The 52390-nt window shown below is 70.7% G+C and carries 77 protein-coding genes (1 of these 77 running past the window's edge); 64 read left to right on the top strand and 13 right to left on the bottom strand.

Annotation, left to right across the window (positions count from 1 at the left end; all coding sequences use genetic code 11):
• Positions 1-340: 340 nt before the first annotated feature.
• Positions 341-1681 (bottom strand): integrase, encoded by a 1341-nt coding sequence (locus ACJ9NR_RS09990; protein ID WP_412487156.1) that lies wholly within the window; start codon positions 1679-1681, stop codon positions 341-343.
• Positions 1682-2113: 432 nt separating this feature from the next.
• Positions 2114-2593 carry a hypothetical protein gene (locus ACJ9NR_RS09985; protein ID WP_412512690.1) on the bottom strand — a complete coding sequence of 160 codons (480 nt, stop codon included), beginning with the start codon at positions 2591-2593 and terminating at the stop codon, positions 2114-2116.
• Positions 2594-2758: 165 nt separating this feature from the next.
• Between ACJ9NR_RS09985 and ACJ9NR_RS09980 the strand changes: the two genes are divergently transcribed.
• The 32 genes from ACJ9NR_RS09980 (at position 2759) to ACJ9NR_RS09825 (ending at position 18463) form a co-directional block, all read left to right on the top strand.
• The gene (locus ACJ9NR_RS09980; RefSeq protein WP_412487154.1) at positions 2759-3055 is read left to right on the top strand and encodes a helix-turn-helix domain-containing protein; all 297 of its coding nucleotides are present in this window, start codon (positions 2759-2761) and stop codon (positions 3053-3055) included.
• Positions 3012-3326, top strand: coding sequence for a hypothetical protein (locus tag ACJ9NR_RS09975; protein ID WP_412487153.1), 315 nt, complete (start codon positions 3012-3014; stop codon positions 3324-3326). The genes ACJ9NR_RS09980 and ACJ9NR_RS09975 overlap by 44 nt, the downstream gene beginning before the upstream one ends.
• Before the next feature lie 118 nt (positions 3327-3444).
• Positions 3445-3747, top strand: coding sequence for a hypothetical protein (locus ACJ9NR_RS09970; RefSeq protein WP_412512689.1), 303 nt, complete (start codon positions 3445-3447; stop codon positions 3745-3747).
• The gene (locus ACJ9NR_RS09965; protein ID WP_412487151.1) at positions 3744-4055 is read left to right on the top strand and encodes a hypothetical protein; all 312 of its coding nucleotides are present in this window, start codon (positions 3744-3746) and stop codon (positions 4053-4055) included. The genes ACJ9NR_RS09970 and ACJ9NR_RS09965 overlap by 4 nt, the downstream gene beginning before the upstream one ends.
• A complete protein-coding gene (locus ACJ9NR_RS09960) occupies positions 4052-4522 on the top strand; it encodes a hypothetical protein (RefSeq protein ID WP_412487150.1) in 471 nt (156 codons plus the stop codon). The genes ACJ9NR_RS09965 and ACJ9NR_RS09960 overlap by 4 nt, the downstream gene beginning before the upstream one ends.
• A complete protein-coding gene (locus tag ACJ9NR_RS09955; RefSeq protein ID WP_412487149.1) occupies positions 4519-4671 on the top strand; it encodes a hypothetical protein in 153 nt (50 codons plus the stop codon). Before ACJ9NR_RS09960 ends, ACJ9NR_RS09955 begins: the two co-directional genes overlap by 4 nt.
• Positions 4668-4877 carry a hypothetical protein gene (locus ACJ9NR_RS09950; RefSeq protein ID WP_412487148.1) on the top strand — a complete coding sequence of 70 codons (210 nt, stop codon included), beginning with the start codon at positions 4668-4670 and terminating at the stop codon, positions 4875-4877. Before ACJ9NR_RS09955 ends, ACJ9NR_RS09950 begins: the two co-directional genes overlap by 4 nt.
• Positions 4874-5128 (top strand): hypothetical protein, encoded by a 255-nt coding sequence (locus tag ACJ9NR_RS09945; protein WP_412487147.1) that lies wholly within the window; start codon positions 4874-4876, stop codon positions 5126-5128. The genes ACJ9NR_RS09950 and ACJ9NR_RS09945 overlap by 4 nt, the downstream gene beginning before the upstream one ends.
• Positions 5129-5194: 66 nt before the next feature.
• Complete coding sequence (locus ACJ9NR_RS09940; RefSeq protein WP_412487146.1) at positions 5195-6379, top strand: hypothetical protein; 1185 nt, start codon at positions 5195-5197, stop codon at positions 6377-6379.
• Between the two features lie 113 nt (positions 6380-6492).
• The gene (locus ACJ9NR_RS09935) at positions 6493-6795 is read left to right on the top strand and encodes a hypothetical protein (protein WP_412487145.1); all 303 of its coding nucleotides are present in this window, start codon (positions 6493-6495) and stop codon (positions 6793-6795) included.
• The gene (locus tag ACJ9NR_RS09930) at positions 6792-7166 is read left to right on the top strand and encodes a hypothetical protein (protein WP_412487144.1); all 375 of its coding nucleotides are present in this window, start codon (positions 6792-6794) and stop codon (positions 7164-7166) included. The genes ACJ9NR_RS09935 and ACJ9NR_RS09930 overlap by 4 nt, the downstream gene beginning before the upstream one ends.
• Complete coding sequence (locus tag ACJ9NR_RS09925) at positions 7163-7489, top strand: hypothetical protein (RefSeq protein ID WP_412487143.1); 327 nt, start codon at positions 7163-7165, stop codon at positions 7487-7489. The genes ACJ9NR_RS09930 and ACJ9NR_RS09925 overlap by 4 nt, the downstream gene beginning before the upstream one ends.
• On the top strand, positions 7486-8304 hold the full coding sequence (locus ACJ9NR_RS09920) for a hypothetical protein (RefSeq protein WP_412487142.1): 819 nt from the start codon (positions 7486-7488) through the stop codon (positions 8302-8304). The genes ACJ9NR_RS09925 and ACJ9NR_RS09920 overlap by 4 nt, the downstream gene beginning before the upstream one ends.
• Positions 8305-8324: 20 nt before the next feature.
• Entirely contained in the window at positions 8325-9170 is an 846-nt protein-coding gene (locus tag ACJ9NR_RS09915) for a hypothetical protein (RefSeq protein ID WP_412487141.1), read from the top strand.
• A complete protein-coding gene (locus ACJ9NR_RS09910; protein WP_412487140.1) occupies positions 9167-9595 on the top strand; it encodes a hypothetical protein in 429 nt (142 codons plus the stop codon). Before ACJ9NR_RS09915 ends, ACJ9NR_RS09910 begins: the two co-directional genes overlap by 4 nt.
• A gap of 3 nt (positions 9596-9598) precedes the next feature.
• Entirely contained in the window at positions 9599-10162 is a 564-nt protein-coding gene (locus tag ACJ9NR_RS09905; RefSeq protein ID WP_412512688.1) for an Lsr2 family DNA-binding protein, read from the top strand.
• Positions 10163-10244: 82 nt separating this feature from the next.
• A complete protein-coding gene (locus tag ACJ9NR_RS09900; RefSeq protein WP_412487138.1) occupies positions 10245-10505 on the top strand; it encodes a hypothetical protein in 261 nt (86 codons plus the stop codon).
• A 15-nt stretch (positions 10506-10520) separates the two neighbouring features.
• Positions 10521-10832, top strand: coding sequence for a zinc finger domain-containing protein (locus tag ACJ9NR_RS09895; RefSeq protein WP_412487137.1), 312 nt, complete (start codon positions 10521-10523; stop codon positions 10830-10832).
• Positions 10829-11008 carry a hypothetical protein gene (locus ACJ9NR_RS09890; RefSeq protein WP_412487136.1) on the top strand — a complete coding sequence of 60 codons (180 nt, stop codon included), beginning with the start codon at positions 10829-10831 and terminating at the stop codon, positions 11006-11008. The genes ACJ9NR_RS09895 and ACJ9NR_RS09890 overlap by 4 nt, the downstream gene beginning before the upstream one ends.
• On the top strand, positions 11005-11304 hold the full coding sequence (locus tag ACJ9NR_RS09885) for a DUF6011 domain-containing protein (protein ID WP_412487135.1): 300 nt from the start codon (positions 11005-11007) through the stop codon (positions 11302-11304). The genes ACJ9NR_RS09890 and ACJ9NR_RS09885 overlap by 4 nt, the downstream gene beginning before the upstream one ends.
• The gene (locus ACJ9NR_RS09880; protein ID WP_412487134.1) at positions 11301-11669 is read left to right on the top strand and encodes a hypothetical protein; all 369 of its coding nucleotides are present in this window, start codon (positions 11301-11303) and stop codon (positions 11667-11669) included. Before ACJ9NR_RS09885 ends, ACJ9NR_RS09880 begins: the two co-directional genes overlap by 4 nt.
• The gene (locus ACJ9NR_RS09875; RefSeq protein WP_412487133.1) at positions 11666-12262 is read left to right on the top strand and encodes a hypothetical protein; all 597 of its coding nucleotides are present in this window, start codon (positions 11666-11668) and stop codon (positions 12260-12262) included. Before ACJ9NR_RS09880 ends, ACJ9NR_RS09875 begins: the two co-directional genes overlap by 4 nt.
• Complete coding sequence (locus tag ACJ9NR_RS09870) at positions 12259-12876, top strand: hypothetical protein (protein WP_412487132.1); 618 nt, start codon at positions 12259-12261, stop codon at positions 12874-12876. The genes ACJ9NR_RS09875 and ACJ9NR_RS09870 overlap by 4 nt, the downstream gene beginning before the upstream one ends.
• Positions 12877-12926: 50 nt before the next feature.
• Positions 12927-13136 (top strand): hypothetical protein, encoded by a 210-nt coding sequence (locus ACJ9NR_RS09865; protein ID WP_412487131.1) that lies wholly within the window; start codon positions 12927-12929, stop codon positions 13134-13136.
• 108 nt (positions 13137-13244) lie between these two features.
• Complete coding sequence (locus tag ACJ9NR_RS09860) at positions 13245-13604, top strand: hypothetical protein (RefSeq protein WP_412487130.1); 360 nt, start codon at positions 13245-13247, stop codon at positions 13602-13604.
• Positions 13601-14731, top strand: a complete 1131-nt coding sequence (locus ACJ9NR_RS09855) for a conjugal transfer protein (protein ID WP_412487129.1) — start codon at positions 13601-13603, stop codon at positions 14729-14731. Before ACJ9NR_RS09860 ends, ACJ9NR_RS09855 begins: the two co-directional genes overlap by 4 nt.
• Positions 14728-14904, top strand: coding sequence for a hypothetical protein (locus ACJ9NR_RS09850; protein WP_412488873.1), 177 nt, complete (start codon positions 14728-14730; stop codon positions 14902-14904). Before ACJ9NR_RS09855 ends, ACJ9NR_RS09850 begins: the two co-directional genes overlap by 4 nt.
• The gene (locus ACJ9NR_RS09845; protein ID WP_412487128.1) at positions 14901-15221 is read left to right on the top strand and encodes a hypothetical protein; all 321 of its coding nucleotides are present in this window, start codon (positions 14901-14903) and stop codon (positions 15219-15221) included. The genes ACJ9NR_RS09850 and ACJ9NR_RS09845 overlap by 4 nt, the downstream gene beginning before the upstream one ends.
• Before the next feature lie 2 nt (positions 15222-15223).
• Positions 15224-15559 (top strand): hypothetical protein, encoded by a 336-nt coding sequence (locus ACJ9NR_RS09840; RefSeq protein WP_412487127.1) that lies wholly within the window; start codon positions 15224-15226, stop codon positions 15557-15559.
• An 86-nt stretch (positions 15560-15645) separates the two neighbouring features.
• Entirely contained in the window at positions 15646-17742 is a 2097-nt protein-coding gene (locus ACJ9NR_RS09835; RefSeq protein ID WP_412487126.1) for an FtsK/SpoIIIE domain-containing protein, read from the top strand.
• A 187-nt stretch (positions 17743-17929) separates the two neighbouring features.
• Entirely contained in the window at positions 17930-18130 is a 201-nt protein-coding gene (locus ACJ9NR_RS09830) for a hypothetical protein (RefSeq protein WP_412487125.1), read from the top strand.
• Positions 18131-18253: 123 nt separating this feature from the next.
• Positions 18254-18463: a hypothetical protein gene (locus ACJ9NR_RS09825; RefSeq protein ID WP_412487124.1), complete on the top strand. Its 210-nt coding sequence runs from the start codon at positions 18254-18256 to the stop codon at positions 18461-18463.
• A 50-nt stretch (positions 18464-18513) separates the two neighbouring features.
• Here the strand turns inward: ACJ9NR_RS09825 and ACJ9NR_RS09820 are convergent, their stop codons facing one another.
• Positions 18514-18675 carry a hypothetical protein gene (locus ACJ9NR_RS09820; protein WP_412487123.1) on the bottom strand — a complete coding sequence of 54 codons (162 nt, stop codon included), beginning with the start codon at positions 18673-18675 and terminating at the stop codon, positions 18514-18516.
• Positions 18676-18720: 45 nt separating this feature from the next.
• Here ACJ9NR_RS09820 and ACJ9NR_RS09815 point away from each other — a divergent pair, with 45 nt between their 5' ends.
• The 28 genes from ACJ9NR_RS09815 (at position 18721) to ACJ9NR_RS09680 (ending at position 40050) form a co-directional block, all read left to right on the top strand.
• Positions 18721-18882 carry a hypothetical protein gene (locus ACJ9NR_RS09815; RefSeq protein WP_412487122.1) on the top strand — a complete coding sequence of 54 codons (162 nt, stop codon included), beginning with the start codon at positions 18721-18723 and terminating at the stop codon, positions 18880-18882.
• A 14-nt stretch (positions 18883-18896) separates the two neighbouring features.
• The gene (locus ACJ9NR_RS09810; RefSeq protein ID WP_412487121.1) at positions 18897-19253 is read left to right on the top strand and encodes a holin; all 357 of its coding nucleotides are present in this window, start codon (positions 18897-18899) and stop codon (positions 19251-19253) included.
• Between the two features lie 294 nt (positions 19254-19547).
• The gene (locus ACJ9NR_RS09805) at positions 19548-20015 is read left to right on the top strand and encodes a hypothetical protein (protein ID WP_412487120.1); all 468 of its coding nucleotides are present in this window, start codon (positions 19548-19550) and stop codon (positions 20013-20015) included.
• Complete coding sequence (locus ACJ9NR_RS09800; protein ID WP_412512687.1) at positions 20002-21633, top strand: hypothetical protein; 1632 nt, start codon at positions 20002-20004, stop codon at positions 21631-21633. Before ACJ9NR_RS09805 ends, ACJ9NR_RS09800 begins: the two co-directional genes overlap by 14 nt.
• Positions 21634-21645: 12 nt before the next feature.
• Complete coding sequence (locus tag ACJ9NR_RS09795) at positions 21646-23112, top strand: phage portal protein (RefSeq protein ID WP_412487118.1); 1467 nt, start codon at positions 21646-21648, stop codon at positions 23110-23112.
• A complete protein-coding gene (locus ACJ9NR_RS09790; protein ID WP_412487117.1) occupies positions 23109-24155 on the top strand; it encodes a VG15 protein in 1047 nt (348 codons plus the stop codon). Before ACJ9NR_RS09795 ends, ACJ9NR_RS09790 begins: the two co-directional genes overlap by 4 nt.
• Before the next feature lie 49 nt (positions 24156-24204).
• Positions 24205-24993, top strand: coding sequence for a hypothetical protein (locus tag ACJ9NR_RS09785; RefSeq protein ID WP_412487116.1), 789 nt, complete (start codon positions 24205-24207; stop codon positions 24991-24993).
• An 18-nt stretch (positions 24994-25011) separates the two neighbouring features.
• On the top strand, positions 25012-25866 hold the full coding sequence (locus tag ACJ9NR_RS09780; RefSeq protein WP_412487115.1) for a phage major capsid protein: 855 nt from the start codon (positions 25012-25014) through the stop codon (positions 25864-25866).
• Between the two features lie 18 nt (positions 25867-25884).
• A complete protein-coding gene (locus ACJ9NR_RS09775; RefSeq protein WP_412487114.1) occupies positions 25885-26247 on the top strand; it encodes a hypothetical protein in 363 nt (120 codons plus the stop codon).
• A 1-nt stretch (position 26248) separates the two neighbouring features.
• The gene (locus tag ACJ9NR_RS09770) at positions 26249-26584 is read left to right on the top strand and encodes a hypothetical protein (protein ID WP_412487113.1); all 336 of its coding nucleotides are present in this window, start codon (positions 26249-26251) and stop codon (positions 26582-26584) included.
• A gap of 18 nt (positions 26585-26602) precedes the next feature.
• Positions 26603-27169 (top strand): hypothetical protein, encoded by a 567-nt coding sequence (locus tag ACJ9NR_RS09765; RefSeq protein ID WP_412487112.1) that lies wholly within the window; start codon positions 26603-26605, stop codon positions 27167-27169.
• Positions 27166-27585 carry a DUF6093 family protein gene (locus ACJ9NR_RS09760; RefSeq protein ID WP_412487111.1) on the top strand — a complete coding sequence of 140 codons (420 nt, stop codon included), beginning with the start codon at positions 27166-27168 and terminating at the stop codon, positions 27583-27585. Before ACJ9NR_RS09765 ends, ACJ9NR_RS09760 begins: the two co-directional genes overlap by 4 nt.
• Entirely contained in the window at positions 27582-27968 is a 387-nt protein-coding gene (locus tag ACJ9NR_RS09755; protein ID WP_412487110.1) for a hypothetical protein, read from the top strand. The genes ACJ9NR_RS09760 and ACJ9NR_RS09755 overlap by 4 nt, the downstream gene beginning before the upstream one ends.
• Positions 27965-28369, top strand: a complete 405-nt coding sequence (locus ACJ9NR_RS09750; RefSeq protein ID WP_412487109.1) for a hypothetical protein — start codon at positions 27965-27967, stop codon at positions 28367-28369. Before ACJ9NR_RS09755 ends, ACJ9NR_RS09750 begins: the two co-directional genes overlap by 4 nt.
• A 10-nt stretch (positions 28370-28379) precedes the next feature.
• Positions 28380-28712, top strand: coding sequence for a hypothetical protein (locus tag ACJ9NR_RS09745; protein ID WP_412487108.1), 333 nt, complete (start codon positions 28380-28382; stop codon positions 28710-28712).
• A 71-nt stretch (positions 28713-28783) separates the two neighbouring features.
• Positions 28784-29266: a phage tail tube protein gene (locus ACJ9NR_RS09740; protein ID WP_412487107.1), complete on the top strand. Its 483-nt coding sequence runs from the start codon at positions 28784-28786 to the stop codon at positions 29264-29266.
• On the top strand, positions 29266-29781 hold the full coding sequence (locus ACJ9NR_RS09735; RefSeq protein WP_412487106.1) for a hypothetical protein: 516 nt from the start codon (positions 29266-29268) through the stop codon (positions 29779-29781). Before ACJ9NR_RS09740 ends, ACJ9NR_RS09735 begins: the two co-directional genes overlap by 1 nt.
• 68 nt (positions 29782-29849) lie before the next feature.
• Positions 29850-30086 (top strand): hypothetical protein, encoded by a 237-nt coding sequence (locus tag ACJ9NR_RS09730; RefSeq protein WP_412487105.1) that lies wholly within the window; start codon positions 29850-29852, stop codon positions 30084-30086.
• A gap of 3 nt (positions 30087-30089) precedes the next feature.
• Positions 30090-32972 (top strand): phage tail tape measure protein, encoded by a 2883-nt coding sequence (locus ACJ9NR_RS09725; protein WP_412487104.1) that lies wholly within the window; start codon positions 30090-30092, stop codon positions 32970-32972.
• Positions 32973-33944, top strand: coding sequence for a phage tail family protein (locus ACJ9NR_RS09720; protein ID WP_412487103.1), 972 nt, complete (start codon positions 32973-32975; stop codon positions 33942-33944). It abuts the gene before it with no gap.
• Positions 33945-33954: 10 nt separating this feature from the next.
• Positions 33955-35109 carry a siphovirus ReqiPepy6 Gp37-like family protein gene (locus tag ACJ9NR_RS09715; protein WP_412487102.1) on the top strand — a complete coding sequence of 385 codons (1155 nt, stop codon included), beginning with the start codon at positions 33955-33957 and terminating at the stop codon, positions 35107-35109.
• Between the two features lie 3 nt (positions 35110-35112).
• Positions 35113-36060 carry a hypothetical protein gene (locus ACJ9NR_RS09710; RefSeq protein WP_412487101.1) on the top strand — a complete coding sequence of 316 codons (948 nt, stop codon included), beginning with the start codon at positions 35113-35115 and terminating at the stop codon, positions 36058-36060.
• 2 nt (positions 36061-36062) lie between these two features.
• On the top strand, positions 36063-38036 hold the full coding sequence (locus tag ACJ9NR_RS09705; RefSeq protein WP_412487100.1) for a hypothetical protein: 1974 nt from the start codon (positions 36063-36065) through the stop codon (positions 38034-38036).
• A 68-nt stretch (positions 38037-38104) separates the two neighbouring features.
• Positions 38105-38377 (top strand): hypothetical protein, encoded by a 273-nt coding sequence (locus ACJ9NR_RS09700; protein WP_412487099.1) that lies wholly within the window; start codon positions 38105-38107, stop codon positions 38375-38377.
• Entirely contained in the window at positions 38377-39330 is a 954-nt protein-coding gene (locus tag ACJ9NR_RS09695) for a glycoside hydrolase domain-containing protein (protein WP_412487098.1), read from the top strand. The genes ACJ9NR_RS09700 and ACJ9NR_RS09695 overlap by 1 nt, the downstream gene beginning before the upstream one ends.
• A 3-nt stretch (positions 39331-39333) precedes the next feature.
• Complete coding sequence (locus ACJ9NR_RS09690; RefSeq protein ID WP_412487097.1) at positions 39334-39528, top strand: hypothetical protein; 195 nt, start codon at positions 39334-39336, stop codon at positions 39526-39528.
• A 13-nt stretch (positions 39529-39541) separates the two neighbouring features.
• Entirely contained in the window at positions 39542-39817 is a 276-nt protein-coding gene (locus tag ACJ9NR_RS09685; protein ID WP_412487096.1) for a hypothetical protein, read from the top strand.
• The gene (locus ACJ9NR_RS09680; RefSeq protein WP_412487095.1) at positions 39814-40050 is read left to right on the top strand and encodes a hypothetical protein; all 237 of its coding nucleotides are present in this window, start codon (positions 39814-39816) and stop codon (positions 40048-40050) included. Before ACJ9NR_RS09685 ends, ACJ9NR_RS09680 begins: the two co-directional genes overlap by 4 nt.
• A 64-nt stretch (positions 40051-40114) precedes the next feature.
• On the opposite strand, the gene ACJ9NR_RS09675 is transcribed toward ACJ9NR_RS09680, so the two are convergent.
• Positions 40115-40378 carry a GntR family transcriptional regulator gene (locus tag ACJ9NR_RS09675; RefSeq protein WP_412487094.1) on the bottom strand — a complete coding sequence of 88 codons (264 nt, stop codon included), beginning with the start codon at positions 40376-40378 and terminating at the stop codon, positions 40115-40117.
• 165 nt (positions 40379-40543) lie between these two features.
• On the opposite strand from ACJ9NR_RS09675, the gene ACJ9NR_RS09670 reads away from it, so the two are divergent.
• Both ACJ9NR_RS09670 and ACJ9NR_RS09665 read left to right on the top strand, forming a co-directional pair.
• Positions 40544-40753, top strand: a complete 210-nt coding sequence (locus ACJ9NR_RS09670; RefSeq protein WP_412487093.1) for a hypothetical protein — start codon at positions 40544-40546, stop codon at positions 40751-40753.
• A 208-nt stretch (positions 40754-40961) separates the two neighbouring features.
• Positions 40962-41117: a hypothetical protein gene (locus ACJ9NR_RS09665; RefSeq protein WP_412487092.1), complete on the top strand. Its 156-nt coding sequence runs from the start codon at positions 40962-40964 to the stop codon at positions 41115-41117.
• 80 nt (positions 41118-41197) lie between these two features.
• Here ACJ9NR_RS09665 and ACJ9NR_RS09660 read toward each other — a convergent pair whose 3' ends face one another.
• The 8 genes from ACJ9NR_RS09660 to ACJ9NR_RS09625 all read right to left on the bottom strand — a co-directional run bounded on the left by ACJ9NR_RS09660 (position 41198) and on the right by ACJ9NR_RS09625 (position 49546).
• Complete coding sequence (locus tag ACJ9NR_RS09660; protein ID WP_412487091.1) at positions 41198-41431, bottom strand: helix-turn-helix domain-containing protein; 234 nt, start codon at positions 41429-41431, stop codon at positions 41198-41200.
• Positions 41432-42135: 704 nt separating this feature from the next.
• Positions 42136-43317 (bottom strand): TerD family protein, encoded by a 1182-nt coding sequence (locus tag ACJ9NR_RS09655; RefSeq protein WP_412488791.1) that lies wholly within the window; start codon positions 43315-43317, stop codon positions 42136-42138.
• 120 nt (positions 43318-43437) lie between these two features.
• Complete coding sequence (locus ACJ9NR_RS09650) at positions 43438-44427, bottom strand: zinc-dependent alcohol dehydrogenase family protein (RefSeq protein ID WP_412487090.1); 990 nt, start codon at positions 44425-44427, stop codon at positions 43438-43440.
• A complete protein-coding gene (locus tag ACJ9NR_RS09645; RefSeq protein ID WP_412487089.1) occupies positions 44424-45284 on the bottom strand; it encodes a carbohydrate ABC transporter permease in 861 nt (286 codons plus the stop codon). The genes ACJ9NR_RS09650 and ACJ9NR_RS09645 overlap by 4 nt, the downstream gene beginning before the upstream one ends.
• A complete protein-coding gene (locus ACJ9NR_RS09640) occupies positions 45281-46219 on the bottom strand; it encodes a carbohydrate ABC transporter permease (protein WP_412487088.1) in 939 nt (312 codons plus the stop codon). Before ACJ9NR_RS09640 ends, ACJ9NR_RS09645 begins: the two co-directional genes overlap by 4 nt.
• Positions 46216-47586: an ABC transporter substrate-binding protein gene (locus ACJ9NR_RS09635; RefSeq protein WP_412487087.1), complete on the bottom strand. Its 1371-nt coding sequence runs from the start codon at positions 47584-47586 to the stop codon at positions 46216-46218. The genes ACJ9NR_RS09640 and ACJ9NR_RS09635 overlap by 4 nt, the downstream gene beginning before the upstream one ends.
• An 88-nt stretch (positions 47587-47674) precedes the next feature.
• The gene (locus ACJ9NR_RS09630; RefSeq protein ID WP_412487086.1) at positions 47675-48454 is read right to left on the bottom strand and encodes a DeoR/GlpR family DNA-binding transcription regulator; all 780 of its coding nucleotides are present in this window, start codon (positions 48452-48454) and stop codon (positions 47675-47677) included.
• 282 nt (positions 48455-48736) lie between these two features.
• On the bottom strand, positions 48737-49546 hold the full coding sequence (locus ACJ9NR_RS09625; RefSeq protein ID WP_412487085.1) for an NAD-dependent epimerase/dehydratase family protein: 810 nt from the start codon (positions 49544-49546) through the stop codon (positions 48737-48739).
• Positions 49547-49854: 308 nt separating this feature from the next.
• On the opposite strand from ACJ9NR_RS09625, the gene ACJ9NR_RS09620 reads away from it, so the two are divergent.
• Both ACJ9NR_RS09620 and ACJ9NR_RS09615 read left to right on the top strand, forming a co-directional pair.
• Positions 49855-50826: a 5-dehydro-4-deoxyglucarate dehydratase gene (locus ACJ9NR_RS09620; RefSeq protein WP_412487084.1), complete on the top strand. Its 972-nt coding sequence runs from the start codon at positions 49855-49857 to the stop codon at positions 50824-50826.
• Complete coding sequence (locus tag ACJ9NR_RS09615; protein ID WP_412487083.1) at positions 50823-51986, top strand: hypothetical protein; 1164 nt, start codon at positions 50823-50825, stop codon at positions 51984-51986. The genes ACJ9NR_RS09620 and ACJ9NR_RS09615 overlap by 4 nt, the downstream gene beginning before the upstream one ends.
• On the opposite strand, the gene ACJ9NR_RS09610 is transcribed toward ACJ9NR_RS09615, so the two are convergent.
• Positions 51923-52390: the end of an MFS transporter gene (locus ACJ9NR_RS09610; protein ID WP_412487082.1), read on the bottom strand. The gene runs 801 nt beyond the window's last position; the window shows 468 of its 1269 coding nt (coding positions 802-1269); its start codon lies off the right edge, out of view; its stop codon occupies positions 51923-51925. The genes ACJ9NR_RS09615 and ACJ9NR_RS09610 overlap by 64 nt on opposite strands.

Raw genomic sequence — 52390 nt, 5'->3', positions numbered from 1 at the left:
CCGGGATCACGGGCGCCGGGGCCGCGCCGGCGGGGCGGCCCCGGCGCCCCCGCACCGCCCCGAACGCCCTCGCCTCCACGGAGACCGGGAGCGCGGAGGAGACGTCGCAGCACGGTCACGGGCATCGCGCGAGGTCGGCCACGGCCCGCCGCTGCCCGGCCCGGACGGCATTCCTGTCCGCCGCCCGGGTGGGTGCCACCCGGGCGGCACCCACCCGGGGGCGCCTAGAGCGCCTGTGCGGCCGGCTTCACCATGCTGCGCACCGTGCGGCCCTTCACGAACTCGCCGAGCGCCGTCATCTCCCACTCGCCGGAGAACTGGCGGATCAGCTTCGCCCTGTTCAAGCCGCTTCGGAATCTTGGCGATTGATCTGCTGTGATTCCTTAATCCCTTGATCAACTGGGAGAGGATTGGGAAACGGCGGCATCCAGAGACCGCCCGCAGCCTGGAAGAAGCTGGACCACCGCTCCTGCTGCGCCTCCACAATATCGCGCTCCATCTTGATCGTGAGGTTGCTGTACAGGCCCTCGATCCCGGCGAGCTCGTGGCCCATGCGCGTCTCGATCGCGGTCTTCGAGTGCCCCTCTTCCTCGAGACACTCGCGCATCCAGTGCCGCAGCCGGTAGATCGGCAGCTCCTCGAACTCCGCCACGGGCGGGATCGCAGGGCGCAGGAAGTCCTTGCGGGACTGGCGCTCCGGGGCTCCGTCCCGGATGGGCGCCCAGTAGTCACGGTCGAACCGCGCCCCCAGCAGGTCGCCGCCGGCCATCGCCGGAAACATCCACGGGGAGTCGTGCGAGGCGGCGAGCGCGATATGCATCTCCGTCAGGAACGGCGCTGTGACGAGCGTGCGCTGCGACTCGTACTTGGGGGAGGTGAGCGTCTTCTTCCCGTCCACCCACTGCAGCTGGTACTCGACGCGGTTGGCGGGCATCTGCCCGTACCGCTCGACGGACTCCTTGCGCTGCTCCCGGTCCGGGTCGGAGGCCGGCCAGGCGGGCGAGCAGTACAGCTTCTGCTGCCCGTACATCTCCGCGGGGCGCTGCCCCTGGAACGCGGCGTGCCAGATGTACGTCCAGCCCGTGAAACCCCACACCGTGTAGGCGTTGACGGCCAGCTGGTACACCGGGCCCATCGCCAGGGGGCGCTTCTTCTTCACGACCCTCTTCACGTACTTCCCGCGGCGCGGCTCCGGCGGCGGTACGGGGGAGTCGGTGCGGTACTGGTACCGCTTGACCGCGTCGCTCATCAGCAGGTTGAAGACCATGAGGACGTCGGTGACGTAGGTGCGGGACAGCTCCTTCTTGTCGACCTTGTTGTTGAGCGTCCGCTTCCAGGCGAGGTACTCGGGTGTGGTGATGTCCCCGACCCGCCGTCGTCCCCACTGCGCGTTGATCTGAGCCTTGAGCATAGATCGATAGGTCTTGATGGACTCCGGCCGCAGGTCCTGGTCGGGCAGCCAGATGGGCAGCGTGTAGTCCTTCATCAGGATGTCGCCGCGGCTCTTCGGGACGTGCTTGTCGTGGCGCACTTCGTATTCGCGGTCGAGGCCGTAGTCGTAGGCGGCCTGCCAGTCCTCGAATCCGGACTCGCCCTCGTACTTCTTCTTGCCGTTGTCGAGGTACTCTCCGGCCCACCATTTGACGCGGAACTTGTTGCCGCGCTGCTCTACGTAGGGCAAGCGTCGTCCCCCCATAGGAATTCGCCAAGTTGGGCGGATGGGCCGGCAGGCACCCCTACCGCCGGCTATCCGTGACTGCCTTCTACTGTGCCCGGCCGACTGGGCAGCCGCCGCACAATCTGCAGTCGATCCCCTGCCCCTTCATCAGCCTCCGTGCCCGTTCCTGAATACGGACGTCGGTGGCAGCTGCCGGGGTCAGGATGCACACCACCTCTTCTGCGATGAGCGCGGACGTAGCGATGAAGCCCGGCCTCTCGAAGTTGATGACTGTGCTCACCGGTCCCCCTGTTCCTACTCGCGGAGACCTCCCCGGGTGGACCGACAGGGTTACATGGCCGAACGCCTGGGCGACAGAGGGTGACTCAAGTTTCGTCCGTGACGGAATGTCACGATCCTGTTACGGCCGGAAGGTTGTACGGCGATCACTGCAGATCATTCGTGGTCTGGCAGAATGCCGCGCTTTCGCATGATCTTCACAGCGCGCTCTACGGCCTGCCTGCTCATCTCCTGCGCCTCGCCCAGCGAGATTCCTGGGACGGTCACCGTCGCCGCGTCGATGTACTCGCGCCGCAGTTCCTCGGAGAGTGCGTCGACGTCGACCTGAGTGCGCGTGATCTGACCGCCCTCGATGATCTCGGTTCCGTCCTGCAGGGTGATCGAGTCGGCGCCGTCCAGAACCGTCTTGCAGGAGCCCGGGCGGAAAGCGAAGCCGATCTCCAGCTTCGCGTAGGACGTGTCGGTGACGCGCTCGCCCGCCTCGATCTTCCGGTAGGTCATCGGGGACAGGTCGCAGTGCTTCGCGGCCGCCTCCTTGCTGCGCAGCCCCAGGGCAACGCGGCGTTGAGTCACGAGTGCAGAGAGTTTCTGCAGGTGACGGGCGGTGTCATCCGAGGTGGGGGCCATGCGGCTCATGATGACAGCTACCTCTAGCTACCGCTATGGACATCCGGCCGTCTGACCCGTTCTTAACCTTGACCTGCTGAAATCCGGGTCTTGACATAGAGGTAACTAGAGTCGATTAGAAGTTACTGGCCGGTTCCTCTAGAAACCTCTAGATCGGCGCGCTAGCTTCCTCTCATGCACAGACTCCCAACCACCTTCCAGGTGGACGGGACGGCCATCCGCACACGCCGCAAAGAGCTCGGCCTCAGCCGTGACGACTGCGCGACAGGAGCCGGCATCAGCGGGCCGTACCTGAGCCAGCTGGAGAACGGCGCCCGCCGCGACATGCGGCCCCCCACCTACACGCGGCTGCGCAGCGTCCTCGACGTGCCCGCCGACGACACACGGCTTCTCGCCCCCACCGAAGAGCCACGGAGGAAGGAACCAGATGCCCGCCCAGAAGGCGCCCCCCGCCGGGACGAAGACGGCTGAGCCCGTCCTGGAGAACTTCTACACGGTGAGCGAGGCGGCCATACGGCTCCGCCTCCGCGAGCCGCAGGACCCGAGCAAGAAGGGCGAGAAGTTCCTCCGCGACGGAGTGAACAAGCTCGGCTGGCCGTGCCACCGCATGGCGGGCCAGCTGCTGTTCAGCGACTCCGACCTCGCGTTCATCGCCGAGCAGAACCGCAACCGGGTCGACGGCCGCAGCCGCCCGCGCAGGACGCGTCGGCCGCGCCAGAACGTGCAGCCTGCCGGCGTCTGACCCCCCCTGAACGCGCCGAAGGCCCGCCCGACTTCCCGGCCCGGCGAGCCCCGACCGGCGCCTCAACCCATCAGAGAAAGCAGAGGTCACCGTGACCGAACAGCCTACCCAAGAGCCGATGATCCGCCTGCACAGGGCGTCCCTCGTGCTGACCCTGTTGGCCGCACACCAGGAGCTGGCCGCCCTCCCGATCAACTGGGAGATCGACGACCGCGACGGACTGTGGCCGCGGGTCGAGCACAAGAGCCCCGACGCCGAGCGCGCCGCGCGAGCGATGGCCGCCGCGCTGGGAGCGAGGATGCACGTCGACGACGTGAACGGCACGCCGCTCTACTCGGTCTACGGACAGTGGGCCGGTACCAAGGTGTCCCTGCAGGCGTTCGGCCCGGACAGCGTGGACGCTACCGAGGTGACGGCGTGAGCTACTTCAACGCAACGTTCTTTCTGGAGGCGAACGCCGACGCCCGCGGCTCCGGCGTGCCGAACCCCACGCTGTACGTGCACCCCGACGGCGGCCACAGCGGCAGCGTCAACCTCCAGATGCGGTCGGAACTGTCCGTCGACGAGCAGCTCAAGGTTGCGGACTCGATCCTGCGAGGCGTGCAGCAGTGGCGCGACCAGCTGGCGGCGGACGCCGAGCGGCGCCGTACCGCCGAGGACGAACTCGCTGCGGCCCGCGAGGAGATCGCCCGGCTCAAGGCCGTGCGGGACAGCGGTGATGACGCATGAGCGCCACCCACCCGGGCCGCTTGAGCGCCGCCGAGTTCAACGCCGCCTACCCGGTGGGCACGCTGGTGTTCGCCTACCCGGGCGCCCGCCCGGAAGACGCGCCCAGCGCCACCCGCCTGGTCACGCGCACCCGCTCCGCAGCCTCCGTCCTTGGCGGTCACACGGACGTGGTGTGGGTCGAGAACCACAGCGCCTGCATCGCGCTGAGTCACGTGGACGTGGTCACGCAGGCCGAGTGGGCGGCAGCGCTCACCGCCGCAGCAGAAGAGGTCGAGGAGAAGAGCAGCCGCACCGCGGCCGATGCCACTCCCGGCGAGGCGTACCCCGGCGAGCTGGCCATGCTCCGCGGCCTGGTCCGCACGCTCCGCACTGTCGCCCGGTACGGCACCGACATGGGCGAGGTGCAGCAGCTGCTCGCCGAGCACGCCAGCGACGACGCCGACGCACGCCAGGGGGCGGGATCGTGAGCCGCTCTCCCACGGTGCCCGCGTGGATCACCGACCCGGACCTCATCGCCTCCATCGAGGCGGGCCTCGTCGACATCCCCGACGACTTCGCCGCCGGCGCCGAGCACAAGGAGACGGAGTCCCAGCCGAAGGCGGGTGACTTCCTGTGAGCGTCACCACCTGGCTGCTGTGGGTCGCCTGCGTCTGGGCGGTGTTCATGGCCTACGCCGCGAGCAACCTGCCCGATCTCCTGGCTCGCGCCGCGACCCATCTGCGGCAGCAGCACCTACCGCACTGGGCCCGCCACGGACACCCGCCGCCCGACGACAGGCACCACGGCCGCCACGCCAAGACCACCCAGGGAGGAACCGCATGACCGGGCCCGAGCACTACCGCCAGGCCGAGGAACTCCTCGGCTACGCGGAGGCGCTGTCCGCCGAGGAGCGCGGAGGCCGGGAGGACATGTCGTTCCTTGCCGAGGCGCAGGTCCACGCAACGCTCGCGCTCGCTGCCGCCCAGGCGCTGTCGGACCCGGCTCGTTCGGCGCCGCGCGCCACCGTCCCGGAGTGGCAGGCCTGGCAGTCCGCCGCGGGCTGCCGCCCCGATCCGCTCGACGAGATCGCCTGATCCCATCCCTCTTCCGGCCGGGCGGTGACCTGTCCCGCCTGGCCGGCATCCATCACAGGAGACTTCGTGTCCATCACGATCAACGCGCATCAGCTCGGTCGTCTCATCGACCAGACCCGCCAGCACATCGGCAGCGAGTACCACGAGGAGCTGCACGGCATCCGCCTCGAGGCCGACACCCGTTATCTGTACGCGGTCGCCTCGGACGCCCACACCCTGGCTGTCGCCCGCTACGGCCTCACCGGCGCCGACCAGGTTCAGGAGCCGTTCGCCCACACCCTCCCCGCCAAGTACCTGCAGCCGCTGCGCGAGTGGGCCAGTTCCATGCAGGGCTCCGAGTGGGTCACCGTCCAGGCCATGCAGGACCGGCTGATCTTCGAAGGCCCGCAGACCGGCCTCAACATCGCCGTCACCCTCGGCCAGGAGTTCCCGGACTGGCGCGGCATCCTCCGCAAGGCCACCGCCCAGACCGCCGAGGGCGAGCTGTTCCCGGCCTTCAACACCGAGTTCCTGCAGCGGTTCGCCAGCACCGAGCACATCCTGCGCGTCCGCTTCACCGCCGACGACAAGCCCGCCGTGCTCTTCGGTGAGGACTTCATCGGCGCCCAGATGCCTGTCCGCTGCGGCAACGCGTCCTCCGTCTCGATGCAGTCGCTCGCCAGCGCCTCCGACTCCTGGCGCTGGACGCTCGCCGCCGGATCCAAGGACGCCGACATGGCGGGCATCCCCGTGCCGGAGCGGCCGCGGTTCGAGGCGACCACCGACGTGCAGGAGACCACCGAGGGACTGCTGCGCGGCGTGCTCCGCTCGACCAGCAACGCCTTCGACACCAGCCACTTCGACGAGGACCGTGACGCCTTCTACGCGCACATCCGCGCTGGGGTCGCCGACTGGATGGCCTACCGCTACCTCGACGCCCTGTACCAGGTCGACCCGCGCGCGGCGAAGTCCGTGGTCATGGAGACCGCCGACGAACTCGACTCCGGCGAGCTGGGCGAGTTCGCGTGGGAGGCGGCCAAGGACGCAGGCCGAGACCCGCAGAAGTGGCAGGACGACTACGAGGCCGCGATCCGCAAGCGGAACGCCGAGGAGCCGTCGCTGGCCGCGCTCAAGCTGGCCGCCGGCCTGAACGTGGCGCAGAACTTCGGCATCGCCTTCAACATCGACGACAACCCGCACGTCCGCTTCGACAAGGACGAGCAGACGTGGGTCGCCGTGAAGCCCGAGCCCGCTGAGGCCGCCACCAGCTGACCACCTGAAGGGCTGCCGAGCCTCCCCCTGTTCAGGGCTCCGCGGCCAGCCAGGGCCCCGCCACCTTCCCCCGCCCGGCGGGGCCCTGGCACCCCACACCCTTTGGAGAGCAGATGAAGACCCATCGCGCCAGTCGGTACGTCACCGTCGCCACCGAAGTCGAGGTGGACATCGCCGACTACCTCGCCGACTACCTCGCCGAGTCCGAGGACGACGAGCTGGACGACCTCGGCCTGCACCGAGCCGACAGCTGCAAGGGCGACCCGCACGGCGCCGCCGACGAACTCCACAGCGCGCTCAACGCCCTGCACCAGCAGGCCCACCAGGACCAGCCGCTGTTCCTCGACATGTGCCTGCGCGAACCCTGCCGCTCCCTGTCCCTGCAGAAGTTCCCGCAGCTCGGCGGTGGCCGATGACGACCCAGCAGCTGCAGTTCCCCGAGCCTGTACAGGGCACGGTCAGCCCGGCCGCCGGGGAGACGGCGAAGGCCGACGGCATGGCCGCCGCCCGGGCCCACACCAGCCCGGAGTGGGCGGACGCGTGCGCCGCCGCGATCGAGCTGATGGCCCGCCGCGGCACCGTCTTCCAGGCCGCCGACCTCATCGCCGAGGGCCTGGTCGACGAGCCCGACAGCCCCAACCGGTGGGGGCCCGCGTTCCTCCGCGCGGCCCGCGCCAGCGTCATCGAACCGGCTGGCGTTCAGCAGTCCCGGCGGGCCACCGTCCACCGGTCCCTGTGCCGCGCCTGGCAGGGCACCGCGACCTACCGCAACGGGGCCACGGCATGAGCGGGGAGACGATCGCCAACCTCGCCTACGCGGCCCTCATCGCCGCCCTCGCCGGCCTCCTGTTCCGGCTGTGCCGGGACGACAAGCCGACCGAGGCTGAGCGCGCTGCCGCCGCCCGCAAGCGGGTCGGGCTGACCGGGCCCGGCCTTGACGACGAACACGACGTCGGCCCCGACGCGCTGTGTCTCCTCGAGGACCTCGACGACCACCTGGACGCCTTCGTGGCCAACGACCCGGAGGTGAAGGCCGGCCTCGCCCGGCTCTTCGAGGCACTGGGCCCGCCGCCTGGCAGCGACGAGCAGGAGGGCGGTGAGTCGGCGTGAGCGATCGCCCGCATGGCTACGCCCGTTACCGGCTCGACGGCTGCCGCTGCTACGTGTGCGGCTACGCCGTCAGCCGGTACAACGAGAACCGGGACAAGGCCATCATCGCCGGGACCTGGCAGCCCTGGGTCGACGCCGAACCGGTACGCGTCCACATCCGGCACCTGCAGTCCTGCAGCATGGGCCTGCGCGCCATCGCGACTGCCGCCAACGTCGACCGTAAGCGGCTGCAGTCCATCCTCAACGGCCGCCCCGAGCGGGGCACCGGTCCGCAGGAGAAGCTCCGGCCGGCGCTCGCCGCCGCGGTCCTCGCTGTCGAGCCCACGCTGGACAACCTGGGCGGCGCGGTCATCGTCAGCGCCGTCGGCACCGTCCGACGTCTCCAGGCCCTCGTCGCCGCCGGCTGGTCACAGGAGCGCCTGGCCGCCGAGCTCGGCATGACGTCGACCAACTGCTCCCGGCTCATCAACGCGGACACCGTGATCGTGCGCACGGCACGCCGCGTTCGCGACCTCTACGACCGGCTGTGGAACGCCGACCCGGCCGAGCACGGGGCCCGCCTGGTCGACATCGGCAGGACCAAGGCCCGCGCCGCACACGCCGGATGGGCCCCGGTCGGCGCCTGGGACGAAGACACCATCGACGACCCGGCTGCCCTGCCCGACTGGACGGGCCACTGCGGCACGGCCCGCGGCATCAGTGCCCACACCGACCAGGGCATCCCCATGTGCCCGCGGTGCCAGGCCGCCGCCGACCGGCGCCGCCTGCGCAACGAAGCCCAGGCCCGCCGCGCCCTGACCACCGCCCGAGCCTGAACGAGCTGAGAAGAGATTCAGTGAGCACCGAGGAGCAGGCCACCCCGGCGAGCGGCAGCGTGCCGAACGCCTACGGGAACGCGCTCGCGTGGAAGTGGGTGCCCGGCATGCCGGCCGTGCTGAAGCGGGCGCACCTGCATACCCTGCTCTACGCGCTCCGCTCCATGGCCAACGCCTCCGGTGAACTCCGCTTCCACGGCGACCGCAAGCCCATGCGCATCAAGGACATCGCGCGCGCCGCCGGCGCCGATGAGAAGGACACCCGCGACCGGTTGGAGGCGGCGATCCGCGCCGGGGTCGTCGTCGCCGGAGAGCGCCGCCGGGGCCGCTCCGCCCTGTACGCCATCGTCCTCGCGCCAGCCCCGGACTGGTCCGCCGCGGTGGCCTACCTGGAGGGCGTGAAGGGGGCCCGCGAGGAGGCACGGCAGAAGCGTGACGCCGGGCGGAAGGCGGCCCCGTGGACCGAGGAGAACGGGGGGCGGTCCCCCGAACTTGAGACGGACGAGAACGGGGGACCGCCCCCCGAACCTACCGGCGGTAACGAAAACGGAGAACGGGGGACCGCCCCCCGAATGAGAACGGGGGACCGCCCCCCGAACGGTTCGGGGGACCGCCCCCCGAACAACCCAGGGGGTTACCCATGGGGTTCCCAAGACGGGGCTGAGGTCTCTTTCAAACCTCAGGTAGTTGGGCGCACCGGTGATCAATCCGAATCCCACGAACCCAACCCCAACGACCACACCACGTGGCGCATCTGCCCCGGCTGCGACCGCCGCATCATGCCCGACCCGCAGCGCCCCGACCGCCGCGTGCACGCCCGCTGCGAACACCTCGTCACCACCAACCACGAAAGGCAAAGCGCATGACCCTGCTCGACCCCACTGCCGCCGAGGCAGTGCACTACGCCACCGACCCCCGCATCCGCCACCTCGCCGAAGCCGCCTGGCGCATGCGCACCGGAGGCAGCCGCACCGACTGGCTGAAGCTCGGCAAGAACAACCCCGAGGCCCTGATCGCCGAAGCCCGCGAGTGGATGCGGGCGGCCGTGGCCGGCGGACTGCTCCCCGCCCCCAGCAGCGACCCGGCCTGGAAGGCGGACGCCCACCAGGCCGCAGACGCCGACCCCGACACCGAGGAACCGCGGTGCGGGAAGTGCCGGACGCCATTCGACCCCACCGACACCCGCTACGACGGCGCGGCTCGGTACGCCGCCACGCCGTACTGCGGGCGCTGTATCGACGCGTGCCACGAGTCGACGGACGCCTTCCACCGCTGCGTGATCTGCCAGTGAGCCGTGACCATCGCCGCGCTGCGCCGCCTCCTCGATGAGATCGACACCCAGGGCGGCCCCGAAGCCGCCCGCCACAACCGCCTCCGCCTCCCCGATGACGAAAGGACCCACACGCCCATGACCGCAGCACCCGAACTCCCGGCCGATGCCCAGCCGAAGGCCAGCGCTGACGTCCGCCTCAAGCCCATCGCCCAGGCCCACGCCGAGGCCATGCCCGTCGGCCACCTCCTCGCCTGGGCAGACCAGCACGAGGACTCCGACATCCGCGACCAGTCCGCGCGCGCCCGCGCAGCCCTCGCAGGCCTCCGCCAGCGGCACGCCGCCGACCAGGAGCTGACCGCCATCACCACCGAGGCGGAGCAGCTGGAGAAGCGCCTCGCCGAACTCCGGTCGCGTGAGGCCGAGCTGACGCCGGCCAAGCCGAAGAGGGCGCGGAAGCCCGCCGAGTACCCGGCGGCCGAGGTCCGCGCCTGGGCGAAGGAGAACGGTCTCGACTGCCCGCCCGTCGGCCGGGTCCCGAAAGCCGTCGTCGAGGCCTGGCGCGAGTCGCTGCCGCAGGCCGGATGACCACGAGCACGGCCCGGCGCGCTCGTACCGCGCCGGGCCAGCACCCCCGACCTTCCCACGCCAACCACGAAAGGCACAGCGCATGACGCTCGCCGAACTCCGTCAGCAACTCGCCACGTTCGACCACCTGCCCGGAGACACGCCCGTAGTCCTCGCCAACAGCGCCGAGGGCAACGGCTTCAGCCCACTCGCCGTCATCGACGACGCCCTGTACGAGGCCCACAACACCTACACCGGCGACTGGTACGCCACCGACCAGATGCGCGCCCAGAACCCCGAGAACGACTGGGGCCCGGCACCCTACGGCACGGTGCCCGCCCTCTTCCTGTGGCCCACGAGCTGACCAAGGAGATGACCCATGGGACACCACCAGGGCGCCCCGATGCCCGCGACATTGCGCCACGCCTTCCGCGCCCACGCACACCCCGCCCGCTCCGTCCCCTGCCCGCACGAACCCTGCCACGCCCGCCCGCACCAGGCGTGCATCGTCCGCGTCAACGGCCGCCTGCTGAAGCAACTGCACCCCGCCCGCATCGCCGCATGGGCCCGCACCACCGCCTGCTGCCCCACCTGCGCCGTCGAGCCCGGTATCCCCTGCCACAAGGAAGGCATCCCACTCGCCGGCGTCCACGCCCGCCGCATCCAGGAAGCGAAGGTGACCCTCGCGTGAGCACGCCCCTTGAGCGCCTCCTGCAGGAGGCCATCCCCGTGCGGCTCGAACGCACAGACGGAACCCACAGCCTGTGGACAGAGCAGGAGCAGGACCGCCACTGGGCCGACCTGTGCGACGCGGTCGGAGCCCCTAACCATCGCAAGCACCCGCCCCGGAAGAAGGCAGCAGCGTGACGGGCGGGGACGGAGCGGCCACAGAGACCGCGTCATGCATGGCGTGCGGGCGTGAGCTGCGCGACGAGGAGTCCCGGCGGCTCCGCCTCGGGCCCGTCTGCCGCGAGCGCCTACGCGGCCTCCTGACGCCCCGCCCCCGCCGCCACGGCACACCCGTCGCGCTCCCTCACCCCGCGGCCCTGCCCGGCCGCCCCAGCCAGCTCGCCCTCGAACTCTGGGACGACGAGGACGAGGACGACGACGACCCCGACACCAGCCGGACCATCACCGACGTACCGACAGGAGCCCTCCTGTGAGCTACCCGACCCTCTTCATCACCCCCGGCATGCGCGACTTCGCCGAGGCCGTCGACGCCGAACGGCAACGCCAGCTCGAGCAGTGGGGCGACCAGCGGCACCCGATCCTGCGCGGCCCGAACAACCAGCACCTCTTCGAGCAGCTGGCCGACGCCATGCGCGACACCAACGAGGACCCGCACCAGCGCTGCTGGATGACGATCCTCCTCGAGGAGGCCTACGAGGCCGGCGCCGAACGTGACCTCGCCAAGCTGCGCGTCGAACTGGTCCAACTCGCCGCGGTGTGCCAGGCCATGGTCACCGACATCGACAGCCGGGAGGCGACGCCGGCCGACTCGACGCAGCAGAGCGGAGAGAACCGATGACCGTCGAGCTCGTCTACCGCGTCCGGTGTTCCGGCCCCTGCCGCCGCTGGCTGTCCATTCCCGACGGCTACGAGCCCGGCGAGGACATCCCATTGGCCGCGCTCGAACCCCAGCCCACCGCAGCCCGGGCCGGGATGTGGCCCGACGAGCACGCAGCCCGTCGCGCGGCGTTCGCAGCCGGATGGTCCTCCGGCACCTGCCCAGACTGCCGGGCCGAGGCGCAGGACGCCCCGTGGCCCGTGAAGGAATCCACCCGCCGCTACGCCGAGGAACTGCGCGCCACCCCAGGGCAGGCCTCGGCGGACGGGCACGCCGGATGGGAGTGCAACGCGGGCGCCTCCCTGCTCGTATCGGCCAGCACTCCGGGCCCAGGGGCACTGGGCACCCACCACGGCACGATCTACGCCTGCACCATCCACCGGGACGCGGCCGTGGAGCGCATAACAGGCGCCGGGTACGAGGCTGACCCGCAGCCCGCCCCACCGGGACACCGCTGGAACCCCTGGCCATGCGGGCACGTGACGGCACACGACACGCAGGCGCTGACGGACCTTACCGCCGCCGGGGAGCAGCGGAACGGGGCGCAGACATGACCTGCGGACTGTGCGGTGACGAGACGGACGGCCACCTGTGCAAGCGGGACGCCCTCAAGCTTGCCGAGCGGCTTGCCGACCTGCCCACCCTCTACGACGAACTCGTCCAGTGCCTCGTGCCGCGCCGCGGCGGCTGGGGCGAGATCGTCTCTACGAAGGGTGCGGCCGGCCCGCAGTCGCCGCTGGACGAAGACGTCCTGGACGAGATGACCACCGGCAGCATGATGACGATCGTGCACTCCTGGCGCGTCGACGTGCAGCGCGTGCGCTGGCCGCAGCACTCGCCGCCGCCACCTGCCGGCCTCGCCGCCGACTGCCGGTGGCTGGCCATGGAACTCGACTGGATCGTCGCCAACTACCTGCGGGCCGGCGACCTGGCGAGCGAGGTACGCGCCCTCGAGCGGCAGGCCCGCGCGGTCGTCGGCGACCCGGTCCCCAAGCGCAAGACGATCGGCCAGTGCATCGCCATCGTCGACGACCAGGGCACAGCGTGCGGGGCCACCATCACGCACCGGATGGGGGAGTCCCGCCTGCAGTGCCCGTCCTGCCACTGCCGGTACGAGAGCGAGCAGGACCTGCTCCTGCTGCTGCACTACCAGCCGGAGCCCGCATGACTATCACAGGCCCCGTTGTGCATAAGGTAGGGTGTGATAGCCTCGGAGAGGTGGAAACACCCCCATGGCGGGACCGCATCCGCACGGAGGATGAGCTGCTGGAACAGCTCGAACTCCAAGCGGAGCAGGCCCGCAAGCGAAGAGCTGAAGCCCTGAAGGAAGGGGCCGACGAACTCGGCAGCGTCTACAAGCTGGCGAAGGATCTCGGCCTCAGCTGGACGGCCGTCGCAAACGCGATCAAGAAGTACACAACGAAATAGAACGGGAGCCGGGACAGCAGCTCCTCAGGTGCTGGAACACCAGAGGGCGCGCGCACCACCCCGACTCCCTGACCGACCCCTTCCTGACCTAACCAGGAGGCATCGGCTATGGCCGATCTTGTCGCGCGCCCCGACCGGGCCGCAAGTTCCGCGCGAGCGCGGACCCTCGCCGAACTGCACCGCCAGTGCCGCGAGGACTACGCCAGCACCGCACCGCTGCGCCATCGTGGCCAGTACGACACGTCCGCCCGGGCCTGCCCGGCCACCTTCCCCACCGACCCGACGCCGTGCCGCGGCCCGGTCTCCGTCACCGTCCTCGACGCCCACAACCACGGCGCCGACGGCTGCGAGTACCACGCCGCCCGCCTGCTCGCCCACCTGAAGGGCGGCCGCGTCTACGCCCTGCCCACCGCCCCCGACGGCGCCGCCATCCGCGTCTTCCAGGCCGCCGGCGGTGAGCGCCGATGACCACCCGCGAACTCACCCGCGGTCAAGCCTTCGTCCTCGGTACGGCCGCCGTCGCCATGGTCGCCGTCGGAGCCGTCGGCAGCATCGGCACCTACAGCAACGCCGTCACCGCCTTCCACCGGCAGGCCACCGCCGCCGGCGTCGTCGCCGCCGGCGAAGGACTCACCCTCATCCTGGCCATGGTCATGCTCGGCCGCACCATGCTCGGCATGGCCACACCCGCCGTCGTCCGCGGCGGCATGTGGCTCGCCCCCCTCTCCGCCAGCAGCATCGGCCTGTCCATCGCAAGCGACGCCCGCGAAGCCGCCGTCTACGCGGCCACCCCGCTCGCCATGTCCCTCGCCGCCGAAGGCCTCGGCTTCATCGCCCGCTCGATCGTCGTCTACCGCACCGGCGTGGACGCCGAAGTGCAGCGCCGCAACGCCGACGCCGCCCGGCAGCTCGCCTTCAACCGGGCCGTGGCCGACGGCCACCCAAGCAAGCGCCGCCGCAAGTGGGCCGTGCGCCAGTACTGGCGCCTCGCCCGCTACGTCGGAGTCGGCGACACCGAACTCGGCGCCGGCCTCGTCGACGTCCAGCGCCACCGGGTCCGCGAAGGAGCTGATGCGGCCCTCGCATCCATGTACGGCACAGCCCCCGCCACCACCCCGGCACAGCCGACCGGGCAGCCCCGGCCGGCCTCCGCCACCGAGGTCCTCCGCGCCCGCTTCGCCGACATGGACCCCGCCGACGCCATCCGCCTCGCACACGATGCGCGACCGGATGCGCCCCCGGCCGAACTCGCCCACCTGCTCGGCACCTACGGCCTGCCCGTGGACGCCGTCGCCGTCGCCCTCGTCCTCGGCCAGCAGCCCCCCGAGTACACCGTCGACCGCCCGGATACGGACGCGCATCAACAGGTCAGCGCCCGTATCGGCGAGCTGGAGCCCGTCACGCTGGAGGCCGCCGTCATCGAGGCCGCATCAGCCCTCGGACCGGATGCGAAAGCCCGGGAGATCGTCGAGCACGTCGAGCGGCACCGCCGCCTGGTCGTCACCGAGCCCTACGTCCGCACCGCCCTGTCGAGGGCCGCGAAGAAGACCGAGCCGGAGCGCCCGGCCGAGCCCATGGAAGGCGGATACGCGTGATGCGCTGGCTCATCCTCGGCGCCCTGCTAGGGCTGCTGCTCCTCTACCCGCCCGCCCTCGCGCTGGCCGCCGCCATCCTCGCGGCCGTCCTCGCCAAGACCGCCGTCATCGTGTTCGCCATCGGCGTCGCCGTCGGCCTGCGCGCGCCCTGGCTCCGCAGGTGGGCACGATGACCGAGCCCACGCCCCTCGACAAGGCCGAGCAGGCGGTGAGAGAGGCCGCCGCGAACACCGACGTCGCGCGGATCGTCGCCGCCGTCCTCGCCACCCAGCAGGCCGCGCAGCCCCAGCCCGCCCCGCCGCCGGCCCCGGCCCGGCGCGGCATCCCCGCCAGCTACGTCGTCCTCGGGATCGCCGGGGCCGGTGCGCTCACCGCACTCGCCATGGCGGCCGCCGTGCTGGCCGTGGCCGTCGCGGTCGGCGCAGTCGCCGTGACCGCCTGCCTGCTCGTCCTGCGCTCCATGCTCAGCGACTTCCAGAAGGGGAAGTGACCGTGCCCAGTTCGTTCACCGGCGCCGAGAAGCGGCGCATGGCCTGGCTGATCGCCAAGGCCGCCAAGCAGTCCATGGCCGGAGACCGCGACGCCGACACCATCGACCCGCGCATCAAGGCCGAGATGGAACGCATCGAGCAGCGCGGCGCCGAACGCGGCGAGGCCGAGGTCGCGGCCCTGCGCTCCCGCCTGCAGCAGGCCCGCACCGCCGCGGCGAACGCCAAGGCCACCATGCGCGCCAGCAGCGGACGCGAGCGGGCCGACGCCCGCCAGCAGATGCACGAGCACGAGCGGGCCGCCCGCCGTATCGAGGCCGACCTGCGCCGATACCGCTAGCCACGCCCCGGGGACGGCGCCACGCCGGCAAGCCGTCGCCGTCCCCGGGCCCGGACCGCCCAACAGAACAACCCGGAGATCACAGGATGACCGAGAACGTCGTACAGCTCCACAAGACCCCGCCGCCCGACATGGCCGACACCCTCACCGAGACCATCATCGACGTCGTCCACGACGCCGAGCCGCGGCCCGTCGACCCGCCCACCGAGGCCCCGCCCGCCGGCACGTGGATCGCCGAACGCCAGGCCTACCTGGCCGAAGCCCCGCCCGTCATCCCCACCTTCCTGCGCAACGCCGCCGAGTTCGCCACCGCCGCCCGCTGGACGGTGTCCTACTACGCCCACCTCACCGGCTTCCACACCGTCCGGGCGCCCGTCTACCTGGCCCGCCTGCTGCTGCGCGCCCCGCGCGGCACCGGCCGTCTCCTCGTCCGCTGGGGCAAATGGGTCGCCGACACCGAGGCCCGGCCCGTCCAGGCCAAGGCCGCCACCACCGCCGACATCGACGCCTGGCTGACCCTGTCCCGCGAGCACTCCCGCCGCGTCCGCCCGCGCCGCATCGCCTCCCTGGCCGTCGCCACCCTCACCGGCATCACCACCGCCGTGTCCTGCTTCCTCGTACCCGGCTGGACACTCGCCGCCTACACCGGGGCCGCCGCCCTGGTCGGCCTCGCCGGGAAGAAGGGCGACAAGCCCCTGATCACCCGCTACGTCGCCACCAACGTGCTGCGCCGCCTCGACTCCACCGAGGTATTCGACGCGCTCGCCGCGATCGGCATCGAGGGCAAGAAGGGCAAGCGCGGCGTCGAGTTCGCCTCCGAGGTCATGCGCGACGGGCCCGGCTGGCGCGCCGAGGTCGACCTGCCGCCGGGCGTCGAGGCCACCGCCGTGCTGGAGAAGCGGGCCGCCCTCGCCGCCGCCATGCGCCGCCCCATCAGCACCGTCTGGCCGGAGGCCGACAGGACCGCGCACCCCGGCCGCCTCGTGCTGTGGGTCGCCCAGCGCGACCCCGCCAAGGCCGGCCGGAAGCTGTGGCCGTTGATGAAGGACGGCCAGGCCGACGTGTACGAGCCGCTGCCCTACGGCTTCGACCCGCGCGGCAACCTGATCGAGATCACCCTCATGTACTCCAACCTGCTGGTCGGAGGCATCCCCGGCTCCGGCAAGACCTCGTGCGCCCTCGCCATCGTCCTCGGCGTCGCCCTCGACCCCACCGCCGAACTGTGGATCTACGAACTGAAGGGCTCCGGCGACCTCGACTCCGTCAAGCCGATCTGCCACCGCTACGTCTCCGGTGACGAGGACGAGGACCTGGAGGCCGCCCTCGCCGGGATGCGCTCCGGGATCGCCGAGTACCAGCGGCGCGCCGCCTTCGTGCGCTCCCTGCCCGCCTCCGAGGTCCCCGAGGGGCGCAAGGTCACCCGCGCGCTCGCCGAGAAGTACCCCGAGCAGCAGCTCGGCCCGCGCGTCATCGTCATCGACGAGGTGCAGGAGCTGTTCACCCACGACGACTACAAGGACGAGGCCGCAGTCCTCGCCACCCGCCTGATCAAGAAGGCCCGCGCCTACGGCATCATCCTGATCCTGCTCACCCAGAACCCCGACGCCCCCTCCCTGCCCAGCAGCGTCTCCAGCTCGGTCGGCACCCGCCTGTGCCTGGCCGTCATGGACTGGCGCGCCAACAACAACGTGCTCGGCACCGGCGCCTACGACCGCGGCCTGCGCGCCACCGACATCAGCATCGACGAGCAGGGCACCGGCATCCTCGCCCGCGGCCGCGAAGGCATCACCGTCCGCGCCGCCTTCATCAAGCAGACCGAGGCCGAGGACATCGCCAAGCGCGCCCTGGCACTGCGCACCGCGGCCGGCACCCTGTCCGGGCAGTCCGTCGGCGCGACCGTCGAGGAACGCGACGTAGAGACCGTGGCCGACCACCTGCGCGCCGTATGGCCGGACGGGGTCGAGTCCGTGCACTCCCACCGCCTCGTCGAAGCCCTCGCCCGGCTGCGCCCGGACCTGTACAAGCCGTGGACCGAGATGGACGCCGCCGCCGCCTCCACCGCCCTCAGCGCCGCCCTCAAGCCCTTCAAGATCTCCACCCGGCAGCTCACCATCCGCGACTGCTGCGGCGGCGCCAAGGGGCTGCGCTACGCCGATCTCCCGCCCGCCGAGGACAGCGAGTAGGAGCCTCCGAGCCGGTTTCGGATCAAGCCCGCGGTTTCACCTTGATCCGAAACCGGTTTCGCCCCCGATGTCGGCCCTGAGCTGGCAAGTTTCGAGTTTCGGCCCCACCCGCCAGGCCCACGAACGGGCCCCTAACCGGGCTCGCCGAGACACCCCGCAGGCGACACCACTGCCGCATCATGGGGGCATGCAGCACCTCTACGTCCCGCCCGGCCACCTCACCGCCGAACAGACCCGCACCGCCCTCGGCATCACCGCCGGCGCCCTCCGCAACCTCGTCTACCGCGGCCAGCTCACCCGCTCCGGCGGCACCGAACGCCACCCCACCTACCGGGCAACAGACGTCGCCGCCATCGCCGCCAAACGCGCCGCACGCGCCGCAGCTTGACCCCAGGTCAGACGCTGTGTGACGATCTCCGCGTACAACCATGCCCGCACACGGGCCCCATATGACCCACACGAAGCCCCTCGGTGACCACACCCGAGGGGCTTCGTCGTGCACGGAGGCGCCATGCCCGACACCCTCACGGCGCCCCGCAGCGCCACCGAAGCGGCCCACCAACTCGCCCGCCAAGGCAAGCACGTCCACCTCGTCTCCGAAGGACACAGCACCTGCCTGAAGGGATGCTGCGGCCCGCAGCCCGTCGAGCTACCCGCCGCCGTCCAAGAGCGAGCCCGCCTGACCCGGCTCTCCCTCACCCACGGCATCCCGCACCTCTAGCTCACGACGAAGCCGGGCCGGACTGCTCACCCGACCCGGCTTCGTCGTGCTCAACGGCGCCGCTGCGCCCACCTCGCAGCCTCCGGCACCAGCACGCCAAGCACCACAGCAGCACCGATGATCACACCGGGCCACCACATGATCATTCGGCAGCCGATGATCAGCACCACTCCAGCAGCGACAACCCCAAGCCGCGCGTCCGGCTTCTCCACACTCACCACCCCCAAGTCCGGACACCGTACCGAGCGGAGGCTCTCGTGTCCGTACCCACCGAGGAACAGGCCCTCGCCAACGCCGCCCGACTCCTGGAACGAGCCGAGCTCGAGCTGACCAACCTGCCGCTCATGGAGCGCCTGGAAGGGATCGCAGACTCCTGGCTCAACATGGCCGTGCAGCTGCGCGAGCGAGAGCGCGTCTGAGAGACGGAGACGCCGTGCCCAAGCCCAAGCGCCTCCGGGTGTGCTCCGTCCCCGGCTGCCCCGAGTACACCCAGGGCGGACGCTGTCCCCGCCACCGGAGGGCAGCCGAGAGGGAGCGCGGCACCGCCCGCCAGCGCGGCTACGACAGCCAGCACGAACAGCGCTTCCGACCTGCTGTCCTTGCCCGCGATCCCATCTGCACCCTGTGCCGGCAGGCACCCAGTGTGCACGCTGACCACCACCCGCTCAGCCGGCGCGAGCTCATCGACCGAGGCCTCGACCCCAACGATCCGCGCCACGGCCGCGGGCTGTGCGGCCCGTGCCACAGCAGCGAGACCGCCAAGCACCAGCCCGGCGGCTGGAACCAGTGACCTGCGCAGCGCAACGCCCCAGGTCAGAGCACTGATCGAGGCCGCTGGCCAGCTTCGTGATCATCGTGCTGGCCGGCTGTCGCACAGCGTGACCGCATCAAGATCGATGATCTCGGGTTCGTCACTCTGGGTCATTATCAGGTGGGGGGTGACCCCTTGATCAACTAGACGCCCGGACCGCCGGGGAGGTGGCTCCCTGGTCTGCCGGGTTCAGAGGTCCTGATGATCATGCTAGTCGTCACGCAAGGTGACGACGCTTCAGCCGCGCAACGCGGCCAAGGTGGAGTGATCAACATGCCGAAAGGCGGAGCACGCAGCAGGTCCGGTCCTGCCCCCGATCCCGACGCACTGCGGCGCGAACGGGACGCCGGCGAGTGGACGATCCTGCCCGCCGAGGGCCGCCAGGGCGCAACGCCCGACTGGCCATTCGACGAGCAGACCGGCCGCGAGGCCGAACTGTGGGAGCGGCTGTGGGAGATGCCGCAAGCCCTGATGTGGGAGCGGTACGGCCAGGACCTCGAGGTGGCCCTGTACGTCCGGCGGCTGGCGGAGGCCGAGGGGCGCAATTCCTCTGTGGCCCTGTCGACGCTGGTGCGGCAGATGGGTGACTCCCTCGGGTTGTCGACCCCGGGGATGCGGGCGAACCGGTGGCGCATCGACCGGCGCCGCGATGACGAGGGGACGCCGGCCAGGCCGACGCCGGAGATCGAACCGACCTCGGCGCGCGCTCGGCTGAGGGCGGTGTCCGGTGGTAGCGGCTGACGACGGCACCTGGTCGCTCGACTTCCCCACGCTGTACGTGGTGCCGGACTGGATTGCCCGGCACTGCAAGCTGCAATCGGTCGGTGGCCTCGAGACCAAGCCGCAGCCGTTCCAGATGTACGACTGGCAGCTGCGCATCACGGCCAACCTCTACCGGGTCAAGCCGGATGCCGAACTGGGGCAGCTGGCCACGGCGTTCCACTACCGGCGCGCCCAGGCAGTGGCCCCCCAGAAGTCCGGCAAGGGGCCGTGGGCTGCGTCCATCGTGGCCGCAGAGGCGGTCGGGCCGGTGCTCTTCGGGGGATGGGCGCGTGGCGGCGAGCGGTACCGGTGCGCCGACCATCGCTGTGACTGCGGCTGGGTGTACGAGTATGAGCCGGACGAGCCGATGGGCCGGCCGTGGAACCAGCCGCTGATCCAGATCACGGCGACGTCCGAGGACCAGACTGACAACACCTACCGTCCGCTTCAGGCGATGATCCGCAACGGGCCGTTGCGCGAAGTGATGAAGGTGGGGGAGCAGTTCATCCGGCTGCCAGGAGACGGCCGTATCGATGTCGTCACCTCGAGCGCCCAGAGCCGACTGGGCAACCCGATCACGTTCGCTGTGCAGGACGAGACGGGCATCTGGACTGACGGCAACGGGATGACCAAGGTGGCGACGACGCAACGCCGCGGCCTGGCAGGCATGTCGGGGCGGTCGCTCGAGACGACGAACGCGTGGGATCCGACCGAGAACGCGGTTGCGCAGAAGACGGCGGAGACCAAGGTCAAGGACGTATACCGGTACCACCGGCTACCGCCCAAGGGCCTGGACTACAGCAAGAAGTCCGAGCGCCGGAAGATCCACGCTGCCGTGTACGAGGGCAGCGACCATATCGACTTGGATTCCATCGAGGGCGAGGCCACCGAGCTGCTGGAGAAGGAGCCGGCGGAGGCCGAGCGCTTCTACGGCAACCGGATCGTGGCCGGCATGGGCACCTGGCTTCAGCAGGACCGCTGGGACGCCCGGAAAGCCCTCCGGGTGGTGCCGGACGGTACCCGCATCGTCCTCGGCTTCGACGGCTCCGACGTGGACGACTGGACGGGCCTGCGGGCCGAGACGCTGGACGGCTATCAGTTCACTCCGCTGTACGGGCCGGATCGCCGTCTGTGCGTCTGGGACCCGGAGGAGTGGGAAGGGCAGGTGCCGCGCCTTGAGGTCGACACCGCGTTCCGGGAGATGTTCGAGCGGTACGACATCGTGCGCGCCTACGTCGATCCGCCGTACTGGACCAGCGAGGTCGCCGCCTGGCAGGCCAGCTTCGGCGAGAAGCGCGTCACCGAGTGGCACACCAACCGCGTGGTGCAGATGCACGCCGCGTGCGAGCAGCTGTTGACCGACGTCACGAAGAAGGACAGCACCTTCGAGCACGACGGCTGCGAGATCACATCGACTCATGTGCGGAACGCGCGCAAGGCGGCCCGGCCCTCGAAGCGGTACGTCCTGCGGAAGGCGGCCGTGCACCAGAAGATCGACCTTGCCGTTTGTTCGGTCCTCGCCCATGAGGCGGCGCAGGACGCCATCGCCGCGGGGCAGGCTGCGCCGCCGCCGACGTACTACGCCTACACGGCATGAGAGGGGGCGAGCGTGGCGACGACGGAGGAGCGGGCCCGGCGCCTGGTGGACGTGCTGGCCACTGAGCTGACGTCCCGCACGGGAATGGTGCGCCGGCACGATGAGTACTACCGCGGCAAGCACCCGCTGAAGTTCGCGTCCGATGAGTTCCGCAAGTACTGCGCCAACCGGTACGAGGGGTTCTCGGACAACTGGGTTCAGCCGGTGGCCGACTCGCCTGTGGAGCGGCTCACGGTGACCGGCGTGCAGGTACCCGGCCAGACGAAGGCGGACGAGGACCTGTGGGGCGTGTGGCAGCGCAACGGCCTCGACGCAGACAGCCAGCTGGGGTTCCTCGGCGCGGGCAACGCCGCCCGCGCGTTCGTGCTCGTCTGGGGCGACCCGGCAGACGAGGAGACCCCGGTCGTCACGTTCGAGGACGCCTCCTCGGCGGTCGTCCTGTACGAGCCGGGATCGCGGCGCAGGCGGCGCGCGGCCCTGAAGATGTGGCAGGACGGGTACAAGGAGTTCGCCACCCTGTACCTGCCTGACGAGGTGTGGAAGTTCGAGCGGGCCCTGTCGATGGGGGAGCAGAAGTCCCCGCAGATCGCCGAGGCCGACGAGGTCATGGACTCGTGGACGCCCCGCGAGATGCGGGACGAGCCGAATCCTCAGCCGAACCCGATGGGTCTGGTGCCCATGGTGGAACTGCCGAACCGGCCGCTCCTGGCGTCCGATCCGGTGTCGGACGTGTCCGGGGCCATCGCCATGCAGGACGCTATCAACCTGCTGTGGGCGATGCTGTTCACGAATGCCGACTACGCGTCGCTGACCCAGCGCATCGTGACCGGGGCGGAGATCCCGAAGATTCCGATCCTGGATTCGAACGGACAGAAGGTCGGCGAGAAGCCCATCGACCTGAAGAAGTTCGTCACTGACCGCATCCTGTGGCTGGAGAACCCCGAGGCCAAGGTGGACTCGTGGCCGGCCGCGCAGCTCACCGCCTACACGGACATCATCGAGGTGGCGGTGGGGCACATCGCCGCCCAGACCCGCACGCCGCAGCACTACCTCATCGGCCGGATGGCGAACCTGTCCGGCGACGCCCTGATCGCTGCCGAGACCGGCCTGGTCAAGCGGGTCGAGGAGAAACAGCTGTGGTTCGGGCAGGCGCTGCGCGAGGTGTTCCAGCTGATCTGCCTGGCCCGCGGCGAGGAAGACAAAGCGAAGGCGCTGGCCAGCAGCTCGGTGCTGTGGAAGGACCCGCAGTCCCGCAACCTCGCCCAGCTCACCGACAGCCTGCTGAAGCTGAAGCAGATCGGGTTCCCGTTCGAGTGGCTGGCCCTGCGCTTCGGGCTGACCCCGACGGAGGTCACCACGCTGATGGACATGCGCGCCCGGGAGGCCGAGCAGGACCCGGTGGCGGCCATGCTCGGCGCCGGCGGCCCGCCCGGGCCGACACCACCCAACCCGGCTCCGGCTGACGCGGGTGTGCCGTGACAGACCCGCTGATCCTGGCGCAGCGCCACCTCGCCAAGCAGCGGCGCGTCGCCACGGCCACCATGGCGTCAGCGCTGCGCGAGTGGGGCCTGATGGATGCGACCGATCTGCGGGGCTCCTGGAGTTCGGTGGGCCCGCGCCTCGTCACCGTGCTGACCGCTGGGCAGATGGCGGCGGCCGGCGGCGCGAACGAGTACGTCGATTCCGTGGCCAGCGCCCAGAGCGCCGCAGGAGCCGACGCGAGCGTGAATCCGGCCGCGTTCGCTGGAGTGGCCGCCGACGGGCGCAGCCTGGACACCCTGATGCTGCGGCCGCTGTTCACCACGTTCGAGGCCATCAAGGCCGGTTCTACGCCTGCGCAGGCGCTGAGCGCCGGACGCGGACTGCTGGCCACGATCATCCGCTCGGAGGTCGCCGACGCCGGCCGTGGGGCGGTCGGCGCCGGTATCGCGGGCCGCCGCACGATCCACGGCTACGTCCGTGTGGTCAGTCCGCCCGCCTGCAGCCGGTGCATCATCCTCGCGGGCAAGGAATACGGCTGGAACAAGGGCTTCCAGCGTCACCCGCGCTGTGACTGCGTTCACCTGCCGACCACGCTGATCGCCCACAACCAGCACCGCGGCCTGCGCGCGGACAGCGGCCGCCGCGGCTTCACCGACCCGCACGCCTACTTCAACAGCCTGTCCCGCACCGAGCAGGACCGCATCTTCACCGCGGCCGGGGCCCGCGCGATCCGTGACGGCGCCAGCATGAGCCAGGTCGTCAACGCCCGCCGCGGCATGTACACCGCCGACGCCTACGCCCGCCGTGTCGCCGCGACCCGGGAGGGCGCCACCCGCCGGGGTGCCTTCTACCGCCTCGAACGCGCCCGCACCGAGGCCCGCACCGGTATCCGCTTCGCCCGCGACCGGATCGAAGCCCGGCAGGGCCTGCCCCGCTTCGAGCTGCGCAGCCCGCGCCTGCTGCCCGAAGAGATCTACCGCCTGGCCGAGGACCGCGAGGACGCCATCCGGCTCCTGCGCCGCTTCGGCTACCTGACCTGACCCGGACGCAACGCCCGGGCCCGACTTCCGCAACGGGAGACGCATCACCATGACCGCATCCACCCTGCCCGTACACCCCGTCACCGGCCGCACCGCGCTGGGCTGGCGCAAGGCCCGCCCCGGCGAGGACGACAGCGAGCGGTACCCGATCTGGCCCGTCCTGGGCGCCGCCGACGATGACGACCAGGACGACGACACCGCCGACGACGACGGAGGGGACGACGCCGACGACGACGGAGGGGACGACGCCGACGACGACGCCGGCAACGACGACGGCCAGGACGACCAGGATGCGGACCCGGAGGGCGCCGACCAGCTCGGCGACCCCGGCAAGAAGGCCCTAGCCTCCATGAAGGACCGGCTGCGCAAGGAACGCGAGCGGCGCAAGGCCGCCGAGTCCGAGCGCGACCGCCTGAAGGGCGCCGGAGGCAACGACAACGACCCCGAGCACATTCGCAGTGAGGCCGACAAGGCGGCAACCGCCCGGGCCAACCAGCGCATCGTCCGCTCGGAGATCCGGGCCGCCGCGGCGGGCAAGCTCACCAACCCGCGCGACGCCCTCCACTTCCTCGACCTCAGCCAGTTCGAGGTCGACGAGGACGGCCAGGTCGACGAGGACGAGATCGCCGACGCGATCGAGGACCTCCTGAAGGAACGCCCCTACCTGGGAGCTGCCGCAAAGGCCGAGCCCAGGTTCAAGGGGAGCGGAGACGGCGGAGCCCGCAAGGGGACCGGCGGACCCAAGCAGCTCACAGAGCACGAAGTTTCGAAACTGACGCCCGAGCAGATCGACGAGGCTCACCGCAAGGGTCAGCTGCGCGAATACCTCGGCGGATAGCCACCCGAGAGGAAACCGATGTCCATCAAGCGTTTCCGGCCGGAGATTTGGTCCGCCAAGCTCCTGGTCGCGCTCCGTAAGGAGCTGGTCTACGCCGGCCCCGGCATGGTCAACCGCGACTACGAGGGCGAGATCTCGGAGGCGGGCGACACCGTCCGTATCACCTCCATCTCCCGGCCGACGATCGGCACCTACAACCCCAACTCGACGGTCATCACGCCCGAAGAGCTCAACGACGCCCAGCGCACGCTGGTCGTCGACCAGTCCAAGTACTGGGCCTTCAAGGTCGATGACGTCGACAAGCGGCAGGCCAAGGGCGACGTCATGCCGCAGGCCATGAGCGAGGCCGCCTACGCTCTCGCTGACGTCGTCGACCAGTACGTGGCCAACCTGTACACGCAGGCGCAGGCGGCGAACCAGCTCGGCACCATCTCGGTGCCGGAGGCGAACCCGGAGTACTTCTACTCCAAGATCGTCATCCCGCTGAAGGTCGCTCTCGACGACGCCAACGTGCCCAAGCAGAACCGGTGGATGGTCGTGCCGTCGTGGCTCGAGGGCCGGGCCCTGCTGGACCCGAACTTCATCAACGCGGAGAAGGCCGCCGACCAGGGCGCCGCCCTGCGCAACGGCTTCATCGGACGGGCCGGCGGATTCAGCATCTACATGTCGAACAACTGCCCCAACCCGACCGGCGACGACTACGTGGTGACCGCCGGCAACAGCACGGCGATCAGCTTCGCCGAGCAGATCAACAAGACCGAGGCCTACCGGCCCGAGTCGTCGTTCTCCGACGCCGTCAAGGGCCTGGCGCTGTACGGCGCGAAGGTCGTCCGCCCCGAGGCGCTGGCCACGGCCATCGCGTCCCAGACCTGATCCGGAGGGTCAGCCACCATGGCACGTACCGCTGTCGCGTACAGCGACCTCGTCCCCAACAGCAACCTCGCCGACCCGGCCGGGACCGCGCTCACCGCAGGAGCCGGCAACGGCGGCCAGGTCGCCGACGCCGACCCGGAACTGACCGTGCTGCGCGTCGTCAACGGCGCCACCGCCGGCACCTTCACCGTGCTGGCCGGCCAGCTGCCGCTGGCGATCGCCTCCGGGCAGGGCGACCTCGCCGTCTCGGTCGGCTCTTCGGCCACCGAATGGGTCGGCCCTGTGGAGTCCGGCCGCTTCCTGCAGAACGACGGCAGCCTGATCTTCGAGACCGATCAGGCCATGACCGTCACCGCCTTCAAGGTCCCGAGGAACACCTGACATGGCCGAGACGATCTACATCCGGGGGGAGGGCGGCGGCATCCACGCCATGGACCTGCCGCTGCCCGAACCGATCCAGGAACGCCTGACCAAGGGCATGCTGCGCCGCGTCAACAAGGACGGCAGCCCCTACCTCGAGCCGCTGGCCGAGCCGACACCGGGCACACCGCCGGACCCCGGCAAGGAGGTGCCCGGGCTGCCCCTCACGGAACCGGCGAAGACCGCCAACAAGGCGGAATGGGTCGGCTGGGCCGTCGTGAAGGGCGCCACCGCCGAGGAAGCCGACGGCATGACCAAGGCCGACCTCATCGAGAAGTACGCCACCCCCAGCAGCTGAGACGGGAGGGCACCACCCATGGCTCTTCCCGCCCTGGCCACACTCGATGACGCTGTGGCCTACGGCTACAGTCTGCCCGCCGACTCCGCCACCACCCTGCTCACCCGCGCGTCGGTCCGGATCCGGCGCGCGGCCGGGCAGCCCATCACCCCCAGTACCGTCACCGTGCAGCTCCCCGTCGAGAGCACCTGTCTCGAGCTGCCGGCCCCGCCGGTCATCGAGGTGACCGCGGTCGATGCTGTCGCCTCGGACGGGACCACGAGCGCGCTGACGGGCTGGTGGTGGGACGGCGAGCAGCTGCACCTGCCCGACGACTGTGCCACCACCCGCGTGCAGGTCACCTATCAGCGCGGCTGGGATCCGCTGCCTGACGGCCTGGTGGAACTGACCTGCCAGGTCGCCAGCCGCCTCGCGAACACCCCTGTGGGCATGGATGTCGGGATCCGCGAGCGGGCAATCGACGACTACCGCGAGACCTACGCGGCCGAGTCGATCCAGGCCGCCGGCGACCTGCTGCCCGGCGAACTCACCGCACTGCAGCGCGAACTCGGCGCGCGCTGCATCTGGGTGGTGGGGATGCGGTGATCACCGGACTTGATGCATTCCTCGCCCGGGGCCGGGACGCGGCCGAGGAACTGATGCTCGAGGAGATCGCCCTGTACCGGCCGGGTCCGGACATCTTCGACCGGGACACCGGGCTGACCGTGCCGGGCCCGCCCGCCATCACCTTCTACACCGGCGAGGCCAGGGTGAAGCCCGCTCAGCTCGCTGTGGCCCAGGTGCAGGCCGGAGACCAGGAACTGCGGCTGCGGCAGTACCGGATCACCCTCCCGTACTCGACGCGGCTGCCCGACTCGGGAGAACGCCCGCAGGCCGGGGACGTCGTGGACGTGCAGGACTCCCCGAACCCGCAGCTGGTGGGTCTGCGGCTGTGGGTGCAGGGAGCCCAGTACGGCGCCACAGCAACGGCGTGGCGGATCATCGCGGAGGAGCGGTCGTGAGCAGTGTCGATGTGAGCCAGATCCAGCGCCTGTCCAGAGACCTGTACCGGGCGGGCGCCCACGTGGAGCCGCGGGTACGGGCCGTGGTCGAGCGGGGCGCGGTCAACGTCAAGCGGGACTGGCGGGCCAACGCCGCCGCGAGCGCGGGCCGTCACGCGCGCCTGTACCCGGGAAGCATCTCCTACGACACCCGGCACTACCCGGGCGGGGCGATCGCGGAGATCGGCCCGGACAAGAACAAGCCGCAGGGCGCGCTCGGCAACCTGCTGGAGTACGGGTCGTCGAAGAACCCGCCGCACATGGACGGGGCGCGGGCGATCGCCGCCGAGGCGCCCCGGTTCGTCGAGCAGATCGCGGCCGTCGTGGGCCGCCAGGCGCTGTGACGGCCGCGCCGGGCGTCCTGGCCCACCGGGACGCGGTGGTCGCCGCCCTGGAGGACAAGGGGCTGACGGTGGGCCTGGGCGTGGCGCCCAGCCCGCTGCCGGAGACCGGCATGTATGCGGTCGTGCACATGGGCCCGGGCCGGTCGGTGCCGGAGTCGCTGGCCGATGTGCGCAGCGACTTCGACGGCCTGATGCAGATCACGGCGATCGGCCCGGACCAGGAGCGCTGCCTGTGGGTGGCCGACATGGTGCGCACCGCCCTGTACGGGCCGCTGGTCGTGGCCGGGCGGGTGTCCTTCCGGCCGGAAGAGCTGGGCGGGCCGCCGGCTGTCCGCGACGACGACGTGTCACCGCCGGTGTGGTTCGCGCCCATCCAATACATGATCCGCTCGACCAGTTAGGAGATCTGCTGTGGCCACGCTCACTACCCAGGCCATCACCGCCGACGGCCTCGACCCCGCCTATACCGCGGCCGCCGCCGGGGGCGACAAGGTCAAGCCCGGCCCGAACACGTTCCTGCACGTCGTCAACGGCGACGCGGCACCGATCACCGTCACGCTCGCCGTCCCCGGCAACTACTACGGCAGCGTGGCCAACCCGGACCTGGTGGTCACCGTGGCCGCCTCCGGCGAGCTGATGATTCCCGTCCCGGGGACGCCGTTCGCCGACCCGTCCGACTCCGGACTGGCCTCCGTCTCCTACAGCGCGGTCACCAGCGTGACCGTCGCCGCGCTGCGCATCTGACCTCTGCATTCCTGTCCACGCTCGCCCCGCCCTGACGGGGCTTTTCTCATGCCCTCAAGGGAGGACACGTCATGTCCGACGTGATCAACGACGGTAAGACCCGGGTCGCCTGGGTGACCGCGATTGCCGACATCTCCGCGCCGACCGTCGCCGAGCTCGACGCCGGCGAGGACTTCACCGAGCGGATCACCCCTGACGGTCTGGGCATCCCGGCCGAGACCGCCGACGTCGACAACAGCAGCCTGGCGTCCACGTTCACCACGGGACGGGCCGGCCGCCGGTCCTACAGCCCCGAGGTGACTTTCAAGCGCGGCGACACGGTGAGCGACGACCTGCCGTGGGCGACGCTCACCTACCAGACGCAGGGCTACCTCGTCGTGCGCCGCGTCCTGCCCTACACCACCGCGTGGGCCGCCGACCAGGAGTGCGAGGTGTATCCGGTGGAGTGCGGCGAGCGCAACAGCATCCCGCCGGCGCCGAACGAGGTCGCCAAGTTCACCAGCCCGATGAAGCTCCGCGCGGAGCCGAACACGTCCGCGGTGGTGGCTGCCTGATGCCGGACATCACCGAGATCCTCAAGAAGGCCCGCCCGCGCGAGCACACGGTGCGGATCTGCCTCGCCGGGGACGTGGCCGCGGAAGTGGATCGGCTCGAGAAGCAGCTCGCCGCGGTGTCGGAGTGGCGGCCGGCCAGCATCGCCGACCAGCACCCCGGCGTGGAGATCGCGGAGCAGATCGCGGCGGCCCGGGAGAAGATGCGGGCCGCCGAGGCCGAGTTCACGTTCCGTGCGCTCGGCGCCAAGGCGTGGTCCGACCTGGTGGCTCAGCATCCCGGCAAGACCGAGGACCAGGCATACGACGCGGAGACCCTCGCGCCCGCCCTGGTGTCCGCGTCCGCGGTGGATCCGGTGATGACGCCGGAACAGGTCGACGAGCTGTTCGAACACCTCAACAACGGGCAGCGGGAAGAGCTCATCGGCGCGGCCTGGGTGGTGAACGGCGAGGCCACCTCGGTCCCTTTCTCATTGGCCGCCTCCGCGATCCTCGCCTCCCGCACCGACGAGAAGTAGAGACCGCCCGCGCCTGGGGCGTACCCCGGTCGATCTTCCTGGGCCGGGCGTGGCCGCAGCCGGGCGAGGTGCTGTGGCTGGAGGACGACCGGGCGTGGGCGCTCGCCCTGGCCGCCGTCGAGGCGAGCGAGTGCCCGGACTGCCGGCAGCCGTGGGACGAGGCCACCGCCCGCGGCAGCGAAGGCGCCTGGCAGGCGGAGATCACCCGCTGCCACGCCTGTGCGGCCGCGGCCGCGAAGGTCGGCCAGTTCGAATCCGCCGGCGGCGACATGCGCGGCCTCCACGTCCACGTCACCCGGAGGTGAACCATGACCAGTCGCACCGTTCTCGTCCGTCTGGGTGCGACGACGACCGGCTTCACCGCGGGCATGCGTGGCGCCGCCCGGACGGCGTCACGGACGGCGGCGAGTATCCGGCGGGACATGACCACGGCGTCCCGGCGGACCGCGTCGACCATGAACCGGATCGCCACCAACCAGAGGACGGCGCTGAAGGCGACCCGTACCGGGTCGCTGGCTCTCATCGCCGCGTTCGGGCTCGCGGCTGCTGCGGCGGCCAAGTTCGAGCAGGCGATGAGCGAGGTCAAGGCCGTGTCCGGGGCGTCCGGGGCGGAGCTGCAGAAGCTGCGGCAGGCCGCGCTGGACGCGGGGCGTACCACCAAGTACTCGGCAACGCAGGCCGCGCAGGCGGAGGCCGAGCTGGCGCGGGCCGGCGTGAAGACGGCGGACATCGTGGGCGGCGCGCTGACCGGTGCGCTGTCACTGGCGGCGGCCGGCCAGCTCGACCTGAAGGAAGCCGCGATCACCTCCGCGCAGGCGATGAACACCTTCGGCCTGTCCGGCAAGGACATGGGGCACGTCGCGGACGTCCTCGCCGCCGGCGCGAACAAGTCGGCGACGAACGTGCACCAGATGGGCCTGGCGATCCGCATGGGTGGTCTGGTCGCCCACCAGACGGGTCTGTCGATCGAGGACACAGCGGGCGCGATCGCCGCGTTCGCCGACCACGCCCTGGTCGGCTCGGACGCGGGCACGTCGCTGAAGGTCATGCTGCAGCGGCTCACCCCGCAGTCCCAAGAGGCCGAGACGATGATGGCCAAACTCGGCTTCAGCGCCTACGACTCACAGGGCAAGTTCGTCGGCCTGTCCGCCCTGGCGGGCCGCCTCCAGAAGAGCTTCAAGAACCTGACGCCGGAGGCGCGGAGCGCCGCCTTCGGGGTGATCTTCGGATCCGACGCGGTGCGCAGCGCGAACGTCCTGTACGAGCTGGGCGCGAAGGGCGTCGACGAGTACACCAAGAAGGTCAACGACCAGGGGTACGCGGCCCGCACCGCGGCCACCCAGATGGACAACCTCATCGGCGACTTCGAGCTGCTGAAGAGCGCCCTCGAGACGGCCCTCATCCAGTCCGGGACCGCGGCCAACAGCGTGCTGCGCGACATGGTCCAGTGGGTCACGAAGATCGTGAACGCCTACGCTTCCCTCCCGCCGGAACTGCAGGCCGGCGCGACGCTGTTCGCCGGCGTGGCGGGCGCCGTGGGACTCGCCGGATCCGGGCTGCTGCTCCTGCTGCCGCGCATCATGACCGTCCGGCGGGAACTGCGCGACATGGGACTCACCGCTGCCCGCACCCGCACCGCGCTCGGTGTCCTCGGCAAGACCTCCATCGTCATCGGCGGCCTGATCGCCATCTCCTACGCCGTACAGGAGGTCCGCGACCAGTTCAAGGACACACCCCCGGACGTGGCGAAACTGACGAACTCGATGGTCGACTTCGCGCAGAAGGGCAAGGCGTCCGGAGAGCTGGCCAAGAAGTTCGGGGAGAACCTCGACGGGCTCGGCGAGGCCGTCGCGCGCATCGCCCACCCCTCGGGCGAAGCCCGCACCACCGACATCGTCAACAGCCTCACCTTCAACCTCACCAAGGGGCTGATGGAGGCCCAGATCCCCCTCGACGAGGCCCACGACAAGCTCGACGCGATCGACCAGTCCCTTGCCGAGCTTGTCTCCTCGGGCCACACCCAGGAGGCGGCGGCGAACTTCAAGGCCTACGCCCAGGCCGCCAACGAGTCCGGCACGTCGACGGAGAAGTTCCTCACCCTGCTGCCCAAGTACTCGGATGCGCTGGCGTCCAGCGACACGCAGTCCAAGCTCGCGGCGGGCTCGCAGGGCGACCTCGGCGACCAGGTGGCGAAGACGAAGACCGAGATCCAGGACCAGCGCTCGGCGGCAGAGAAGCTGACGGACGCCCTCAACGGCCTGAACGGCATCAACATCAGCGCCGCGGAGAAGAGCATCGGCTTCCAGCAGTCCCTGGCCGATCTGACGAAGACGGTCAAGGACAACGGGCACTCCCTCGACGAGACCACCGACAAGGGCCGAAAGGTCAAGTCGGCTTTCCTGGACGCGGCCAAGGCCGCCATGGAGCACGCGCAGGCCGTCGCCGACCAGAAGCACAGCGTGGAGGCCGGCGACGTAGTCCTGGCCCAGGACATCGAAGCGCTGAAGAAGACGATGCACCAGGCCGGCTTCACCAAGGAGCAGATCGAGAAGCTGACCAGCGCCTACGCCAAGCTGCCCGAGTCGCGAACCACCAAGATCAAGGGCGATCTGAAGGACCTCAACCGGAAGCTCTCCCAGGCCAAGGCCGAGCTGAAGAGGGTGCCGGACTCCCGCAAGGCGCAGGTGCGGGCGAACATCGCCGACCTCGAGCGGAAGATCCGCATCGCTAAGGACGCCCTGAACAACCTGGACGGCTACTCGGCGACGACGTGGATCTACACCAACTACTCGACCCCGCACCACATGGCCACCGGCGGTCTCCTGCACCGCGCGCACGGCGGGCCCATCCCCGGCTATCCGGGCGGCGGGAAGATCGTCGGCCCGGGCACGGCGACATCCGACTCGGTGCCGCTGTGGGGCTCCAACGGCGAGTTCGTGATCCGTGAGGCGTCGGTACGCAAGTACGGTGTGGCGTTCATGGAGGCCATCAACCAGGGCCTGCTGCCCTCCGGTAGCGCCATGCCGGCCCGCTACTACGCCGGCCATCCGTCCCAGCCGGTCGGCGCAGCTTCGGCCAACCGGTACGTCACCTACAACGTGTATCCGCGGAAGTCCGTGATCGACGCCTCCGATCTGCGCCTGCTGCAGCGGCAGGAAGAGGCCCGCCAGCGCGTGGGGAGGCCCAGGTAGATGCCGCTCATTACAGCACCGGTCACCACCCCGCCGGATACCGGCGAATCGGGTGGTGGCGGTGTATCCATCCCGGACCTCGGCCACGCGACGGTCACCTACACCGACCCCGCTGGCGGTGTGTGGCCGCTGACCACCGAGGCCCTGGGCTGGTACACCCTCGCCGACGGCGTGTCCGGCCTCGGCGCCGCACCCTACGAGCTGACGTCGGACCCCCACCCGCGCGGAGGCGCACGGCTGCGGCATGCGCAGCCGCAGGCGCGGGCCATCGTGTGGCCGCTGCACGTCTACGGCTCGGACCACCTCGAGTTCGTGCAGCGGTGGCGGCAACTGGCGACAGCCTTCACCCGCACGCTGCGCGACGGGGCGGGCACCTTCGAGGTCGCGCGGCCGGACGGCAGTCGCCGCCGCATCAACGTGATCTACCAGGACGGGTTCGACGGGCAGGGCAACCGCAGCGCGAGCAGCGCCATCTTCGACAGCGCCGTCCTGACGCTGTGGTGTGAAGACCCGTACTGGGTCGACTCCGAGACGGTCATGGTGCACCGGGAGTACGGCGTCGGCGCCGACTTCCTGAACCCGTACCCGACCGTGTCCAGCTCGCAGGTCCTCGGCGCGACCACGGTCACCAACCCCGGCGACGTCGACGTCTGGCCGGAATGGATGATCACCGGCCCTGCGTCACTGATCACGTTCACCCGCCAGGACACCGGCGACAGCTTCGTCCTCGACCCCAGCGCGTCCGCGATCGGCCACGGCGCGCTGACGGCCGGCCAGCAGGTCACCATCCGCACCGACCCCGTCCAGGTCCGCTACCAGGACGGCTCCAACTGGGTCGGCGGGCTGAACTGGCCGTCAGCGTCGCTGTGGTCGCTGCCTCCGGGCAGCACGGACGTCACCTTCGAACTCGACGGCGCCGGGCCCGGCTCAGCCGTGGACCTCACGTTCAACCCACGCTACGAGACCGCATAGGAGGTGGCGCGTGGCGATCCAGCTCCTCATCACGGACGAGGCCCTCGCCGTGCAGGGCGATCCCCTCACCGACTGGACGTCGCTCGACGCCACGCTGAAGTTCAACGAGCCGGGCAGCGGGAGCGTGGACCTGGTTGCTCACTCCTATGTGATGGACCAGCTCCAGCCCGGCAACCGCTTGGTGGTCATCCGGGACGGCGAGATCTGGATGGCCGGCCCGATGGAGATCCCGCAGGACTTCTCCTGGGGGATCGGCAGCGACGGCGAGGCACCGCCGGGCAAGGTCACCGTCAACTTCAGCGACGACCTGGCGCGGCCGGCCGGATACCTCACCTGGGCGGACCCGGCCTCGGCCTGGTCGGCGCAGCCCGATACCGCCTACCAGATCACCTCGACGAACGCGGAGACGATCATCCGGACGTTGGTCGACGTCAACTGCGGGCCTTCCGCGCGCGGGGATCGGCAGATCCCGAACTTCGCCCTCGCTGCTGCCGCTGGTGTCGGCAGCAGTACCAGCGTGAACACCCGCTTCGAGGGCCTGCTCGCCACCTGCCGGCGGGTGGCGATCGACGGCGGCGGCCTCGGGTTCCGCGCCCGCCAGACGAGCAGCCAGATCGAGTTCGAGGTGTACGCCCCGGCCGACCTCACGGCAACGGCCCGCTTCTCCGAGGGTCTGGGCAACCTGCGGGCGGTCACCTTCAAGCAGAGCGCACCGACCGTGACGCATGCGCTGGTCACGGGCTCCGACCAGGCCACACCGCGCGCCTACGTCGAGGTGGCAGACACCACCGCGGCATCCACGTGGTACCGGGTCGAGGAGCTCGTCAACGGCTCGGCGGACGACGACACCAACGGCGAGCTCACCCAGGACGGCACCGAGTCGCTCGCCGGCGGGTCGGCGCCGGTGGAGCTGGCGACGGTCACCGTCGACACCGAGGACCTCAGGGCCGGCCGCGACTACGGCCTCGGCGACAAGGTCACCGTCGCCCTCCCCACGGGCCTGGAGGTCGCCGACCTGGTGCGCTCCATCCACCTGCAAGCAACGCCCGAGAGCGGCGAGTACGTCACGAGCCTGGTCGGGTCGCCGGAGGCAACGTCGGACCCGCAGATGGTGCGGCTGGTACGAGAGCTGGGCCGCAGGCTCGGCCGGATCGAAGCGAGGTAACGCATGGCCCAGCAGTCCTGGCCCTACGCCGCCTATAACACGGGGGCGGTGACCGACGCCGAATACGAGGTCCTGGCCAGCCGGTTCTCCGACGATGGCGTGTATGGCGACCCGACCGACACCGAGGTCGTCTCCGCCGGCACGGGACTGTCCGTCGACGTGCGCGCGGATGTGTATGCCAGCGTGCGCGGTCACGGCTGGCACTCGGGCACGACCGCCGTGAACCTGCCCATCTCGGCGAACAGTTCTGGCTCGACGCGGGTGGATCGGGTGGTACTGCGTCTGGATCGCGCCGACTGGACTGTGGCTGCGGCGATCCGTGAAGGCACGCCAGGGGCTGGCGCCCCGCCGCTGGTTCAGGACGTAGGTGACTACAGCTCCGGCGTGTACGAGATTCCCCTCGCCACGGTGACCGTCCTCAACGGGGCCTCCGCGGTGAGCGTGACGCGCGGCGAGCTGTATGTCGGCGCCCGTGTGCGCCCCGCTCTGTCGTCGGCGCGCAACCCGACGCCGGTGCGTGGCGAGATGGTGTTCGAGACGGATACCGGGCGCACGCTGCAGTGGACGGGCAGCAGCTGGCGGACCATTGCCGACGACTCCGGTGTCATCGTCGTCAACTCCGCCTTGTCGGCGTGGGATTACACCGTCGACAGCATCCTGCAGAAGCGCAACGGCAGCGTTCACCTGCGCCTCGGCTCGTTCGAGCGGAAGGCGGGCACTCTCAGCGGGTCGAGCATCAGCCGTCTGCCGGTGCTCATCCCGGCCGCCTACCGGCACCCCAGCCGCGATCAGTACGGCATCTGCTACACCACCGGCCTCGAGGTCAGCCGCGTCATCATCTACGCGGCCAGCAGCGATCGGGCCGGGCAGGTGTGGCTGACCAACCATCCGACCATCTCGACGGGAGACTTCGTGCTGCCCGGCTCCGGTATCAGCTGGGTGGTGGACTGACCATGGCACGCTCAACGTTCGGCGCGACCCTCGCCGACTACGTGGTTCAGCCCTCCGACGGCCTGTGGGCCGTCGCCCCCACCGCCACCGTGACCTTCTGGGACGCTGCCGAGGCCGGCACCCAGTACACCGACCTCCTCGACGCCTCCAGCACACCCATCACCACGGTGACGGCGGACGAGTACGGGTTCATCCCCGAGTTCCAGGGCCCGGACTCCGTGACGGGCATGTGGGCGGACGCGGGCGGCAGCAGCCGTGCATGGATCCAGGCCCGCGGTACCGGCTCCGGGGGCGGCAGCTCGGCCGCGTTCACGTCGCTGGTGCGGGTGGTCGCCTCGGCGACCGCGCCTGCCGACGTGCGCGCCGCCGCCTCCTACCTGTGCGACGGCACCGCGGACGAGGTGCAGATCCAGGCCGCGATCGACGACGCACAGAACGACACCGGTGGGGGCATCGTCCAGCTGTCGACCGGCGACTTCAACCTCAGCGCACCGGTCCAGATCAACGGCACCGCCAACGAGGACAACCCCCAGTCCGTCATCGTGCAGGGCAGCGGGGAGTTCACGACGATCCTGCGGCCCGCGCTGGACGTCAACGCCATCGCCATCTCCAACTGGGCCCAATGCCACATCCGCGACCTGGGCATCGTCATCTCCGGGGCAGGCAAGGGGATCGTGGCGACCGCGGTCACCACCGCCGGCGAGACCCGCAGCTTCTGGGACTCCAGCTTCCGCAACCTGCGGATCAACGGCGAGTACACCCCCACCTACACCGGCTGGGCGATGGACCTGGAGATGCCGTTCCGGTCGGTGTTCGACAACATCGAGATCGAGGGCGTCCGCAACGGAGTCCACATCAGCAACGACAGCTCGGTGCAGAACGCCGGGGACTGCACCTTCAGCCGGTTCTTCATCGAGCTGGTCGGCGACGGCGGCACCGCGATCCACGTGGAGTCGATCACCGGCAACATGAACCAGAACAACTGGTCCATGGTCGAGGCCGGCGCCAACGGGGCCGGCTGCACGGGCATCCTCCTCGACGGCGCCGCCGGCAGCGCAAGCCAGCGGTTCTGGGGCTGCAACCTGGAGCAGTTCGCCACCCTGATCAACGTGCAGACCGGCGAGTCCAACGTGTTCGACCTGAACTACGTGACCTGCAAGACCGGCGCGGCCGGGAACAAGGCCTTCGTGGTCGGCGCCAACGCCTGGAACAACAAGGTCTCCGCGAAGTGGGTCAACGTCGCGACCGGCGACTCCCTGTCGCTGATCGAGGACGCCAGCACGGTCAGCGAGGCGCCGAACGTCTTCGAGGCCATCCGCGTGGAGGCCAACTCGGGCAGCACGGTCACCTACAGCACGGTCGCGTCCACGGTGCTGCGGGACATCGTCGGCCTCGACACCGGCACCCTGCAGGCCGGCCTGCAGCGGTACCCGCGCACGGACACCTCTGGCCCGCTGTGGACCCCGGCCGATCACGGGCTGCTGTCGTGGACGCAGGACCCCGCGACCCTCGGCGCCGGCACCGACACCATGACGGCCGGGGTGCTGTACCTGATGGCCGTCAAGGTCGCCGACCCCACCGTGGTCACCAACGTGCACATCGGCATCGGCGAAGCCGGAGCGGGGCTGACCGCCGCGCAGAACTTCGCCGGCCTCTACGACTCGGCGGGGACGCTGCTGTCCGGCAGCGCCGACCAGAGCGCGACCTTCGCCTCGGCCGGGCACCACGCCATCGCCCTCTCCTCGGCACAGACGCTGGATCCGGGCGTGTACTACGTGGCGGTCCTCGTCAACGGGACGACGCCGCCGCAGCTGGTCCGTGGTCACTCGTACTCGTCGAGCACGCTCAACGCTGGCCTCACCGCGGCCAACGCCCGGTTCCTGACGTCCGGGACCGGGCAGACGGCGCTGCCCGCGTCGGTGGCGCTCGCCTCCGGCGACACGGACTACGTCGCCCGCTGGGCAGCCCTCAGCTGAGCCTCTGCCCAGCACCCCTACGCCCCGCGCCGTCTGGCTGGGGCTTTCTCTATGCCCTGGAGGGGCCGATGTCGCAGCAACAGCCGTCCGTCGGGCGGGTCGTCCACTACGTCAGCCACGGCACCCCGGTCCGCGAGGACGGCAGCCAGGCGTTCCCGCCCGCCTGCCGTGCCGCGATCGTCACCGAGGTCGATCCCGACGACTCGAGCAGGGTCGGGCTGTCCGTGCTCAACCCGACCGGCCAGTTCTTCCACCCGCTCGCCGCCGGCGGCTGCACGCACGTCGCTGTCGACGAACAGCCGCCAACGGGCGGCACGTGGCACTGGCCGGAGCGTGTGTGATGGCGAGCATCCCTGGCCTGGACTACGCCTGGTCGCATCCGGGCGGTGCGGCGGTGAAGGCAGCGGGCAAGAAGTTCGCCTGCCGCTATCTGTCCCCTGACAGGAGCAAGAACCTGTCCCGGGCAGAGGCCGACGACCTGGCGGCGCACGGTGTGTCGAGCGTCGTGGTGTGGGAGTCGACCGCGAAGCGCCCCCTGTCTGGCAAGAGCGCCGGAGCCGAGGACGCGAAGGCTGCGGCCGCGCAGGCGGCGGCGTGCGGCATGCCCTCGTCGAGGCCGATCTACTTCGCCGTCGACTTCGATGCCACCCCCGGCCAGCAGACCGCTATCAACGCGTATCTGGACGGCGCTGCCTCGGTGCTCGGCCGGGCCCGGGTGGGCGTGTACGGCGGCTACTACGTCGTCAAGCGCGCCCTCGATGGCGGCCACGCGAAGTGGGCATGGCAGACGTTCGCTTGGTCGGGCGGCCAGTGGGACAAGCGGGCCGCCATCAGGCAGGGCAAACAGGCCAGCATCGGCGGCGTGTCCTGCGACCTCAACACGGCACTCGCCGACGACTACGGGCAGTGGATGCCCGGCATCACACCCCAGGAGGACGACATGCAACTTGGCGACCAGGTCCCGCTCGGCGACTGGGTTCCGCGGCACTGGCCGACGGACAAGGGCCTCGCGGACAAGAAGATCCCCGTCTGGGTGACGCTCGGCTCCGGGTACGCGCACTCGCGGATCGCGCACGAGAACACCGACAAGCTCGTCGCCATGGTGGCGAAGCTCCAGGCGTCGGAAGCCGCGCAGACCGCGGCCATCACCGCGATGGCGCAGGCCCTCGCCCGGGTCGACACGGCCATCGACGTGCCCGCCCTCGTCGCCCAGGTGCGGCAGGAGGTCACCGATGCCGCCAGCAAGGCGCTCGAGGGCCTGCACATCAGCGTCACCACCACCCCGGAGGGCTGAGCCGTGAAGCTCTCGAAGTACTGGAAGGCCGGCGTTGCCGGCGTCGTGGCCGGGGCCGGCGCGCTGGGCACTGCGGCGCAGGACGGCATGGTCACCGGCGCGGAGGGACTCACGATCGGCGGAGCAGTCCTCGCCGCGGTGCTGGCGGTGTGGCGGGTGCCGAACCGGGAGACGGCGGTGAGGCCAGCAGATGAGTGAGGGAACGACGGGCGTGGCAGCCATCGATTCGGTTGTGGCTTGGTCTGTCGGCGTCACAGCGCTCATCGGGCTGGCCGTGCTCCTGATCCGGCTGCTGCGTGCGGTGCTGCGGATCGCCGACCGTTTCGACCAGGCGTGGGAGGACTGGTCCGGGTCCGAAGAGCGGCCCGGGGTTCCGGCCCGGCCGGGGGTGATGGCCCGGCTGGGGCAGCATGACGAGCGGCTCGCGGATCACGAGGTGCGGATCGCTCACGTGGAGGGGCAGCTGTCGGACGGGGGCGACTCGTGAGCGCGGCGGGCTGGGTGTGGGGCGGCATCCTGGCCGCGCTCGGCCTGCTGGCTGCGCTGTGGTCCGGGTTCGAGGTGCGGGGCATCCTGTCCCGGCGGCAGGGTGACACGTTCTCGGAGTGGATCAGGCCGTGGGCGAAGCGGCATCCGTGGCTGTTTCGGTGGCTGTGTGTGGTGGTGCCTGCCGCGGTGGGCGTGGTGGGTGCGTGGCTTCCGGGCCACATTCTGGGGTGAGGGCGATCGGCCCCCTCTCAGCCTGCGGGCTGGGAGGGGGCCCTTTCGTCATGCCCGGGGCCGCTCATTCCTCGTCTGGCGGCTGTCCCACGTAAGTGCCGCGGCCGGGGACCGTCCAGACTGCGCCGTCTTCGACCAGGACGGCGATGGCGCGCCGCACTGTGGAGCGGGCGAGCCCGTATTCCTGCACGAGGCGTGTCTCGGAGGCGATCGGCCGGCCGTCTGTCCAGTCTCCGCGGGCGATGCGGGCGCGGAGGATCGCGGCGAGCTGCCGGTACGGCGTGACGGGCCCCTCGTGGTCGATCTGCGCGTCTGGATCTGTGGCCATGGCTCGACGCTAGGCAGGGGACCATGGGGCGGCATTTCGAGATCCGTAGCGGTACGGATCGATGCGGAGCGAGACAGGCCGATACAGGTGGGTCTACGCTGCGAGGACATGAGAAGGCCCCCGCGGCTGCCAGGCCCGGGGGCTGGCCGACTGGTTGGAGTCGACATGGATGAGAGTACGCAGACGGCACGCACCGACGGAACCCCCACCGCTGCCGGCTACGGCTGGTGTTCCTGGCACGAGGGCTCCAGCGCCGACGTCCGGCTGATCCGGGTTGAGGAGGTGGGCTCCGGGCCTTCGTCCGCGGGGAACCGGTTCGCGTGCGGCCCGTGCCGGGCCAGGCACCACCTGGTCCCGTTCGCCGACCGGCCGTGAAGCTCCCGCCCGCCGCACGGCTGACGCGCGCCCAGCACTCCGGCTGGGCCTGCGTCTTCTGTCACACGACGCTCGGCGAGGGGGCGGTGTCCGTCGGCCGCGCCGAGGGTCACGAAGGGGCGCACGACCTGAGCGTTGAGGTCTACGCCTGTCCCACCTGCGCGCCGCTGGTCGGCCCGCACCATGCACAGAGGTCGGGAGTCACCCCGTGAGCACGACCACCTTGCCCCGTGTGCCGAACGGGCACCGCTACTGCTGGGCGGAGAATCCGCGCACGCACGTCCGCTGCACCGAGCCGATAGGGCACCCGCCGAGGGACGGCGGCGGCGGGCACTGGCACGCGTACACCCGCACCAGTTGGTGAGGCTCCCGCCGCTGGCTCACGCCGATGGCGCCGGCGGCGGGATGAGGGCGGCCGCCTCCGTCCCCCGCGGGGGCGGCCGCTCAGCGCACGAGGTCGGCGAGCGGTACGCCGAGCGCGTCGGCGAGGAGCAGGAGGTCGACGAGTGTGGGAGCGGTGGCCGCGGTTTCCCACCGGTGGATCGTCTTGTGGTCACGGCCGACCAGCTCGCCGAGGTCGACCTGGGAGAGGTCGGCGTCGCGGCGGCGGTCTCGGATCCGCGTCCCGATTGCCTGCTGTCGGCTGGGCACCCAGTCGGGTAGGGGGTCGAGCGGCACCCGTACACGCTGAAGTGATCTTGATGGGAAGTCTTTACCACCCGTGGTAAATCTGCTGATCTTGGGTATCCAGCGGATATATGCAACTTGAGTTCAACCAGATCTCAACAGCGTGTAGCGAGAAACCATCCGCGTGTGATCGAATGCGAATATGCCGATCGCACTTACGTTCGGAGAAAGTGACTGCTCCTGCGCCCGGAATGGTCACCTGCTCCCATACTCGGCGCGGCCCCGGACCTCGCTCGTCGCCGGAAGCGCCGCCCGCCCGCCGTGAGCACCCCCTCGTCGGCGGGCGGGCGGTCTGCGTCTGTTTCCGATCGGATCGTGTTCAAACTCGCCCGAATGAGTGACAAGCGCCCCGTGACATGAGCACGAAGCGCGCGTTGGACAGGGTGGCCAGGGTGGGGTAATAAGCCCGCCTCCCCGGGTGGCGGCCCCACCCTGGTCCCCCGACTGTGAAACACGAGGGCCTCCGCAGATGCTGCGGAGGCCCTCGTTGTGTCTGCCCAGTGATCGACTGGGGAGAGATTGGGAAATAGTCGGGGCGAGTGATCTCGAAGCGCCTCTAGTCTCCTCTAGTTATCTCTAGAGGGGGAGGGGCGCTCTCGATTCGCCTTCCATCTTCATGAGTGGCACGCGACCAGGGCGCGCGGCTGCAGAACGTCACCTGGCTGGGCTGCTCAAGGCTCCTGACCTGCGTGTTCTCACAGCGACTGCGCGGCCGGCTTCACCATGCTGCGCACCGTGCGGCCCTTGACGAACTCGCCGAGCGCCGTCATCTCCCACTCGCCGGAGAACTGGCGGATCAGCTTCGCCATCATCACGCCGGTCTGGGCCTCGGCGTTGGTCAGGTCGAAGCGGACCAGTTCCTCACCGGTCGTGGCGTCCAGGAGGCGGCAGTAGGCCTTGGCGACCTCGGTGAACTTCTGCCCGGAGAAGGAGTTGACCGTGAAGACCAGGCCGGTGGCCTCCTGCGGGATGCGGCCGAGGTCGACCACGATCGTCTCGTCGTCGCCCCCGCCCTCGCCCGTGAGGTTGTCGCCGGAGTGCTTGACGGCGCCGTTGAGGATGGACAGCTTGCCGAAGTAGCAGCTGTCGATGTGGTTGCGCTGAGGCCCGTAGGCGATGACCGACGCGTCCAGGTCGATGTCCTTGCCGCCGTACGCCGGCTCCCAGCCGAGGCCCATCCTGACCTGGCTGAGCAGCGGGCGGCCGCCCTTGACGAGGGAGACCGTCTGGTTCTTCCGGAGGCTGACCCGGCCCTTGTCGAGGTTGATCTTCCCGGCGCCGGGAGCGGGGGCCGCGGCGGGCGCGGCCTGCGGAGGCGGCGGCGTGGTGGACACGGGCGGGGCCGCAGGCGGCGTGGCCGGCCGGGGCGGGGCGGCCGCGGCCGGTTCCTCCACCGTGACGCCGAAGTCGGTGGCGATGCCGGCCAGGCCGTTGGCGTAGCCCTGGCCCACGGCGCGGGCCTTCCAGACGCCGCCGCGCAGATAGATCTCCACGACCACCAGTGCGGTCTCCGCGCCGAGCCGCGGGGGTGTGAAGGTGGCCAGGACGCTGTGGTCGTCCGCGTTGCGCAGGGTGGCCGTCGGCTCGATGCCCTGGAACGTCTGCCCCTGGGCGTCCGGGCTGGCGGTCACCACGATCTTCTCGATGCCCGGCGGGAGCGCGGCGGTGTCCACGGTGATCGCGTCCGGCGCCGTGCCGCCGCCCGAGCGGTAGGTCACGCCCGGTCCCGCCGGCTGGTTGTAGAAGATGAAGTCGTCGTCGGAGCGCACCTTGCCGTCGCCGGTGAGCAGCAGGCCCGATACGTCGAGCCGCACCGGGGCGCTGACGTCCACCGTCACGCGGGCGGTGGGAAGAGGGATGTTCGAGCCGGGGGTCATAGCTGTCATGCCCCTTGAACGAGCGAGGGTGCTTTACCGTTCCCTTACCCTTCGATCAATCGGGGGAGTGCCCTTCGATCAATCGGGGGAGCCTGCCGGCCCGGCCCCCGGCCCGTCTCCCTACGGCACCACCACGATCTTGCGGCCCACCCCCGCCGCGAACTGCTCCAGGGCCTCCGGGTAGCGGCTGAGGGGGATCCGGTCGCTGATGAAGGTCTCCGGGTCCAGGACGCCGCCCGCGAAGAGCTCGGCGGCACGCTCGAAGCTGTGCAGGACCGCCATGGAGCCGGTGATGGTGATCTCCTGGTTGTAGATGCGGTACGGGTCGATCGTCACCCGGGTGGCGTAGTCGGCGACGCCGAACTGCAGGAACGTGCCCGCCTTGGCGACCCGGTCCAGGCCGTCCTGGATCGCGGCCGCGTTGCCGGTGGCGTCGATCACGACGTCCCAGCCCTGGGGGCGGTCGAGTTCGTCCGGGTTCGCCGCCGAGGCCGTGACGCCGAGCCGGCGGGCGGTCTCCAGGCGCGTCGGGTTCAGGTCCACCACGTCCACGCTCGCCGCCCCGGTCCGCTTGGCGAGCTCCAGCATCATCAGGCCCATGGTGCCCGAGCCGTAGATCAGCACGTGCGCGCCGAGGCGGGCCTGCAGGATGTCGTAGCCGCGGACGGCGCAGGACAGGGGCTCCACCAGGGCCGCGTCCTCGGTGCGGACGTGTTCCGGCAGCTTCACGCAGTTGGCCACCGGCGCGACGGCGAACTGCGCCGCGCCGCCGGCGGTGGTGACGCCGATCGCGGCCCACCGCTCGCAGAGGTTGTTGTGGCCCGCGCGGCAGTACCGGCACTCGTAGCAGTACAGGGACGGGTCGACCGCCACCCGGTCGCCGACCGCTACCTCCGTGACCTGGGTGCCGACGCCGACCACCTGACCGGCGAACTCGTGCCCGGGCACGATCGGCAGCTTCGGCGCGAACTCGCCCTGGAGGATGTGCAGATCGGTGCCGCACAGGCCGCAGGCGGCGACCTCGACGACGACCTCGCGGGGGCCGGGTGTCGGGTCGGGGACCTCGGTCACGACGGCGCGGCCCACGGACTCGATGACGGCGGCCTTCATTTCACGGCTCCAAGCGACAGGCCCTGGACCAGCTTGTCCTGGGCGGCGAATCCCGCGGCGAGCACCGGCAGGGAGATGACGAGCGACGCGGCGCACACCTTCGCCAGGAACAGGCCCTGGCTGGTGATGAAGCCGGTCAGGAACACGGGGGCGGTCTGTGCGACCACGCCCGTCAGGACTCGGGCGAACAGCAGCTCGTTCCAGCTGAAGATGAAGCAGATCAGCGCCGTCGCGGCGATGCCCGGCAGGGCGATCGGGGCCACCACGCGGGCCAGGATGGTCGGCAGGCGGGCGCCGTCGATCTGCGCCGCCTCGATCACCGCCACCGGGACCTCGGCGAGGAAGGACTGCATCATCCACACCGCGATCGGCAGGTTCATCGAGGTGTAGAGGATGACCAGCAGCCAGATGTTGTCCAGCATCCCGGTGTTCTTGGCGAAGAGGTAGATCGGCAGCAGGCCCGCCACCACCGGCAGCATCTTCGTCGACAGGAAGAAGAACAGGACGTCCGTCCACTTCTTCACCGGGCGGATGGAGAGCGCGTAGGCCGCCGGGAGGGCCAGCAGGAGCACCAGCAGGGTCGAGGTCACCGAGGCCATGACCGAGTTGATCAGTGCGGGCCAGGGGTCCGCGCCGCCGCCCGCGCCGAAGAACTCGCGGTAGCTGTCCAGGGTCAGCGACGCGCCGAAGGACGGCGGGTTGGTGGCGGCGTCCGCCTCGGAGTGGAAGGACGTCAGGGCCATCCAGGCGATGGGCAGGAAGAACACCAGTCCGACCAGCCAGGCGACCAGTCCGAGCCCCGCTCCGCCGCGCCGGCGGGGCCGGTCGGTCGCGGTTCGTGCGGCGATCGTACTCATGCGCGGGACACCTCCTCGCGGAACAGGGACGACACCACGCGCAGGGCGAAGGTGGCGATGATGATGGAGCCGATGACCACCAGGACGCCCGCGGCCGACGCGAGGCCGTTCTCGTGCGCCTGGTAGAAGGTCTGGTAGACGGTGTAGGGGAGGTTGGCGGTGCCCAGGCCGCCCGAGGTGATGGTGAAGACCGCGTCGAAGTTCTGGACGATGTAGATCGAGCCCAGCAGGGCGCCGAGTTCGAGGTAGCGGCGCAGGTGCGGCAGCGTCAGATGGACGAAGACCTGCCAGTCGTTGGCGCCGTCCACCCGTGCGGCCTCGAGCTGTTCGCTGTCGCGGCTCTGCAGCCCCGCCAGCAGGATCAGCATCATGAACGGCGTCCACTGCCACACCAGCGAGGCCTCGACCGCCAGCAGCGGGGTGTTGGAGATCCAGTCCGGCTGCGGGCCGCCCACATAGTGCAGCAACCCGTTGAACAGGCCGTACTCAGGGTTGTAGAGCACATGCTTCCAGAGCAGGGCGGCGGCCACCGGCACGATCAGGAACGGGGCGATCATCAGCGTGCGGACGACGCCGCGGCCCCTGAACCTCCGGTTGAGCAGCAACGCGATGGCCAGGCCCAGCACCAGGCTGGCCAGGACCACGCTGACCGTCAGCAGGATCGTCGTCCACACCGAGTGGCGCAGATCCGGGTCGCTGAGGACCTGCTGGTAGTTGTGGACACCGGTGAAGTGGCGATCCTTCGGATACAGGGCGTTCCAGTCGAAGAACGAGATCACCAGGGTGGCCACGAACGGCAGCTGGGTCACCACGATCATGAAGACCAGCGCCGGCAGCAGCGGGGCGCGCACGGCCCACGCGCGCATACGGTTGGGGGGCCGGGTCGCCGGCCGCGCGGTGGCGGTGGCGACCCGGGGCGAGGTGGTGGCTGTCATGATCCCTGGTACTTCTTTCCGACGGCCTCGGCGAGCTGCTGGGACTTCTTCAGCGCACTGTCCACGGACTGCCGCCCGGCGATGGCGGAGCTCAGCTCCTGGGACACCTTGGTGCCCAGGTCGGTGAACTCGGGGATGTCGACGAACTGGATGCCGGGCGCGGGACGGGGCTGCACACCCGGGTCGTTCGGCTTGGCGCTGGAGATGGCGTTGCGGGTGACGTCGGCGAAGGCCGCCGCCTCCTTGCGGTACTGCGGGATGTCGTAGGTCGAGGAGCGCTTGCCGGCCGGCACGTTCGCCCAGCCCGCCTTCTCGCCCACGAGCTTCTCGTAGTCCTTGCCCGAGGCCCACGAGATGAACTTCCAGGCGTCGTCGGCGTGCTTGGACGCCTTCTGGATGCCCCACGCCCAGGTGTAGAGCCAGCCGGAGCTGTCGGTCTTGTCCACCGGGGCCGGGACGTAGCCCATCTTGCCCTTGACCGGGGAACCGGACGCCTCCAGCGAGCCCGCGCCGGAGGTGGCGTCGTACCACATCGCCGTCTTGCCCTGTGTGGTGTCGTTGAGGCACTCGGCGAAGCCGGCCTGCGGGGCACCGGACTCACCGTGCTTGCGCACCAGGTCGACGTAGAACTGGGTGGCCTTCTTGAAGGCGGGGGAGGTCAGCTGGGCCTGCCAGTTCTTGTCGAACCAGGTGCCGCCGAAGGTGTTGACGACCGTGGTCAGCGGAGCCAGCATCTCGCCCCAGCCGGGCAGCCCGCGCAGACAGATGCCCTTCATCCCGGGCTCGGCGCCGTCCACCTTGGCGGCCAGGTTCGCCACCTGCTGCCAGGTGGGCTTGGCCGGCATGGTCAGGCCCTTCTTCTGGAAGACGTCCTTGCGGTACATCAGGAAGGAGGACTCGCCGTAGAAGGGCTCACCGTAGAGCTTGCCGTCCGCCGCGGTGAGGGCCTGCTGCATCGGCTTGAGGATGTCCTGCTGGTCGAAGGCGGTGTCCTTCTTGACGTACGAGTCGATCGGGTGGAGCCAGCCGTTCTTGGCGTAGATCGGGATCTCGTAGTTGCTGAGCGTGGCGACGTCGTACTGGCCGGCCTGGTTGGCGAAGTCCTGGCTGATCTTGTCTCTGACGTCGTTCTCGGGCAGGACGGTGAAGTGCACCGTGATTCCCGTGTCCTTGGTGAAGTTGGCCGCGGTCAGCTTCTGCAGCTCCACCATCTGCGGGTTGTTCACCATCAGCACGTTGATGGAATGGGACGAGGACCCGCCGCCACCGCCGGCGCCCGAACAGGCGGCGAGCAGGGGGGTGATCATCGTTCCTGCGGCGGCCGCCGCAAACAGGGCGCGGCGGCCGCGTCGGCTCTGGGTTCGCATGGGGAGCTCCTGGTACTTATGCGGATACAAGGGGCGCACGCGCGCGTACGCGTGCCGTTCGGGGGGCTGTTTCCGGGTTGCGGGCTTGTCAGACGCGGATGACCTGCGGGCCCTGCAGCGAATATCGGTGGGCTTCGGAAGCGGGCAGCAGGGTGCTGGTGACGACGGACTCCAGCTCGCCGATCTCGGCGAACCGGCAGAAGCTGACCGCGCCGAACTTGGTGTGCACGCCCGCGAACACCGTGCGGCGGGCGGCGCGGATGGCCTGCGCCTTCACCTCGCTGACGGCCGGGTCGGGGGTGGTCAGGCCGTGCTCGCGGGAGATGCCGTTGGCGCCGATGTAGGCGAGGTCGATGACGAAGCCGGCCAGCATCTTCGTCGTCCAGTGGTCGACGGTGGCCAGGGTGCCGGAGCGGACGCGGCCGCCGAGCAGCAGCACCGAGATGCCGTCCGCCTCGGCGAGACTTCCGGCGACCGGCAGGGACGCGGTGACCACGGTCAGCGGCCGGTCCTTGGGCAGTGCCTCGGCGATGAGCTGGGGGGTGAAGCCCTCGTCGACGAAGACCGTCTCGGCGTCCCCGAGCAGCTCGGCCGCGGCGGCCGCGATCCGGCGCTTCTCGGGCACATGGCTGGTGGCGCGGAAGGCGAGCGTCGTCTCGAAGCCGGCGCTCTCCACGGGGTAGGCGCCGCCGTGGGTGCGGCGGACCAGGCCGTGGTCCTCCAGGGCGCGCAGATCCCGCCGTACGGTCTCCTTGGCCACGCCCAGCTGGTCGGCGAGCATCGTGACGTCGACGGAACCGGTGGCGCGCGCGACCCGCACGATCTCGCGCTGGCGTTCTTCCGCCGTCCTCGCGGTGTTCGCCGTCATCGCCGCACCCACCTTTCCCTGCTCGCTGCCCGTTCGGGCCCGGTTGGGGCCATGGGGGAAGTTGTACTCCCGGTGCGCGGCACTGACCAGGCTTGTTGCAGACTCGATGCTGCCCGTATGTGCCCGTTTGCGGAGCGGAGTGCCCGCCTCGGACCTGCGCTGCTGTGAGTGACGGCGTGGGATCGGGCAGCCGCTGTGCCCGAATGCCGCGGCGGGCGGGCCCGTTCGGTGCCCGCCCGCCGCGGCGAGCATCGTTTTTCCGCCTCCCGGCGGCGGGCGGGATCAGTACGGCCAGATGGGCGGCTCGCTCACGAAGTGGCCGCCGAGGCAGGCGTGCGCGACGTTGTCCGGGTCCAGCTCGCCCTGCTCGGCGATCAGCTTGCGCGCGAACGGCTCGGAGTCGTCCTGCGGCTCGTAGCCGAGCGCCCGCGCCGTGGACAGGTCCCACCACAGCCGGGTGTTCGCCGAGGAGCCGTAGACGACGGTGTGGCCGACGTTCTCGGCGGTCAGGGCCGCGTGGAAGAGGCGGGCGCCGTCGGCCGGGCTCATCCACACCGACAGCATCCGCACGCTGGTGGGCTCCGGGAAGCAGGAGCCGATGCGCACCGAGACGGTCTCCATGCCGTGCTTGTCCCAGTAGAGCTGGGCGAGGTCCTCGCCGAAGGACTTGGACAGGCCGTAGAAGGTGTCGGGGCGGCGCGGGGTGTCGACCGGGATGAGCGGGTCGCCGTCCCGGGGGCGCGGGGTGAACCCGACCGCGTGGTTGGAGGAGGCGAAGACGACACGGCCGACGCCCTCCTCGCGGGCGGCCTCGTACAGGTTGTACGTGCCCTCGATGTTCGCCGCGAGGATCTTCTCGAAGGGGGCTTCCAGGGAGATGCCGGCGAGGTGGATGATCGCGTCGACGCCGCGCACGGCCTCACGCAGCGCCTTTCTGTCCGCGAGATCCGCGGTGATCGCGTCGGGCTCGCCCTCGATCGGGCGCAGGTCGAGCAGGCGCAGTTCATGGCCGAAGGCGGGGAGCAGGTTCCGCATGAGGGTGCCGAGTCCGCCGGCGGCGCCGGTGAGCAGGACGGTGCGGGGAGCGGGCATCCTCGGGTCTCCTTGGTCCGCCGCCTGTGACAGGTGGCCGTATGCGTGGACGGTATTCACATCCGTGGAAACGCTAAGGAGCGCGTCCACCTCCGTCAAGTGTCGCGCGGAGCGGCCGGATCCGCTCGCGCCGCTCGTCCGTCGTTTTCCTTTCCGTTTCTGTGCCGTTTCTGTCCGCCGCCATCCCGGCAAGGCGGTGGCTTGACCTGGGCGGAGTCGGCTCCCTAGTGTGGCGATGTTCAGAAATATAGACATCGATCAGAAGAACGTACGCGTCTGCCACTGCGCGTCTGCCCCAGGGAGAGCCCGTGACGCCGTCCCCCCTCGCCGCTCGACTCAGCATCCCCAGTGGGCCGTTGTTCTTCCCGGTCACCGCCTTCGGGCCGGACGGCTCGGTCGACCTCGACGTCTACCGCGCCCATGTGCGCCGCGGGGTCGGGGCGGGGGCCGCCGCGGTCTTCGCCTGCTGCGGCACCGGCGAGTTCCACGCGCTCACGCCCGAGGAGTTCGAGGCGTGCGTGCGGGCGGCCGTCGAGGAGACGGACGGGCGGGTGCCGGTCGTCGCCGGCGCCGGATACGGGACCGCGCTCGCCGTGCGCTACGCGCGCCTCGCCGAGCGGGCCGGGGCGGACGGGCTGCTCGCCATGCCGCCGTATCTCGTGCGCGCGGGGCAGGAGGGGCTGCTGCGGCACTACCGCGACGTGGCCGCCTCCACGGCGCTGCCCGTGATCGTCTACCAGCGGGACAACGCCGTGTTCACCCCCGCGAGCGTCGCCGAACTCGCCCGCACGGACGGGATCATCGGCTTCAAGGACGGCCTCGGCGACCTCGATCTGATGCAGCGCGTCATCAGCGCCGTACGCACCGACGTCCCCGGCGACTTCCTCTACTTCAACGGCCTGCCGACCGCCGAGCAGACCCAGCTCGCCTACCGCGCCATCGGCATCGGTCTGTACTCCTCCGCCGTGTTCTGCTTCGCCCCGGAGATCGCCCGCGCCTTCTACGAGGCCCTGCGCACCGGCGACGACGCGACCGCTCGGCGCCTGCTCGACGGCTTCTACCGGCCGTTCGTCGAACTGCGCGCCCAGGGGCGGGGCTACGCCGTCGCCCTGGTGAAGGCGGGCGTACGGCTGCGCGGCCTGGACGTGGGCGAGGTGCGCCCCCCGCTGCACGAACCCGCCGAGGACCACGTCAAGCAGCTCTCCCAGCTGATCGAGCGCGGGTACGCGCTGCTGGACGGGATCGACGGGACCTCCGCGACCGGCGCGGAGGGCAAGTGAAGGCGTCGGCGTTCGTCTACCCCTGGGACGTCGTCGGGGACCCGGAGGCCGCGGGACGCGTCGCCGCGCTCGGCGTGCGGCAGGTGACGCTCGCCGCCGCGTACCACTCCACGCGCGCGCTGACGCCCCGCCACCCGCGCCACCGCGTCGTCACCGCCGAGCACTCCGCCGTGCTCTATCCGACGGACGCGCGCTGGCAGGGGCGGGAGCTCAGGCCGTACGAGGCCGGGGACTGGGCGCCCGGGGACGCGTACGGCGAGGCCGCGGCGGCGCTCGCGGACGCCGGGCTCGAGGTGCACACCTGGGTCGTGCTCGCGCACAACTCCCGGCTGGGCGCGGAGCGTCCGGACACCTCCGTCGTCAACGCCTACGGTGACCGCTACCCGTGGGCCCCGTGCATCGCCCAGCCCGCCACGCGCGCGTACCTCGTCGAGCTGGCCGCCGAGGCGGCGGTGCGGCCGGGGGCGCGCGGCACCGAGCTGGAGTCGCTCGGCTGGTACGGGCTGCAGCACCTGCACGCCCACGACAAGACCGCCGGGGTGGCCCTCGGGGAGGCGGGCTCGTACCTGATGTCGCTCTGCTTCTGCCCCGCCTGCCGGGAGGGCTACGGCGATCAGGGCCTGGACCCCGGCGAACTGGCGGCCTCCGTGCGCGAGGCGCTGGAGCCGCTGTGGCGGGGCGCGCCCGACGACGGGGGCTGGGCCGGGGTGGAGAAGCCGCTCGGCGCGGCGAAGGCGGCCGCCACGCGCGCGTGGCGTGACGAGACCGCGCGCACCCTCCAGGAGGCGGCGGTCCGGGCCGTGCGCGCGGCGGCCCCCGAGGGCTTCCAGGTGCTGCTGCACGCCGACCCGGTGACGTATCACACCGGCGCCAACGCAGGCGTGGACCCGGCGCACATCCTGACCGTCGCCGACGGCGTGGTCGTACCGTGCGCCGGCGGTACGGGTCTGCTGACGCCGTTCGCCGCCCGGGGCCGCGAAGGTGCCGTCGTCGCCGCCAACTTCACCGTGGTCTCGGGGATGGGCGGCCACCCGGCCACGCTGGCGGCGGACGCGGCCGCGGCCCGGGACCGCGGCGCCACCGAACTGCGGCTCTATCACGCCGGGTTGGCGTCGGACGGCGACCTGTCGCTGGTGCGGGAGGCGCTGGCCGGGAGCTGAACCAGGGACGCGGCGGTCACCAGCAGCGCCAGGCCGCAGGCGGCCAGCAGCAGGCGGTAGTCGACCAGTTCGACCAGGGCCGCGCCGACGGCCAGACCGGCCACGTTCGGCGTGAACATCAAGGTGTTGGCGGTGGCGGCCGTGCGGCCCAGCAGCGCGCCCGGGGTCGCGCGCTGCACGGCCGTCATCGCGGCGATGAGCACGCACGGCAGCCCCACCCCGCTCGCCGCGCTGCACGCCAGCGCCACCGGATCGGCCGGTACCGCCCGCGCCGCCACCGCGCACGCGGTGAGGGCGATCCCGGCCGCCGCGAACCGGCGCTCGCCCAGCAGCCGCAGGGCCGGGCCGGAGGCCAGTCCGAGCGCGACCGAGCCCGCGCCCTGGACGGCGTACAGGACACCGGC

The organism is Streptomyces sediminimaris (assembly GCF_047049295.1).
GTDB classification, from domain to species: domain Bacteria; phylum Actinomycetota; class Actinomycetes; order Streptomycetales; family Streptomycetaceae; genus Streptomyces; species Streptomyces sediminimaris.
Note: the sequence above shows the minus strand (reverse complement) of the source record. Positions and strands in the feature narration are given on the sequence as shown.

Bases quoted from the DNA above. Each gene is read 5' to 3' on its own strand.
- ACJ9NR_RS09985 (WP_412512690.1), bottom strand. From the start codon at position 2,593: ATGAGCCGCATGGCCCCCACCTCGGATGACACCGCCCGTCACCTGCAG.
- ACJ9NR_RS09980 (WP_412487154.1), top strand. From the start codon at position 2,759: ATGCACAGACTCCCAACCACCTTCCAGGTGGACGGGACGGCCATCCGC.
- ACJ9NR_RS09975 (WP_412487153.1), top strand. From the start codon at position 3,012: ATGCCCGCCCAGAAGGCGCCCCCCGCCGGGACGAAGACGGCTGAGCCC.
- ACJ9NR_RS09970 (WP_412512689.1), top strand. From the start codon at position 3,445: ATGATCCGCCTGCACAGGGCGTCCCTCGTGCTGACCCTGTTGGCCGCA.
- ACJ9NR_RS09960 (WP_412487150.1), top strand. From the start codon at position 4,052: ATGAGCGCCACCCACCCGGGCCGCTTGAGCGCCGCCGAGTTCAACGCC.
- ACJ9NR_RS09945 (WP_412487147.1), top strand. From the start codon at position 4,874: ATGACCGGGCCCGAGCACTACCGCCAGGCCGAGGAACTCCTCGGCTAC.
- ACJ9NR_RS09935 (WP_412487145.1), top strand. From the start codon at position 6,493: ATGAAGACCCATCGCGCCAGTCGGTACGTCACCGTCGCCACCGAAGTC.
- ACJ9NR_RS09930 (WP_412487144.1), top strand. From the start codon at position 6,792: ATGACGACCCAGCAGCTGCAGTTCCCCGAGCCTGTACAGGGCACGGTC.
- ACJ9NR_RS09925 (WP_412487143.1), top strand. From the start codon at position 7,163: ATGAGCGGGGAGACGATCGCCAACCTCGCCTACGCGGCCCTCATCGCC.
- ACJ9NR_RS09910 (WP_412487140.1), top strand. From the start codon at position 9,167: ATGACCCTGCTCGACCCCACTGCCGCCGAGGCAGTGCACTACGCCACC.
- ACJ9NR_RS09900 (WP_412487138.1), top strand. From the start codon at position 10,245: ATGACGCTCGCCGAACTCCGTCAGCAACTCGCCACGTTCGACCACCTG.
- ACJ9NR_RS09895 (WP_412487137.1), top strand. From the start codon at position 10,521: ATGGGACACCACCAGGGCGCCCCGATGCCCGCGACATTGCGCCACGCC.
- ACJ9NR_RS09875 (WP_412487133.1), top strand. From the start codon at position 11,666: ATGACCGTCGAGCTCGTCTACCGCGTCCGGTGTTCCGGCCCCTGCCGC.
- ACJ9NR_RS09870 (WP_412487132.1), top strand. From the start codon at position 12,259: ATGACCTGCGGACTGTGCGGTGACGAGACGGACGGCCACCTGTGCAAG.
- ACJ9NR_RS09860 (WP_412487130.1), top strand. From the start codon at position 13,245: ATGGCCGATCTTGTCGCGCGCCCCGACCGGGCCGCAAGTTCCGCGCGA.
- ACJ9NR_RS09855 (WP_412487129.1), top strand. From the start codon at position 13,601: ATGACCACCCGCGAACTCACCCGCGGTCAAGCCTTCGTCCTCGGTACG.
- ACJ9NR_RS09845 (WP_412487128.1), top strand. From the start codon at position 14,901: ATGACCGAGCCCACGCCCCTCGACAAGGCCGAGCAGGCGGTGAGAGAG.
- ACJ9NR_RS09835 (WP_412487126.1), top strand. From the start codon at position 15,646: ATGACCGAGAACGTCGTACAGCTCCACAAGACCCCGCCGCCCGACATG.
- ACJ9NR_RS09830 (WP_412487125.1), top strand. From the start codon at position 17,930: ATGCAGCACCTCTACGTCCCGCCCGGCCACCTCACCGCCGAACAGACC.
- ACJ9NR_RS09825 (WP_412487124.1), top strand. From the start codon at position 18,254: ATGCCCGACACCCTCACGGCGCCCCGCAGCGCCACCGAAGCGGCCCAC.
- ACJ9NR_RS09805 (WP_412487120.1), top strand. From the start codon at position 19,548: ATGCCGAAAGGCGGAGCACGCAGCAGGTCCGGTCCTGCCCCCGATCCC.
- ACJ9NR_RS09785 (WP_412487116.1), top strand. From the start codon at position 24,205: ATGACCGCATCCACCCTGCCCGTACACCCCGTCACCGGCCGCACCGCG.
- ACJ9NR_RS09780 (WP_412487115.1), top strand. From the start codon at position 25,012: ATGTCCATCAAGCGTTTCCGGCCGGAGATTTGGTCCGCCAAGCTCCTG.
- ACJ9NR_RS09775 (WP_412487114.1), top strand. From the start codon at position 25,885: ATGGCACGTACCGCTGTCGCGTACAGCGACCTCGTCCCCAACAGCAAC.
- ACJ9NR_RS09770 (WP_412487113.1), top strand. From the start codon at position 26,249: ATGGCCGAGACGATCTACATCCGGGGGGAGGGCGGCGGCATCCACGCC.
- ACJ9NR_RS09765 (WP_412487112.1), top strand. From the start codon at position 26,603: ATGGCTCTTCCCGCCCTGGCCACACTCGATGACGCTGTGGCCTACGGC.
- ACJ9NR_RS09740 (WP_412487107.1), top strand. From the start codon at position 28,784: ATGTCCGACGTGATCAACGACGGTAAGACCCGGGTCGCCTGGGTGACC.
- ACJ9NR_RS09735 (WP_412487106.1), top strand. From the start codon at position 29,266: ATGCCGGACATCACCGAGATCCTCAAGAAGGCCCGCCCGCGCGAGCAC.
- ACJ9NR_RS09725 (WP_412487104.1), top strand. From the start codon at position 30,090: ATGACCAGTCGCACCGTTCTCGTCCGTCTGGGTGCGACGACGACCGGC.
- ACJ9NR_RS09720 (WP_412487103.1), top strand. From the start codon at position 32,973: ATGCCGCTCATTACAGCACCGGTCACCACCCCGCCGGATACCGGCGAA.
- ACJ9NR_RS09710 (WP_412487101.1), top strand. From the start codon at position 35,113: ATGGCCCAGCAGTCCTGGCCCTACGCCGCCTATAACACGGGGGCGGTG.
- ACJ9NR_RS09705 (WP_412487100.1), top strand. From the start codon at position 36,063: ATGGCACGCTCAACGTTCGGCGCGACCCTCGCCGACTACGTGGTTCAG.
- ACJ9NR_RS09700 (WP_412487099.1), top strand. From the start codon at position 38,105: ATGTCGCAGCAACAGCCGTCCGTCGGGCGGGTCGTCCACTACGTCAGC.
- ACJ9NR_RS09695 (WP_412487098.1), top strand. From the start codon at position 38,377: ATGGCGAGCATCCCTGGCCTGGACTACGCCTGGTCGCATCCGGGCGGT.
- ACJ9NR_RS09675 (WP_412487094.1), bottom strand. From the start codon at position 40,378: ATGGCCACAGATCCAGACGCGCAGATCGACCACGAGGGGCCCGTCACG.
- ACJ9NR_RS09670 (WP_412487093.1), top strand. From the start codon at position 40,544: ATGGATGAGAGTACGCAGACGGCACGCACCGACGGAACCCCCACCGCT.
- ACJ9NR_RS09655 (WP_412488791.1), bottom strand. From the start codon at position 43,317: ATGACCCCCGGCTCGAACATCCCTCTTCCCACCGCCCGCGTGACGGTG.
- ACJ9NR_RS09650 (WP_412487090.1), bottom strand. From the start codon at position 44,427: ATGAAGGCCGCCGTCATCGAGTCCGTGGGCCGCGCCGTCGTGACCGAG.
- ACJ9NR_RS09645 (WP_412487089.1), bottom strand. From the start codon at position 45,284: ATGAGTACGATCGCCGCACGAACCGCGACCGACCGGCCCCGCCGGCGC.
- ACJ9NR_RS09640 (WP_412487088.1), bottom strand. From the start codon at position 46,219: ATGACAGCCACCACCTCGCCCCGGGTCGCCACCGCCACCGCGCGGCCG.
- ACJ9NR_RS09635 (WP_412487087.1), bottom strand. From the start codon at position 47,586: ATGCGAACCCAGAGCCGACGCGGCCGCCGCGCCCTGTTTGCGGCGGCC.
- ACJ9NR_RS09630 (WP_412487086.1), bottom strand. From the start codon at position 48,454: ATGACGGCGAACACCGCGAGGACGGCGGAAGAACGCCAGCGCGAGATC.
- ACJ9NR_RS09625 (WP_412487085.1), bottom strand. From the start codon at position 49,546: ATGCCCGCTCCCCGCACCGTCCTGCTCACCGGCGCCGCCGGCGGACTC.